At 72.1% G+C, this 56,351-nt stretch carries 54 protein-coding genes, 1 pseudogene and 1 riboswitch (2 of these 56 only partly in view); of the genes and pseudogenes, 41 read left to right on the top strand and 14 right to left on the bottom strand.

The genetic code is table 11. The features are described from left to right. Both ACIQZN_RS04425 and ACIQZN_RS04430 read left to right on the top strand, forming a co-directional pair. Positions 1 to 316: the 3' end of an AAA family ATPase gene (locus ACIQZN_RS04425; RefSeq protein WP_403988263.1), read on the top strand. The gene continues 3,386 nt to the left of window position 1, outside the view; only the last 316 of its 3,702 coding nucleotides appear in the window; the start codon falls outside the window, past its left edge; the stop codon is at positions 314 to 316. A 100-nt stretch (positions 317 to 416) separates the two neighbouring features. Beyond that, positions 417 to 1,841 (top strand): sugar porter family MFS transporter, encoded by a 1,425-nt coding sequence (locus ACIQZN_RS04430; protein WP_403988265.1) that lies wholly within the window; start codon positions 417 to 419, stop codon positions 1,839 to 1,841. Positions 1,842 to 1,850: 9 nt separating this feature from the next. Here ACIQZN_RS04430 and ACIQZN_RS04435 read toward each other — a convergent pair whose 3' ends face one another. Then, complete coding sequence (locus ACIQZN_RS04435) at positions 1,851 to 3,230, bottom strand: purine-cytosine permease family protein (protein ID WP_403988267.1); 1,380 nt, start codon at positions 3,228 to 3,230, stop codon at positions 1,851 to 1,853. A gap of 124 nt (positions 3,231 to 3,354) precedes the next feature. Between ACIQZN_RS04435 and ftsY the strand changes: the two genes are divergently transcribed. Beyond that, entirely contained in the window at positions 3,355 to 4,545 is a 1,191-nt protein-coding gene (ftsY, locus tag ACIQZN_RS04440) for a signal recognition particle-docking protein FtsY (protein WP_403988269.1), read from the top strand. Positions 4,546 to 4,623: 78 nt separating this feature from the next. On the opposite strand, the gene ACIQZN_RS04445 is transcribed toward ftsY, so the two are convergent. Then, on the bottom strand, positions 4,624 to 5,286 hold the full coding sequence (locus ACIQZN_RS04445) for a bifunctional DNA primase/polymerase (RefSeq protein WP_403988271.1): 663 nt from the start codon (positions 5,284 to 5,286) through the stop codon (positions 4,624 to 4,626). Between the two features lie 361 nt (positions 5,287 to 5,647). On the opposite strand from ACIQZN_RS04445, the gene ACIQZN_RS04450 reads away from it, so the two are divergent. The 5 genes from ACIQZN_RS04450 (at position 5,648) to ffh (ending at position 13,335) form a co-directional block, all read left to right on the top strand. After that, complete coding sequence (locus tag ACIQZN_RS04450) at positions 5,648 to 7,120, top strand: hypothetical protein (RefSeq protein ID WP_403988273.1); 1,473 nt, start codon at positions 5,648 to 5,650, stop codon at positions 7,118 to 7,120. A gap of 378 nt (positions 7,121 to 7,498) precedes the next feature. Continuing rightward, positions 7,499 to 8,848, top strand: coding sequence for an ammonium transporter (locus ACIQZN_RS04455; RefSeq protein ID WP_403988275.1), 1,350 nt, complete (start codon positions 7,499 to 7,501; stop codon positions 8,846 to 8,848). Then, a complete protein-coding gene (locus ACIQZN_RS04460; protein WP_018102395.1) occupies positions 8,845 to 9,183 on the top strand; it encodes a P-II family nitrogen regulator in 339 nt (112 codons plus the stop codon). Before ACIQZN_RS04455 ends, ACIQZN_RS04460 begins: the two co-directional genes overlap by 4 nt. A 52-nt stretch (positions 9,184 to 9,235) precedes the next feature. Further along, the gene (locus tag ACIQZN_RS04465; RefSeq protein WP_403988277.1) at positions 9,236 to 11,689 is read left to right on the top strand and encodes a [protein-PII] uridylyltransferase; all 2,454 of its coding nucleotides are present in this window, start codon (positions 9,236 to 9,238) and stop codon (positions 11,687 to 11,689) included. Between the two features lie 98 nt (positions 11,690 to 11,787). Next, positions 11,788 to 13,335 carry a signal recognition particle protein gene (gene ffh / locus ACIQZN_RS04470; RefSeq protein ID WP_403988279.1) on the top strand — a complete coding sequence of 516 codons (1,548 nt, stop codon included), beginning with the start codon at positions 11,788 to 11,790 and terminating at the stop codon, positions 13,333 to 13,335. Positions 13,336 to 13,396: 61 nt separating this feature from the next. On the opposite strand, the gene ACIQZN_RS04475 is transcribed toward ffh, so the two are convergent. Continuing rightward, positions 13,397 to 14,239 (bottom strand): SAM-dependent methyltransferase, encoded by an 843-nt coding sequence (locus ACIQZN_RS04475; protein WP_403988281.1) that lies wholly within the window; start codon positions 14,237 to 14,239, stop codon positions 13,397 to 13,399. A 516-nt stretch (positions 14,240 to 14,755) separates the two neighbouring features. Between ACIQZN_RS04475 and ACIQZN_RS04480 the strand changes: the two genes are divergently transcribed. From ACIQZN_RS04480 to ACIQZN_RS04565, 18 genes are all read left to right on the top strand, one after another. After that, complete coding sequence (locus tag ACIQZN_RS04480; protein ID WP_018521397.1) at positions 14,756 to 15,349, top strand: hypothetical protein; 594 nt, start codon at positions 14,756 to 14,758, stop codon at positions 15,347 to 15,349. A gap of 157 nt (positions 15,350 to 15,506) precedes the next feature. Next, positions 15,507 to 15,941, top strand: coding sequence for a 30S ribosomal protein S16 (gene rpsP / locus ACIQZN_RS04485; RefSeq protein WP_147971181.1), 435 nt, complete (start codon positions 15,507 to 15,509; stop codon positions 15,939 to 15,941). A gap of 2 nt (positions 15,942 to 15,943) precedes the next feature. Beyond that, a complete protein-coding gene (locus tag ACIQZN_RS04490) occupies positions 15,944 to 16,183 on the top strand; it encodes an RNA-binding protein (protein WP_005311361.1) in 240 nt (79 codons plus the stop codon). An 80-nt stretch (positions 16,184 to 16,263) separates the two neighbouring features. Then, positions 16,264 to 16,866, top strand: a complete 603-nt coding sequence (gene rimM / locus ACIQZN_RS04495) for a ribosome maturation factor RimM (protein WP_403988283.1) — start codon at positions 16,264 to 16,266, stop codon at positions 16,864 to 16,866. Next, complete coding sequence (gene trmD, locus ACIQZN_RS04500) at positions 16,866 to 17,687, top strand: tRNA (guanosine(37)-N1)-methyltransferase TrmD (protein ID WP_403988285.1); 822 nt, start codon at positions 16,866 to 16,868, stop codon at positions 17,685 to 17,687. The genes rimM and trmD overlap by 1 nt, the downstream gene beginning before the upstream one ends. 129 nt (positions 17,688 to 17,816) lie before the next feature. Continuing rightward, on the top strand, positions 17,817 to 18,167 hold the full coding sequence (rplS, locus tag ACIQZN_RS04505) for a 50S ribosomal protein L19 (RefSeq protein ID WP_266530958.1): 351 nt from the start codon (positions 17,817 to 17,819) through the stop codon (positions 18,165 to 18,167). 45 nt (positions 18,168 to 18,212) lie between these two features. Next, the gene (gene lepB / locus ACIQZN_RS04510; RefSeq protein ID WP_403988287.1) at positions 18,213 to 18,995 is read left to right on the top strand and encodes a signal peptidase I; all 783 of its coding nucleotides are present in this window, start codon (positions 18,213 to 18,215) and stop codon (positions 18,993 to 18,995) included. Next, positions 18,988 to 20,058: a signal peptidase I gene (gene lepB / locus ACIQZN_RS04515; RefSeq protein ID WP_403988289.1), complete on the top strand. Its 1,071-nt coding sequence runs from the start codon at positions 18,988 to 18,990 to the stop codon at positions 20,056 to 20,058. The genes lepB (ACIQZN_RS04510) and lepB (ACIQZN_RS04515) overlap by 8 nt, the downstream gene beginning before the upstream one ends. Then, the gene (gene lepB / locus ACIQZN_RS04520) at positions 19,940 to 20,866 is read left to right on the top strand and encodes a signal peptidase I (RefSeq protein ID WP_403988453.1); all 927 of its coding nucleotides are present in this window, start codon (positions 19,940 to 19,942) and stop codon (positions 20,864 to 20,866) included. Before lepB (ACIQZN_RS04515) ends, lepB (ACIQZN_RS04520) begins: the two co-directional genes overlap by 119 nt. Then, on the top strand, positions 20,863 to 21,780 hold the full coding sequence (gene lepB / locus ACIQZN_RS04525; protein WP_403988291.1) for a signal peptidase I: 918 nt from the start codon (positions 20,863 to 20,865) through the stop codon (positions 21,778 to 21,780). Before lepB (ACIQZN_RS04520) ends, lepB (ACIQZN_RS04525) begins: the two co-directional genes overlap by 4 nt. A 49-nt stretch (positions 21,781 to 21,829) precedes the next feature. Continuing rightward, a complete protein-coding gene (gene lepB / locus ACIQZN_RS04530) occupies positions 21,830 to 22,579 on the top strand; it encodes a signal peptidase I (protein WP_403988293.1) in 750 nt (249 codons plus the stop codon). Then, positions 22,569 to 23,057: an NUDIX hydrolase gene (locus tag ACIQZN_RS04535; protein ID WP_403988295.1), complete on the top strand. Its 489-nt coding sequence runs from the start codon at positions 22,569 to 22,571 to the stop codon at positions 23,055 to 23,057. The genes lepB (ACIQZN_RS04530) and ACIQZN_RS04535 overlap by 11 nt, the downstream gene beginning before the upstream one ends. Positions 23,058 to 23,119: 62 nt before the next feature. Next, entirely contained in the window at positions 23,120 to 23,428 is a 309-nt protein-coding gene (locus ACIQZN_RS04540) for a DUF2469 domain-containing protein (protein WP_018102380.1), read from the top strand. A gap of 84 nt (positions 23,429 to 23,512) precedes the next feature. After that, the gene (locus ACIQZN_RS04545) at positions 23,513 to 23,872 is read left to right on the top strand and encodes a YraN family protein (protein WP_403988297.1); all 360 of its coding nucleotides are present in this window, start codon (positions 23,513 to 23,515) and stop codon (positions 23,870 to 23,872) included. After that, positions 23,872 to 25,497 (top strand): YifB family Mg chelatase-like AAA ATPase, encoded by a 1,626-nt coding sequence (locus ACIQZN_RS04550; RefSeq protein WP_403988299.1) that lies wholly within the window; start codon positions 23,872 to 23,874, stop codon positions 25,495 to 25,497. The genes ACIQZN_RS04545 and ACIQZN_RS04550 overlap by 1 nt, the downstream gene beginning before the upstream one ends. Beyond that, complete coding sequence (gene dprA, locus ACIQZN_RS04555) at positions 25,494 to 26,717, top strand: DNA-processing protein DprA (RefSeq protein ID WP_403988301.1); 1,224 nt, start codon at positions 25,494 to 25,496, stop codon at positions 26,715 to 26,717. The genes ACIQZN_RS04550 and dprA overlap by 4 nt, the downstream gene beginning before the upstream one ends. A 195-nt stretch (positions 26,718 to 26,912) precedes the next feature. Next, complete coding sequence (whiG, locus tag ACIQZN_RS04560) at positions 26,913 to 27,749, top strand: RNA polymerase sigma factor WhiG (protein ID WP_403988303.1); 837 nt, start codon at positions 26,913 to 26,915, stop codon at positions 27,747 to 27,749. A gap of 103 nt (positions 27,750 to 27,852) precedes the next feature. Beyond that, positions 27,853 to 28,425, top strand: coding sequence for a TetR/AcrR family transcriptional regulator (locus tag ACIQZN_RS04565; protein WP_073863156.1), 573 nt, complete (start codon positions 27,853 to 27,855; stop codon positions 28,423 to 28,425). Between the two features lie 344 nt (positions 28,426 to 28,769). On the opposite strand, the pseudogene ACIQZN_RS04570 reads toward ACIQZN_RS04565, so the two are convergent. Continuing rightward, a pseudogene (locus tag ACIQZN_RS04570) lies at positions 28,770 to 29,189 on the bottom strand (peptidoglycan DD-metalloendopeptidase family protein); the annotation flags it as partial. A 277-nt stretch (positions 29,190 to 29,466) separates the two neighbouring features. Between ACIQZN_RS04570 and rpsB the strand changes: the two are divergent. From rpsB to ACIQZN_RS04595, 5 genes are all read left to right on the top strand, one after another. Then, positions 29,467 to 30,381 (top strand): 30S ribosomal protein S2, encoded by a 915-nt coding sequence (gene rpsB, locus ACIQZN_RS04575; protein WP_383166060.1) that lies wholly within the window; start codon positions 29,467 to 29,469, stop codon positions 30,379 to 30,381. A gap of 97 nt (positions 30,382 to 30,478) precedes the next feature. Beyond that, entirely contained in the window at positions 30,479 to 31,315 is an 837-nt protein-coding gene (gene tsf, locus ACIQZN_RS04580; RefSeq protein WP_093705743.1) for a translation elongation factor Ts, read from the top strand. 156 nt (positions 31,316 to 31,471) lie between these two features. After that, positions 31,472 to 32,248, top strand: coding sequence for a UMP kinase (gene pyrH / locus ACIQZN_RS04585; protein ID WP_403988306.1), 777 nt, complete (start codon positions 31,472 to 31,474; stop codon positions 32,246 to 32,248). A 157-nt stretch (positions 32,249 to 32,405) separates the two neighbouring features. After that, positions 32,406 to 32,963: a ribosome recycling factor gene (frr, locus tag ACIQZN_RS04590; RefSeq protein WP_018102371.1), complete on the top strand. Its 558-nt coding sequence runs from the start codon at positions 32,406 to 32,408 to the stop codon at positions 32,961 to 32,963. After that, complete coding sequence (locus tag ACIQZN_RS04595; RefSeq protein WP_403988308.1) at positions 32,963 to 34,060, top strand: phosphatidate cytidylyltransferase; 1,098 nt, start codon at positions 32,963 to 32,965, stop codon at positions 34,058 to 34,060. The genes frr and ACIQZN_RS04595 overlap by 1 nt, the downstream gene beginning before the upstream one ends. Before the next feature lie 65 nt (positions 34,061 to 34,125). Here the strand turns inward: ACIQZN_RS04595 and ACIQZN_RS04600 are convergent, their stop codons facing one another. Beyond that, complete coding sequence (locus ACIQZN_RS04600; RefSeq protein ID WP_403988310.1) at positions 34,126 to 34,656, bottom strand: hypothetical protein; 531 nt, start codon at positions 34,654 to 34,656, stop codon at positions 34,126 to 34,128. Between the two features lie 120 nt (positions 34,657 to 34,776). On the opposite strand from ACIQZN_RS04600, the gene rlmN reads away from it, so the two are divergent. The 4 genes from rlmN (at position 34,777) to ACIQZN_RS04620 (ending at position 39,965) form a co-directional block, all read left to right on the top strand. After that, positions 34,777 to 35,883, top strand: coding sequence for a 23S rRNA (adenine(2503)-C(2))-methyltransferase RlmN (rlmN, locus tag ACIQZN_RS04605; RefSeq protein ID WP_164401695.1), 1,107 nt, complete (start codon positions 34,777 to 34,779; stop codon positions 35,881 to 35,883). A gap of 58 nt (positions 35,884 to 35,941) precedes the next feature. Then, a riboswitch (TPP riboswitch) is annotated at positions 35,942 to 36,058 on the top strand. Positions 36,059 to 36,142: 84 nt separating this feature from the next. Beyond that, a complete protein-coding gene (locus ACIQZN_RS04610) occupies positions 36,143 to 37,246 on the top strand; it encodes a thiamine ABC transporter substrate binding subunit (RefSeq protein WP_403988312.1) in 1,104 nt (367 codons plus the stop codon). A gap of 86 nt (positions 37,247 to 37,332) precedes the next feature. Further along, positions 37,333 to 38,937 (top strand): ABC transporter permease, encoded by a 1,605-nt coding sequence (locus ACIQZN_RS04615; RefSeq protein WP_403988314.1) that lies wholly within the window; start codon positions 37,333 to 37,335, stop codon positions 38,935 to 38,937. A gap of 2 nt (positions 38,938 to 38,939) precedes the next feature. Then, positions 38,940 to 39,965 (top strand): ABC transporter ATP-binding protein, encoded by a 1,026-nt coding sequence (locus tag ACIQZN_RS04620; protein ID WP_403988316.1) that lies wholly within the window; start codon positions 38,940 to 38,942, stop codon positions 39,963 to 39,965. Between the two features lie 11 nt (positions 39,966 to 39,976). Here the strand turns inward: ACIQZN_RS04620 and ACIQZN_RS04625 are convergent, their stop codons facing one another. The 3 genes from ACIQZN_RS04625 to ACIQZN_RS04635 form a co-directional block, all read right to left on the bottom strand. Beyond that, positions 39,977 to 41,098 (bottom strand): LOG family protein, encoded by a 1,122-nt coding sequence (locus ACIQZN_RS04625; protein WP_403988318.1) that lies wholly within the window; start codon positions 41,096 to 41,098, stop codon positions 39,977 to 39,979. Positions 41,099 to 41,204: 106 nt separating this feature from the next. Next, positions 41,205 to 42,386 (bottom strand): hypothetical protein, encoded by a 1,182-nt coding sequence (locus ACIQZN_RS04630; protein WP_403988320.1) that lies wholly within the window; start codon positions 42,384 to 42,386, stop codon positions 41,205 to 41,207. After that, positions 42,368 to 43,105 carry an ABC transporter ATP-binding protein gene (locus ACIQZN_RS04635; RefSeq protein ID WP_403988322.1) on the bottom strand — a complete coding sequence of 246 codons (738 nt, stop codon included), beginning with the start codon at positions 43,103 to 43,105 and terminating at the stop codon, positions 42,368 to 42,370. The genes ACIQZN_RS04630 and ACIQZN_RS04635 overlap by 19 nt, the downstream gene beginning before the upstream one ends. Positions 43,106 to 43,372: 267 nt before the next feature. Here ACIQZN_RS04635 and ACIQZN_RS04640 point away from each other — a divergent pair, with 267 nt between their 5' ends. After that, entirely contained in the window at positions 43,373 to 44,812 is a 1,440-nt protein-coding gene (locus tag ACIQZN_RS04640; protein WP_403988324.1) for a gamma-aminobutyraldehyde dehydrogenase, read from the top strand. Between the two features lie 100 nt (positions 44,813 to 44,912). After that, on the top strand, positions 44,913 to 45,443 hold the full coding sequence (locus tag ACIQZN_RS04645) for a hypothetical protein (protein WP_403988326.1): 531 nt from the start codon (positions 44,913 to 44,915) through the stop codon (positions 45,441 to 45,443). Between the two features lies 1 nt (position 45,444). On the opposite strand, the gene ACIQZN_RS04650 is transcribed toward ACIQZN_RS04645, so the two are convergent. The 3 genes from ACIQZN_RS04650 to ACIQZN_RS04660 are packed head-to-tail and all read right to left on the bottom strand — an operon-like array spanning position 45,445 to position 48,248. Next, entirely contained in the window at positions 45,445 to 46,428 is a 984-nt protein-coding gene (locus ACIQZN_RS04650) for a serine hydrolase domain-containing protein (RefSeq protein ID WP_403988456.1), read from the bottom strand. A 56-nt stretch (positions 46,429 to 46,484) separates the two neighbouring features. Further along, the gene (locus tag ACIQZN_RS04655; protein ID WP_403988328.1) at positions 46,485 to 47,189 is read right to left on the bottom strand and encodes a glycerophosphodiester phosphodiesterase; all 705 of its coding nucleotides are present in this window, start codon (positions 47,187 to 47,189) and stop codon (positions 46,485 to 46,487) included. Positions 47,190 to 47,213: 24 nt separating this feature from the next. Next, entirely contained in the window at positions 47,214 to 48,248 is a 1,035-nt protein-coding gene (locus ACIQZN_RS04660; RefSeq protein ID WP_403988330.1) for an adenosine deaminase, read from the bottom strand. 116 nt (positions 48,249 to 48,364) lie between these two features. Here ACIQZN_RS04660 and ACIQZN_RS04665 point away from each other — a divergent pair, with 116 nt between their 5' ends. Further along, the gene (locus ACIQZN_RS04665) at positions 48,365 to 49,357 is read left to right on the top strand and encodes a DUF4190 domain-containing protein (RefSeq protein WP_403988332.1); all 993 of its coding nucleotides are present in this window, start codon (positions 48,365 to 48,367) and stop codon (positions 49,355 to 49,357) included. Between the two features lie 64 nt (positions 49,358 to 49,421). On the opposite strand, the gene ACIQZN_RS04670 is transcribed toward ACIQZN_RS04665, so the two are convergent. Then, positions 49,422 to 49,991, bottom strand: a complete 570-nt coding sequence (locus tag ACIQZN_RS04670) for an NADAR family protein (protein WP_403988457.1) — start codon at positions 49,989 to 49,991, stop codon at positions 49,422 to 49,424. A gap of 167 nt (positions 49,992 to 50,158) precedes the next feature. Between ACIQZN_RS04670 and ACIQZN_RS04675 the strand changes: the two genes are divergently transcribed. Next, positions 50,159 to 50,617 carry a hypothetical protein gene (locus ACIQZN_RS04675; protein ID WP_403988334.1) on the top strand — a complete coding sequence of 153 codons (459 nt, stop codon included), beginning with the start codon at positions 50,159 to 50,161 and terminating at the stop codon, positions 50,615 to 50,617. A gap of 100 nt (positions 50,618 to 50,717) precedes the next feature. Further along, positions 50,718 to 52,541 carry a chitinase gene (locus tag ACIQZN_RS04680; protein WP_403988336.1) on the top strand — a complete coding sequence of 608 codons (1,824 nt, stop codon included), beginning with the start codon at positions 50,718 to 50,720 and terminating at the stop codon, positions 52,539 to 52,541. Here the strand turns inward: ACIQZN_RS04680 and ACIQZN_RS04685 are convergent. Both ACIQZN_RS04685 and gabT read right to left on the bottom strand, forming a co-directional pair. Continuing rightward, positions 52,495 to 53,313, bottom strand: coding sequence for a phosphatase PAP2 family protein (locus tag ACIQZN_RS04685; RefSeq protein ID WP_403988338.1), 819 nt, complete (start codon positions 53,311 to 53,313; stop codon positions 52,495 to 52,497). The genes ACIQZN_RS04680 and ACIQZN_RS04685 overlap by 47 nt on opposite strands. A 102-nt stretch (positions 53,314 to 53,415) precedes the next feature. Then, positions 53,416 to 54,756, bottom strand: a complete 1,341-nt coding sequence (gene gabT, locus ACIQZN_RS04690) for a 4-aminobutyrate--2-oxoglutarate transaminase (RefSeq protein ID WP_403988340.1) — start codon at positions 54,754 to 54,756, stop codon at positions 53,416 to 53,418. Positions 54,757 to 55,005: 249 nt separating this feature from the next. Here gabT and ACIQZN_RS04695 point away from each other — a divergent pair, with 249 nt between their 5' ends. Further along, positions 55,006 to 56,351 carry the 5' portion of an ATP/GTP-binding protein gene (locus tag ACIQZN_RS04695; protein WP_403988342.1) on the top strand. Its footprint extends 1,081 nt past the window's final position, so only the first 1,346 of its 2,427 coding nucleotides appear in the window; it begins with the start codon at positions 55,006 to 55,008; its stop codon lies beyond the right edge, outside the window.

Raw genomic sequence — 56,351 nt, forward strand, 5'->3', positions numbered from 1 at the left:
GGCCCGGCCGCCGGGCAAGAAGGTCAAGCGGCTCTCCCTGCTCTCCGGCGGCGAAAGGTCCCTGACGGCGGTGGCGTTGCTGGTCTCGATCTTCAAGGCGAGGCCCAGCCCGTTCTACGTCATGGACGAGGTCGAGGCGGCGCTGGACGACACCAATCTCCAGCGGCTGATCCGGATCATGGAGGAGCTCCAGGAGAGCTCGCAGCTGATCGTCATCACGCACCAGAAGCGGACGATGGAGGTCGCCGACGCGCTGTACGGCGTGTCGATGCAGGGCGACGGCGTCTCGAAGGTGATCAGCCAGCGTCTGCGCTGAGCGCGGGGGTACCCGAGTGGTGGCGGGGCCGAAGATGTGCGCCACTTGAGATCCACTTACCCATGTCCGATGCCGTGGCCCCGCCCCAGGGAGGACTTACGTGACCAGTACGTCGCCAGGATCCGGACCGGAGTCCGGAGCCCGTTCGGCCCACCCGGACCACCTCGGCCATGTCATCTTCATCACCGCCGCGGCCGCGATGGGCGGCTTCCTGTTCGGCTACGACAGCTCCGTGATCAACGGCGCCGTCGAGGCGATCCGCCACCGCTACGACATCGGCTCCGGCACGCTCGCCCAGGTCATCGCCATCGCGCTGATCGGCTGTGCGATCGGCGCCGCCACGGCCGGCCGGATCGCCGACCGGATCGGGCGCATCCGCTGCATGCAGATCGCCGCCGTCCTCTTCACCATCAGCGCCGTGGGCTCCGCGCTCCCGTTCGCGCTCTGGGACCTGGCGATGTGGCGCATCATCGGCGGCTTCGCGATCGGCATGGCCTCGGTGATCGGCCCGGCCTACATCGCCGAGGTCTCGCCGCCCGCCTACCGGGGCCGCCTCGGCTCCTTCCAGCAGGCCGCGATCGTCATCGGCATCGCCATCTCCCAGCTCGTCAACTACGGCATCCTGCAGATCGCCGACGGCGACCAGCGCGGCAAGATCGGCGGGCTGGAGGCCTGGCAGTGGATGCTCGGCGTGATGGTCGTGCCCGCGATCCTCTACGGGCTCCTCTCGTTCGCGATCCCCGAGTCGCCGCGCTTCCTGCTCTCCATCGGCAAGCGGGAGCGGGCCCGGAAGATCCTCGAAGAGGTCGAGGGCAAGAACGTCGACCTGGACGCGCGCGTCGACGAGATCGAGACCGCGATGCGCCGCGAGCACAAGTCGTCCTTCAGGGACCTGCTCGGCAGCCGCTTCGGCTTCCTGCCGATCGTCTGGGTCGGCATCGGCCTCTCGGTGTTCCAGCAGCTCGTCGGCATCAACGTCGCGTTCTACTACTCCGCGACGCTGTGGCAGTCCGTCGGCATCGACCCGACCGACTCCTTCTTCTGGTCGTTCACCACGTCGATCGTCAACATCATCGGTACCGTCATCGCGATGGTCCTGGTGGACCGCGTCGGACGCCGCCCGCTCGCCCTCGTCGGCTCCTGCGGCATGGCCGTCGCCCTCGCCTTCGAGGCGTGGGCCTTCTCCGCCGACCTGGTCGACGGCAAGCTCCCGACCGCCCAGGGCGCGGTGGCCCTCACCGCCGCCCACGTCTTCGTGCTCTTCTTCGCCCTGTCGTGGGGTGTGGTGGTCTGGGTCTTCCTCGGCGAGATGTTCCCCAACCGCATCCGCGCCGCCGCGCTCGGCGTCGCCGCGTCGGCCCAGTGGATCGCCAACTGGGCGATCACCGCCAGCTTCCCGAGCCTCGCGGACTGGAACCTCTCGGGCACGTACATCATCTACGCCTGCTTCGCCACGCTCTCGATCCCCTTCGTCATCAAGTTCGTGAAGGAGACCAAGGGCAAGGCGCTGGAGGAGATGGGCTAAGACGTCTCGTCAGGACCTTTCGTCAGGGCGGCCCGGGCGCGGCAGTACCGCGTACAGGCCGCCCGAGACGAGCGCCGTGACCGCCCAGCCCAGGCCGCTGCGGCCCGGCCAGGTCCCGGCGAGCGGACCGGTGAACCACTCCACGCCGGTGAACAGCAGCCCCACCACGAGCCCCGCGCCCCATGCGGCCACGGCGGGCCACGCGACGCCTCCCGTGTACCAGTACGCACCGCCCCTGCCGGTGTCCATGAGCGCCACCGGGTCGTAGCTCCGGCCGCGCAGCATGTCCGTGGCGAAGACCCCGATCCACGCCGAGAACGTCACCGCGAGCAGCCGCAGGAACGAGACGAAGGCGTCGATGAAGCTGCTCGCCACCATCATCAGGAGCGAGCCCAGGAACAGGCTGATCGCCGCGTTCACCCCGACGGCCCAGGCGCGCGGCACGGTGAAGCCGAGGGTCTGCGCGGTGAACCCGGCCGAGTACATCGACAGCGCGTTGATCAGCACCATGCCCGTGACCGCGACGACCAGATACGGGACGGAGAGCCAGGTCGGCAGCAGGACCCCGATGAACGAGACCGGATCACGGGTCAGCGCCAGCTCCGGCATCCGCACCGCCATCACCGCCCCCATCACCACCAGCGGCACCAGCACCACCACCGCCCCGCCCACCGTCGCCCCGACCATCGCCCGGCCCGAGGAGTCGCGCGGCAGATAGCGGGCGAAGTCCGGACCGGACGGCGCCCAGCTGATCCCCCCGGCCGTCAGCGTGCCGATGCCCGCGATCACCATCGACACCGCGCCGGGCGGCCGGTCGAGCACCGCGCGCCACGGCACCGTCACCGCCAGATGTGCCAGCACCAGGACGCTGAAGGCGCCGAAGAGGTACGCCGACCAGACGCAGCACACCCGCAGCGCCCGCAGCCCGAGCCCCGACAGCAGAAAGCCGGCCGCCACGAACGCGAGCAGCGTCGCCATGATCAGCGCGGGCGTGCTCCGGATCCCGAACAGCACCCGGCCCACGGTCAGCAGGGCGTACGCGCCGGTGACCGCGTTCATCGTCTCCCAGCCCCACCGCGCCACCCAGATCAGCGCCCCCGGCGCCAGATTGCCCCGTACGCCGAAGACCGCCCGCGACAGCGCCATGCCGGGGGCGCCGCCGCGCTTCCCGGCCAGCGAGACGAAGCCGACCAGGCCGAACGAGATCAGGGGCGCCACCACGGACGCCACCAGCACCTGCCAGAAGCTCAGCCCGTTCAGCACGACGAGCCCCGCGCCCACGGTGAGGAGCAGCACGGTCATATTGGCCGTGGCCCAGGTGGGGAAGAGGGCCCGGACCCGGCCGGTGCGCTCCTCGTCGGGCACGGGGTCCAGGCCACGGGTCTCCACGGCCAGGATCGTACCTTTCCGGCATACCGGGTGTAACGACCTCAAGGGCGCACGCGCTCGCGATCCTGCGCCGGACCGGTCCCTCCCTGGATTGCCGGCCCGGGTGACCGATACTGGGAGGGTTATGGAATTCGTCATCCTTGCTGTAGTCATCGCCCTGGTCGCGGTCGGCGTGATCAGCGGGCTCGTGGTCAGCAGCCGCAAGAAGAAGCAGCTGCCCCCGGCACCGTCGAGCACGCCGCCCCTCACACCTCCCGCTGAGCCCCGTGTCGGCGAGGAGGCCGAAGAGCCGCGCGAGGAATCGCGCCGCACCATCGAGGACGTCTCGGCCCCGCCGGCCGAGGCCGAGCCGGAGACCGTGGAGCCGGCAGCCCCCGCGCTCGACGTCCCCGAGCCCACCGCCGGCCGGCTGGTCCGGCTGCGCGCCCGCCTCGCCCGCTCGCAGAACACCCTCGGCAAGGGGCTCCTCGCGCTCCTGTCCCGGGACAATCTGGACGAGGACACCTGGGAGGAGATCGAGGACACCCTCCTCACCGCCGACGTCGGCGTCGCCCCCACCCAGGAGCTGGTCGAGCGCCTCCGCGAGCGCGTCCGGGTCCTCGGCACCCGCACCCCCGAGGAGCTGCGCGCCCTGCTTCGCGAGGAGCTGCTCACCCTGCTCGGCACCGACTTCGACCGCGCCGTGAAGACGGAGGGCGGTCTGGAGACCCCCGGCGTCGTGATGGTCGTCGGCGTCAACGGCACCGGCAAGACCACCACCACCGGCAAGCTGGCCCGGGTGCTCGTCGCCGACGGCCGCAGCGTGGTGCTCGGCGCGGCCGACACCTTCCGCGCCGCCGCCGCCGACCAGCTCCAGACCTGGGGCGAGCGCGTCGGCGCCCGCACCGTGCGCGGTCCGGAGGGCGGCGACCCGGCCTCCATCGCCTACGACGCGGTCAAGGAGGGCATCGCCGAGGGCGCCGACGTGGTGCTCATCGACACCGCGGGCCGGCTGCACACCAAGACCGGGCTCATGGACGAGCTGGGCAAGGTCAAGCGGGTCGTCGAGAAGCACGGCCCGCTGGACGAGGTGCTCCTCGTCCTGGACGCCACCACCGGGCAGAACGGCCTGGTGCAGGCGCGGGTCTTCGCCGAGGTGGTCGACATCACCGGCATCGTCCTCACCAAGCTGGACGGCACCGCCAAGGGCGGCATCGTCATCGCCGTCCAGCGCGAGCTGGGCGTCCCGGTCAAGCTCGTCGGACTCGGCGAGGGCCCGGACGACCTGGCCCCGTTCGAGCCCGAGGCGTTCGTGGACGCGCTGATCGGGGACTGAGCCCCACTCGACAGCTCCGAAGCCCGGCCGTGCGCACGCGCGGCCGGGCTTCTCGCTGTCCGGACGGCGGTACGCGGCTCAGCCGCAGGGCGCCGCCCACCGGTGGCAGAGGTACGCCAGCGTCCCCAGCAGCAGCCGGGCCTCCGGCGGCGCCGCGCTGTCGGGCCCGGGCGCCCGCAGCCAGCGGACCGGACCGAGCCCGCCCCGGTCCGAGGGCGGCGCGGTGATGTGGCCGCCCGGCCCGAGTGCCCGCAGATCGAGCCCCGCGTCGTCCCAGCCCATCCGGTACAGCAGCCGGGGGAGCTCGTCGGCGGCGCCCGGCGCCACGAAGAACTGCGCCCGGCCCTGCGGGGTCACCGAGACCGGGCCCAGCGGCAGCCCCATCCGCTCCATCCGCACCAGGGCCCGGCGCCCGGCCCCCTCCGCCACGTCGAGCACGTCGAAGCTCCGGCCCACGGGGAGCATCATCGAGGCGCCGGGCACCTCGGCCCAGGCGCGCGCCGCCGCGTCGAGCGTCGCCCCGGCGGGCACCTCACGGGCGAACTCCAGCGGATGCGCGCCCGGGGCGGCGCAGCCGGGGTCCCCGCAGGAGCAGGCGCCGCCCGCCGCGCGGGCCCCGGGCACCACGGCCCAGCCCCACAGCCCGGTGTACTCGGCCACCTCCGTACCGCCGGTGGCGGCGGCACGGGCGCGACGCCGTGCGCCGGTGCGCATCTCGCGGATTCCGATCGTGAAGCCCATGCCCCCTCCAACGGGTCCGGTTCGCCGGTGGTTACGAAGAGGAGCGTGCAACCGCCCGCGCGCCCCCGGGCGCTTCCTCGCGCCCGTGCGAATCGTCCTGTCAAGTGAATCGCGGCCCATGGGGGTGGCGTTCAATCGAAGGGGTGGCGAATGGTGGCGATTACGCAAAGGGCCTCGCCGGGCCCGTGATCGTAGGATTACCGTCGGTACACGAACCATGGAAGTATGTGCGCCCGTGGGTATGCCGCAGGCAACCCGGTTTTCTGTTCGATCGGGCCCAACGCCCGTGCGGGCGGCATGAGTTCGGGGCATTCTGATAGTGCTTCGCGCGACACGTATTCGGCGGGATGGGGGCTTATCCGTGAGTGGCAGCGGCGCAGGCGAGACGAACGCCGGCAAGCGCCCGAACGGGCAATTGGGATCATGGTTCGTGCGCAGCGGCTGGTCGAAGGGCGAGCTGGCACGGCAGGTGAACCGCCGGGCGCGCCAGATGGGCGCCCACCACATCAGCACCGACACCTCCCGGGTGCGGCGCTGGCTGGACGGCGAGCAGCCGCGCGAGCCCATCCCGCGCATCCTGTCCGAGCTGTTCTCCGAGCGCTTCGGCAGCGTCGTCGCCGTCGAGGACCTGGGGCTGCGCACCCCGCACCAGGCACCCTCCGTGGCCGGGGTGGACCTGCCGTGGGCGGGCCCGCAGACCGTCGCCCTGCTCAGCGAGTTCTCCCGGAGCGACCTGATGCTCGCCCGCCGGGGCTTCCTCGGCAGCTCGCTCGCCCTCGCCGCGGGCCCCGCGCTCATCGAGCCCATGCAGCGCTGGCTGGTACCGGTCGCGGCCACCCCCGCCGCCGAACCGGAACCCGCCGCCGCCCGCCGCCCGTCGCGGCTCTCCGGCCCCGAGCTGGACCTGCTGGAGTCGACCACCGCGATGTTCCGCCAGTGGGACGCGCAGTGCGGCGGCGGGCTGCGCCGCAAGGCCGTCGTCGGCCAGCTCCACGAGGTCACCGACCTGCTCCAGGAGCCCCAGCCCGCCGCCACCTCCCAGCGCCTGTTCCGCTGCGCCGCCGAACTGGCCGAGCTGGCGGGCTGGATGAGCTACGACGTCGGCCTCCAGCCCACCGCCCAGAAGTACTTCGTGCTCGCCCTGCACGCGGCCAAGGAGGCCGGCGACAAGCCGCTCGGCTCGTACGTCCTGTCCAGCATGAGCCGGCAGATGATCCACCTCGGCCGCCCCGACGACGCCCTGGAGCTGATCCACCTCGCCCAGTACGGCAGCCGCGACTGCGCCACCCCGCGCACGCAGGCCATGCTCTACGCGATGGAGGCCCGCGCCTACGCGAACATGGGCCAGCCCAGCAAGTGCAAGCGGGCGGTCCGCATGGCCGAGGACACCTTCCTCGACGCCGGCATCGACGGCGAGCCCGAGCCCGACTGGATCCGCTTCTTCTCCGAGGCCGAGCTGAACGGCGAGAACTCGCACTCGTACCGGGACCTCGCCTACGTGGCCGGCCGCAGCCCCACGTACGCCTCGCTCGCCGAGCCCGTCATGCAGAGGGCGGTCCAGCTCTTCGGCGAGGAGGACGAGCACCAGCGTTCCTACGCGCTCAATCTGATCGGCCTCGCCACCGTGCACCTCCTCAAGGGCGAGCCCGAGGCGTCCACCGTGCCGGCCGAGCAGGCGCTGCGCGTGGCCAAAAAGGTGCGCTCCGAGCGGGTCAACACCCGGCTCCGCAAGACCGTCGACACCGCCGCCAGGGACTTCGGGGACGTGCCCGAGGTCGCCCGGCTCACCGAACTCCTCATCGAACAACTGCCCGAGACCGTGGAAACCGTCTAGCGACGGGCCACCGGGCCCTCAGTCCCCGGCCACGACGATCACCCAGCACAGACCGACTTCGGCTCCCCCCATTGCCAGGTCACCGGGTGATCGCCGTGGCCGGTTCGTGTGGTCGTTCCCCTGCCGGAGCGTCGTAACCGCACCGTATGCGGCCCGGGCCGCAGAGTGGGCGGGAGCGTGGACAGGGCACGCGCGGTTCATGGGGACGTAACACGTCGCTCCCCTTCGTCACTGCGGCGAAACATCAAGGCGCACCGGCCGAAACGGCACTGGGCGAACCTCATGGCTCATAACCGGCCCGCACCCTTCCCCAGTGGTTCCGCAGTGGTTGTGCCCCCACCGCCCGCACGCGGCCGCACCGACGACGAGGAGACGCCGATGCCCCCAGGCATCACGACGCTTGCCGCAGACACCCCGACGCTGTCTGCAGCCAACACCGGCTTCATGCTCATCTGCTCGGCCCTGGTGATGCTCATGACCCCGGCCCTCGCCTTCTTCTACGGAGGCATGGTCCGCGTCAAGAGCACCCTCAACATGCTGATGATGAGCTTCATCAGCCTCGGGATCGTCACGATCCTGTGGGTGCTCTACGGATTCAGCCTCGCCTTCGGCACCGACGCCGGCTCCGTCATCGGCTGGAGCCAGGACTTCGTCGGCCTCAGCGGGATCGGCGTCACGGAACTCTGGGACGGCTACACCATCCCGGTCTACGTCTTCGCCGTCTTCCAGCTGATGTTCGCCATCCTCACGCCCGCCCTGATAAGCGGTGCCCTCGCCGACCGGGTCAAGTTCACCTCCTGGGCCCTGTTCATCACGCTGTGGGTCACCGTCGTCTACTTCCCGGTCGCGCACTGGGTCTGGGGCGCCGGCGGGTGGCTGTACGAGCTGGGCGTCATCGACTTCGCCGGCGGTACGGCCGTCCACATCAACGCGGGTGCCGCGGCCCTCGGCGTGATCCTGGTGATCGGCAAGCGCGTCGGCTTCAAGAAGGACCCGATGCGGCCGCACAGCCTGCCGCTCGTCATGCTCGGCGCCGGTCTCCTCTGGTTCGGCTGGTTCGGCTTCAACGCCGGCTCCTGGCTCGGCAACGACGACGGCGTGGGCGCGGTCATGTTCGTCAACACGCAGGTCGCCACCGGTGCGGCGATGCTCGCCTGGCTCGTGTACGAGAAGATCCGCCACGGCGCCTTCACCACCCTGGGCGCCGCCTCCGGCGCGGTCGCCGGACTCGTCGCCATCACCCCGTCCGGCGGCGCGGTCAGCCCGCTCGGTGCCATCGCGGTCGGCGCCATCGCCGGTGTGCTGTGCGCCATGGCCGTCGGCCTCAAGTACAAGTTCGGCTACGACGACTCCCTGGACGTCGTCGGCGTCCACCTCGTCGGCGGCATCATCGGCTCCCTGCTCGTCGGCTTCTTCGCCACCGGCGGCGTCCAGTCCGACGCCAAGGGCCTCTTCTACGGCGGCGGGCTCGACCAGCTCGGCAAGCAGGCCGTCGGGGTCTTCGCGGTCCTCGCGTACTCTCTCGTCGTCTCCGCGATCCTCGCCTTCCTGGTCGACAAGATCCTCGGGATGCGCGTGGACGAGGACGACGAGGTCTCCGGCATCGACCAGGTCGAACACGCCGAGACCGCGTACGACTTCAGCGGCGCCGGCGGCGGCGCGGCCTCCCGTACCGCCGCCCCCGCCCCCGGCCCGGCCGCCCCGACGAACAAGAAGGTGGACGCATGAAGCTCATCACCGCAGTCGTGAAGCCCCACCGCCTCGACGAGATCAAGGAAGCCCTCCAGGCGTTCGGCGTCCAGGGCCTCACCGTCACCGAGGCCAGCGGCTACGGACGGCAGCGCGGCCACACCGAGGTCTACCGGGGCGCCGAGTACACCGTCGACCTCGTCCCCAAGATCCGCATCGAGGTCCTGGTCGAGGACGAGGACGCCGAACAGCTCCTCGACGTCGTCGTCAAGGCCGCCCGAACCGGCAAGATCGGTGACGGCAAGGTCTGGACGGTCCCCGTCGAGACGGCCGTCAGGGTCCGTACGGGCGAACGCGGCCCGGACGCCCTCTGACCGGCCCCCGCCGACTGTTTCGCACGGTTCCGCACACGGAAAGGGCAGCTGGGTGACGAGCATCGAAGCGACCACCGAATCCGAGGACTCGCGCCCCAGCGGCTATGCGGCGGCCCGGCTGCGCCTTCTCCAGGAGAAGGAGCGGCCCGGGCCGCCGCGCCGTGCGGCCCTCGCCGCCCTCACCGACGACTGGCTCACCGCCCTGTTCACCGGCGCCGCCCAGCACGCCGGGGTCCGGGGCGCCGCCCTCGTCGCCGTCGGCGGCTACGGCCGCGGCGAACTCTCCCCGCGCAGCGACCTCGACCTCCTCCTCCTGCACGACGGCACCGCCGACCCCGCGGCCGTCGCCGCCCTCGCCGACCGGATCTGGTACCCCGTCTGGGACCTGGGCCTCGCCCTCGACCACTCCGTACGCACCCCCGCCGAGGCCCGGAAGACCGCGGGCGAGGACCTCAAGGTCCAGCTCGGACTGCTCGACGCCCGCCCCGTCGCCGGCGATCTCGGCCTCGTCGCGTCCCTGCGCACCGCGATCCTCGCCGACTGGCGCAACCAGGCCCCCAAACGCCTCCCGGACCTCCGCGACCTCTGCCGCGAACGCGCCGAACGCCACGGCGAACTCCGGTTCCTCCTCGAACCCGACCTCAAGGAGGCCCGGGGCGGCCTGCGCGACGTCACCGCCCTGCGCGCCGTCGCCGCCTCCTGGGTCGCCGACGCCCCCCGCGAAGGACTCGCCGAGGCCCGCCGCGTCCTCCTCGACGCCCGCGACGCCCTCCACCTCACCACCGGCCGCGCCACCGACCGCCTCGCCCTCCAGGAACAGGACCAGGTCGCCCAGGCCCTCGGCCTCCTCGACGCCGACGCCCTGCTCCGCCAGGTCTACGAGGCCGCCCGCACCGTCTCGTACGCCACCGACGTCACCTGGCGCGAGGTCGGCCGGGTCCTGCGCGCCCGCTCCGCCCGGCCCCGGCTGCGCGCCCTGCTCGGCGGCGGCCGGGCCCCCGCCCCGGACCGGACCCCGCTCGCCGACGGCGTCGTGGAGGCCGACGGCGAGGCCGTCCTCGCGCGCACCGCCCGGCCCGAACGGGACCCCGTGCTCGTCCTGCGCGCCGCCGCCGCGGCCGCCCAGTCCGGGCTGCCGCTCTCCCGCCACGTCGTACGCCACCTCGCCACCACCGCCCAGCCGCTCCCGGTGCCCTGGCCGGCCGAGGCCCGCGAGGAACTCGTCACCCTGCTCGGCGCCGGCGAGGCCACGATCCCCGTCTGGGAGGCACTGGAGGCCGAAGGGCTGATCACCCGACTGCTGCCTGACTGGGAACGCGTCCACTGCCGCCCCCAGCGCAACCCCGTCCACACCTGGACCGTCGACCGCCACCTGGTCGAGACGGCCGTCCGCGCCGCCTCGCTCACCCGCCGCGTCGGCCGCCCCGACCTCCTCCTCGTCGCCGCCCTGCTGCACGACATCGGCAAGGGCTGGCCCGGCGACCACTCCGTGGCCGGCGAGGTCATCGCCCGCGACATGGCCGCCCGCATCGGCTTCGACCAGCACGACGTGGGCGTCGTCGCCGTCCTCGTACGCCACCACCTGCTGCTCATCGAGACCGCCACCCGGCGCGACCTGGACGACCCGGCCACCGTCCGCGCCGTCGCCGACGCCGTCGGCAGCGCCGCGACCCTGGAGCTGCTGCACGCCCTCACCGAGGCCGACGCGCTGGCCACCGGGCCCGCCGCCTGGTCCGCCTGGCGCGCCTCCCTCGTCACCGAACTCGTCAGGCGCGTCGCCCAGGTCCTGGCCGGAGAGGCCCCCGAGGAGCCCGAGCCCGCCGCCCCGAGCGCCGAGCAGGAACGCCTCGCGATCGAGGCGCTGCGCACCGGCACCCCCGTCCTCGCCCTGCACACCCGGCCCGAGACCCCGCACGAGGAGGACGGCCCGGAACCGGTCGGCGTCGAACTCCTCATCGCGCTGCGCGACCGGCCCGGTGTGCTGCCCGCCGCCGCCGGGGTCCTCGCCCTGCACCGCCTCACCGTCCGCGCCGCCGACCTGCGCGCCGTGGAGCTGCCCACGGAGCTGGGGGACTCCGCGGACCTGCTGCTGCTCAGCTGGCGCGTCGCCGCCGAGTACGGCTCGCTGCCCTCGGCGGACCGGCTGCGCGCCGACCTCGTACGCGCCCTGGACGGCACCCTGGACATCCCCGCCCGCCTCGCCGAGCGGGAGGCGGCCTACCCCCGGCGGCGCGGTGTGAAGGCGCCGCCGCCCCGGGTGACGGTGGCCCCGGCGGGCTCCCGGCTCGCCACGGTGATCGAGGTGCGCGCACAGGACGCCCCGGGCCTGCTGCACCGCATCGGGCACGCGCTGGAGCGGAGCGCGGTACGGGTGCGGAGCGCGCACGTGTCGACGCTGGGCGCGAACGCGGTGGACGCCTTCTACGTCACGGACACCGACGGGGAGCCGCTGCCGGCGGCCCGGGCGGCGGAGCTGGCCCAGGAGGTCGAGAAGGCGCTCGGCTGAGGCCGGAACCGGCCGAGGTCTTGGCGTTCTCCGGCGTCCGGATACCCTGGGAACCTACTGACCCGACCCGCCCCCGACCCTGAGGACCGACGAGCGCCGTGTTCGATACTCTCTCCGACCGCCTTGCCGCGACTTTCAAGAACCTCCGGGGCAAGGGCCGCTTGTCCGAGGCGGACATCGACGCCACGGCTCGCGAGATCCGTATCGCCCTGCTCGAAGCCGACGTGGCGCTGCCCGTCGTCCGGTCCTTCATCGCCAACGTCAAGGAGCGGGCGCGCGGCGTAGAGGTCTCCCAGGCCCTCAACCCCGCCCAGCAGGTCGTCAAGATCGTCAACGAGGAGCTCATCTCCATCCTCGGCGGCGAGACCCGGCGGCTGCGGTTCGCCAAGAACCCGCCCACCGTGATCATGCTCGCCGGTCTCCAGGGCGCCGGTAAGACGACCCTCGCCGGAAAGCTCGGCCTCTGGCTCAAGGGCCAGGGCCACTCCCCGCTGCTCGTCGCCTGCGACCTCCAGCGCCCCAACGCCGTCAACCAGCTGAGCGTCGTCGCCGACCGCGCCGGTGTCGCGGTGTACGCCCCCGAGCCGGGCAACGGCGTCGGCGACCCGGTCCAGGTCGCCAAGGACTCCATCGAGCACGCCCGGACCAAGCAGTACGACGTCGTGATCGTGGACACCGCCGGCCGCCTCGGCATCGACCAGGAACTGATGCGGCAGGCCGCGGACATCCGCGACGCCGTCAGCCCGGACGAGATCCTGTTCGTGGTCGACGCGATGATCGGTCAGGACGCGGTCAACACCGCCGAGGCCTTCCGCGACGGCGTCGGCTTCGACGGCGTGGTGCTCTCCAAGCTCGACGGCGACGCCCGCGGTGGTGCCGCCCTGTCGATCGCCCACGTCACGGGCAAGCAGATCATGTTCGCGTCGAACGGCGAAAAGCTGGACGAGTTCGACGCGTTCCACCCCGACCGCATGGCGTCCCGGATCCTCGACATGGGTGACCTGCTCACCCTGATCGAGCAGGCGGAGAAGACCTTCAGCCAGGAAGAGGCCGCCAAAATGGCCTCCAAGCTGGCGTCCAGCAAGGGCAAGGACTTCACGTTCGACGACTTCCTGGCCCAGATGGAGCAGGTCAGGAAGATGGGCTCCATCTCCAAGCTGCTCGGCATGCTGCCCGGCATGGGTCAGATCAAGGACCAGATCAACAACATCGACGAGCGCGACATCGACCGCATGGCCGCGATCATCAAGTCGATGACCCCGAAGGAGCGCGCCGAGCCGACGATCATCAACGGCTCCCGCCGGGCCCGTATCGCCAAGGGCTCCGGTTCCGACGTCTCCGCCGTCAAGGGCCTGGTCGAGCGGTTCTTCGAGGCCCGCAAGATGATGTCGAAGATGGCGCAGGGCGGCGGCATGCCGGGGATGCCCGGGATGCCGGGCATGGGCGGCGGCCCGGGCCGGCAGAAGAAGCAGGTCAAGCAGGCCAAGGGCAAGCGCAAGAGCGGCAACCCGATGAAGCGCAAGGCCGAGGAGCAGGCCGCGGCCGCCCGCCGCGAGGCCGCGCAGAACGGCGTCCCCGGTCTCCCGGCCGGCGAGGACGCCCAGAACTTCGAGCTGCCGGACGAGTTCAAGAAGTTCATGGGCTGACGGCCCACGTCATGCCGGAGGGGCGCTCACCGCGTGTGGTGGGCGCCCCTCCGGCGTACGTTCACGTCGTGCAGACCAGGTACCGGAACACGTTGGACATCCACACCGTGCCGTCCGGCCGCCGGTGCGGGTGCAGCGCCTCGGCGAGCTCCTTCTCCACCTGCCACCGGTCCGTCGCCCGGACCGCCGCCTCGAACAGCCGGGTCGACAGCAGGCCGCGTACCGCGCTGTCCATGTCCGCGTAACCGAACGGGCAGGCCACCCGGCCGGAGCCGTCCGGCTTCAGCCCGGCCCTGAAGGCCACGTCCTCCAGATCGTCCCGGCGCGGCCCGCGCCAGCCGCCGCCCGGTCCGCGCCCGTCGTCGGCGAGCCGCCCGGCCACCCGGAGCACCGCCTCCGTGGCGCACCGCTCCGGCGGGCCCCAGCCGGTCAGGACGACCGTGGCGCGCCGGTCCGCCGACGGCACAGCGGTCTCCAGCGCCCGCACGAGATCCTCGCCGTCGCCCGCCTCGCAGCCGATCGGGGTGAACGCGGTGATCAGGTGGTGCGGCCCGCCGTCCGCCGCCTCGGCGACGCTGTCCGTGAGCAGCGGGGCGGTGGCCGGTGCGCCGCGGTCCTCCGCGGGCAGCAGCCGGGCCCGGGCGAGGGCGAGGCGGTCCGGGTCGGTGTCCACGCCGGTGACCGCGGCGCCCCGGCCCACGGCCATCAGCAGCGCCAGACCGGAGCCGCAGCCGAGCGAGAGCATCCGCGTGGCGGGCCCCACCTCCAGCCGCGCGTACACCGCTTCGTACAGCGGTGCCAGCATCCGTTCCTGGATCTCCGCCCAGTCGCGGGCGCGGGAGGCGCCGTCCGCGAGGGCGGACGACTCCGTGTGCCGGTGGTGCCGAACGAGCGTTGGTGTCATGGAATGCGCCCCAATCCGCCGAGGTTGCCGGTTCTGCCGATCGGTCGTGCCCGAGTGGACGGCTGTCCCGTCCAGGTGACGCGCGCTCCCCCGTATGCAAGAGAACTGCGCATCCGCCGCCGCGTCCAGAGGTCTGCGGGGCGTGGTTGTCCGCACTGCCGTCCGGCGCACGACGGCACCGGCGCACCCGGACGGCGGGGACGCCCCGGGGGGTCCGTCCCGTCCTCTGCCGGTCCCAGTCTCACCCGACACGCCGGTGGGGGCACGTCGAGCACGTCAGAGCGGTGCGGGTACCCTCGCCCCTGCCGTCCGCCCCCGGAGGGGGCGCGTACCGCGTCTACGCGCGCAGGCGTACGCGCCGCTACGTACCGTCTTGGTGCGAGCTGTGAGGCTTCTCCGCAGATCAGCGCACCCGCCCTCGTCGCGACGCATGAAGGTCAACCGACTGGTACGTGCAAAATATTTGGGATGGCCCGGAATCGGAACACCGAGGGCCCCGCGCTCGTTGGTCACGACGTGAGCACGACACCACCTGTACTTGCCGCAGAGCTGGCGCAGGCGTGGGCCGACATTCAGCGGTACCACCCCGAGCTGCCCGATCTCGCCGCACCCGAGTCCCTGATCGGAGAGTCCTCGTCCGCCTGTGGCGCCGAACTCTCCTTCGAGCGACTGCTCCACGAGGCAGTCCACGGCATCGCCGCCGCCAGAGGTGTCCGCGACACCTCGCGCGCCGGCCGCTATCACAACCGACGATTCCTGGCGATCGCCGAGGAGCTGGGCCTCGACCATGCCGAGGAGCCCCACCCCAGCAGCGGCTTCTCGCTGGTCACGCTCAACCCCGAGGCCAAGCGCCGCTACCGGCCGACGACGGAACGGCTGCAGCGTGCCCTCAAGGCGCACACCGTGGCCACCGCCGCCGACACCAAGCGCTCCTTCCGGGGCCCGGCCGCCCGGCACGGCTCCTCCGGAGGGGGCGTGCGGGTCAAGGCCGTCTGCGACTGCGGCCGCAATGTGCGCGTGGTCCCCTCGGTCCTCGCCCAGGCGCCGATCGTCTGCGGCGGCTGCGGAAAGCCGTTCCGGATCCCGGAGACCGCGGTCGCGGTGGGGTGAGCCGATGGGGTGTGGCACAATGGCTAGCTGTACTCGACAGTCGCACAGGACCCCTCTCTCCTCCGGCTGACGCGTCCATCGGGCACCCGAGTACCGCAACCCCACGTGGCATCTTCGTTGTGCCCAACCACGTCATAGACCAGGAGACACCACTTCCGTGGCAGTCAAGATCAAGCTGAAGCGTCTGGGCAAGATCCGTTCGCCTCACTACCGCATCGTCGTCGCCGACTCCCGTACCCGCCGTGACGGCCGGGCCATCGAGGAGATCGGCCTGTACCACCCGGTGCAGAACCCGTCGCGCATCGAGGTCAACTCGGAGCGTGCGCAGTACTGGCTGTCCGTCGGCGCTCAGCCGACCGAGCCGGTTCTCGCGATCCTGAAGCTCACCGGTGACTGGCAGGCGCACAAGGGCCTCCCGGCCCCCGCGCCGCTGCTGCAGCCGGAGCCCAAGGCCGACAAGCGCGCCCTGTTCGAGGCCCTCTCCAGCGATGGTGAGGAGTCGAAGGGCGAGGCCATCACGCCGAAGGCGAAGAAGGCCGACAAGAAGGCGGACGAGGCTGCTGCCGACTCCGCCGAGTCGACCGAGGCCTGAGCATGCTCGAGGAGGCTCTCGAGCACCTCGTGAAAGGCATCGTCGACAACCCCGATGATGTGCAGGTCGCCTCGCGCAACCTGCGCCGTGGCCGTGTGCTGGAGGTCCGGGTCCACCCCGACGACCTCGGCAAGGTGATCGGCCGCAACGGCCGCACCGCACGCGCGCTACGTACCGTCGTGGGCGCCATCGGCGGCCGTGGCATCCGCGTCGACCTCGTCGACGTGGACCAGGTTCGCTGACAGAAGTTGAACACCGGCACGGGCCGGGGAGGGCCAAGCGCCCGCCCCGGCCCGTCGTCGTACGACAGGAGAGACATAAGGTGCAGTTGGTAGTCGCGCGGATCGGTCGCGCCCACGGCATCAAGGGCGAGGTCACCGTCGAGGTGCGCACGGACGAGCCGGAGCTGCGGCTCGCGCCCGGCGCCGTCCTGGCCACCGACCCCGCCACGACGGGCCCGCTGACGATCGAGACCGGCCGGGTGCACAGCGGCCGGCTGCTGCTGCGCTTCGAGGGCGTGAAGGACCGTACGGGCGCCGAGGCGCTGCGCAACACCCTGCTGATCGCCGACGTGGACCCGGCGGAGCTCCCGGAGGACCCCGAGGAGTTCTACGACCACCAGCTGATGGACCTGGACGTGGTCCTCGCCGACGGCACCGAGATCGGGCGGATCACCGAGATCACGCATCTGCCCTCGCAGGACCTCTTCATCGTGGAGCGGCCGGACGGCAGCGAGGTGATGATCCCGTTCGTGGAGGAGATCGTCACCGAGATCGATCTGGAGGAGCAGCGCGCGGTGATCAGCCCGCCGCCCGGCCTGATCGACCCGAGCGAGGCGGTCGTGGCGTCCGCGCGTGAAGCGGAGGCCGAGGCCGATTCCGGTTCCGAGTCCGGGGACGCCGCGCCGAAGGCCGAGGACGCCTGATGCGGCTCGACGTCGTCACGATCTTCCCCGAGTACCTGGAACCGCTGAACGTCTCCCTGGTCGGCAAGGCCCGCGCGGCCGGCCGCCTCGACGTCCAGGTGCACGACCTGCGCGACTGGACGTACGACCGGCACAACACCGTGGACGACACCCCGTACGGCGGCGGCCCCGGCATGGTCATGAAGACCGAGCCGTGGGGCGAGGCGCTGGACGAGGCCCTGGCGGACGGTTACGAGGCCGGTGCGCACTCCCCGGTCCTCGTGGTGCCCACGCCGAGCGGCCGGCCGTTCACGCAGGAGCTCGCCGTCGAGCTGTCCGAGCGGCCCTGGCTGATCTTCACCCCGGCCCGCTACGAGGGCATCGACCGGCGGGTCACCGAGGAGTACGCCACCCGGATGCGGGTGGTCGAGGTCTCCATCGGCGATTACGTGCTGGCGGGCGGGGAAGCCGCGGTGCTGGTGATCACCGAGGCGGTGGCCCGGCTGCTGCCCGGCGTCCTCGGCAACGCGGCCTCCCACCAGGACGACTCCTTCGCCCCCGGCGCGATGGCCAATCTGCTGGAGGGCCCGGTCTACACCAAGCCGCCCGAGTGGCGCGGCCGGACCATCCCGGATGTGCTGCTCAGCGGCCACCACGGGCGGATCGCCCGCTGGCGGAGGGACGAGGCGCTGCGTCGTACGGCCGCCCACCGGCCCGATCTGATCGAGCGGTGCGAGGCGTCCGGCTTCGACAAGAAGGACCGGGAGATGCTGTCGATCCTCGGCTGGTCCCCGGAGCCGGGTGGCCGATTTTGGCGCAGGCCCGAGGCCGTGGAAGAATAGGCCGCTGCCGTCCGTCCGGCGTGCGCCCCTGCCACAGGGGGACACGACGCCCGCTCCGACGAGACCGGCCCCTGACATTCATCACTCTCCCGTCGATGACCTGTGGCATCGGCGAAGAAAGCAGACAACATGGCTTCCCTGCTCGACGACGTCAATGCCGCGTCGCTGCGTACCGACATCCCGGCCTTCCGCCCGGGTGACACGGTCAACGTTCACGTCCGCGTGATCGAGGGCAACCGCTCCCGTGTCCAGCAGTTCAAGGGCGTCGTCATCCGCCGCCAGGGCGCGGGCGTCAGCGAGACCTTCACGGTCCGCAAGGTCTCCTTCAGCGTCGGCGTCGAGCGCACCTTCCCGGTGCACAGCCCGATCTTCGAGAAGATCGAGCTCGTGACCCGCGGTGACGTCCGTCGCGCCAAGCTGTACTTCCTCCGTGAGCTCCGCGGCAAGGCCGCGAAGATCAAGGAGAAGCGCGACCGCTGAGCTGACTGCCTGGTCCACAGGGTGTCCGGTTAAGCTCTGGCCCCGATGGACACGCAAGCAGAACTCCAGGAGCGCGATCTCTCCTCCGCACCCGATACGGGTCCGGGGGAGGGGTCGCGCTCTTCGCGTGTCCGGGGCCGGCTGACCGGCCCGCTGTCGTGGCGGCTGTCCTGGCGGGGCACGCTCGGGGTCGGCGCCGTCTGCGCGGTGTTCGTCCTCCTCTTCAGCACCTTCGTGGTGCAGCCCTTCCTGATCCCCAGCGGTTCGATGGAGCGGACGCTCCAGGTGGGCGACCGGGTGCTCGTCAACAAGCTGGCGTACCGCTTCGGCGGGGAGCCCCGCCGCGGTGACGTGGTGGTGTTCGACGGCACCGGCTCGTTCGTACGCGAGGGGGCGGAGCAGAACCCCGTCACCGCGTTGCTGCACGGGGCCGCGGCGTCCCTCGGGCTCGCCGAGCCCGCCGAGACCGACTTCGTGAAGCGGGTGGTGGGCGTGGGGGGCGACCGGGTGGTCTGCTGCGACGCGCGGGGCCGGATCGAGGTGAACGGCCGACCGTTGGACGAGGACTACCTCTTCCCCGGGGACGCGCCCTCGAAGGTGCCCTTCGACATCGTGGTGCCGGAGGGCACGCTGTGGATGATGGGCGACCACCGCTCCCGTTCCCGGGACTCCCGCGACCATCTGGGGGAGCCGGGCGGCGGCGTGGTGCCGGTGGAGCGGGTGATCGGGCGGGTCGACTGGTTCGGCTGGCCGCTCGGCCGGGTGGGCTCGCTGCCGGGGACCGACGCGTTCGACTCCGTACCGGCGCCCGGCCCGTCCCATGGGTAGCCACGGGCGCCACGGTGCCCCGGCGGCGACGGACGGAGGCGCGCGCTCCCTGCCCACCCGGGCCGAGCGGCGCAAGCTGGCCCGCAAGGTGAAGCGGAAGCGGCGCGGATCGGCGGTACGGGAGATCCCGCTGCTGATCACGGTGGCGCTCCTGATAGCGCTCGTCCTCAAGACCTTCCTCGTACAGGCGTTCGTGATCCCGTCCGGGTCGATGGAGCAGACCATCCGGATCGGCGACCGGGTGCTGGTGGACAAGCTGACGCCCTGGTTCGGCTCGAAGCCGCAGCGCGGCGACGTCGTCGTGTTCCGCAACCCCTCGGACTGGCCGCCGCCCAACCCGGCGAGTTCCGGGGCCGGGGAGTCGCCCGTCGTCGTCAAGCAGGTGAAGCAGGCGCTCACCTTCGTCGGGCTGCTGCCGTCGGACGACGAGCAGGACCTGATCAAGCGGGTCGTGGCGGTCGGCGGCGACACCGTGAAGTGCTGCGCGTCGGACGGGAGGCTCCTCGTCAACGGTGTGGCGGTCACGGAACCGTACGTCTATCCCGGCGATTCACCCTCCACCATCAAATTCGAGGTAAAGGTTCCGGAGGGCCGCCTCTTCGTCATGGGGGACCACCGCTCCAATTCCGCCGATTCGCGCTTCCACATGGACAAGACGGCGAACGGCACGATCTCCGAGGACGCGGTCGTGGGGCGGGCCAAATGGATCGTCTGGCCCTTCGGGCACTGGACCGGCCTGGAGGAGCGCTCGGCGTTCGCCTCGGTCCCGGACGCGCGCGCCGGTACGGGGGCCGCCTCGGGGCCGTCGAATAGTGTGTCCAGTGATCCAGGCGGATTGATCCGGCTCCCGACCCCTGCGGAACTCCCGCTCGTTATGGGAGTGGTGGGCCTGCGTCGGCTAGGACGCGGGCGGTGGCACGGAGTAAGGAGTGGATGTGGGGGATTTGGCGGTCGGCGCACGATCCGGACACGACGAACCCGAGGACCGGCCGGGCCGTTCGGCGCATTCCGATCCCGCCGGTGCGGCGGAGGACGGGACGACGGTGAGCGGAACGGACAGTGACGGCGGCGCGTCCGGGGGCAGCACGGCCCGGAAGAAGAACCCCCGCCCGTTCTGGAAGGAGCTGCCGCTCCTCATCGGCGTCGCGCTGGTCCTGGCGCTGCTGATCAAGACGTTTCTGGTGCAGGCGTTCTCGATTCCCTCGGACTCGATGCAGAACACGTTGCAGCGGGGCGACCGGGTCCTGGTGGACAAGCTGACGCCGTGGTTCGGTTCGGAGCCGGAGCGCGGCGAGGTCGTCGTCTTCCACGACCCGGGCGGCTGGCTGGAGGACAGCCAGGCCCCCGAGCCGAACGCGGTGCAGAAGTTCCTGAGCTTCATCGGCCTGATGCCGTCGGCCGAGGAGAAGGACCTGATCAAGCGGGTCATCGCGATCGGCGGTGACACCGTGGAGTGCAAGAAGGGCGGCCCGGTCCAGGTCAACGGCAAGGCGCTGGACGACAAGTCCTTCATCTTCGAGGGCAACAGCGCCTGCGACGACGAGCCGTTCGGGCCGATCAAGGTGCCCAAGGGCCGGATCTGGGTCATGGGCGACCACCGGCAGAACTCCCTGGACTCGCGCTACCACCAGAACCTGCCGGGCAACGGCACCGTCTCCAACGACGAGGTGGTCGGCCGGGCCATCGTGATCGCGTGGCCGGTCAGCCGCTGGGCGACCCTCCCGGTCCCGAAGACCTTCGACCAGCCCGGCATCAACGCCGCCGCCGCGGCGGCCCCCGGGGTGATCGGCCTCGCGGGGGCGGTGCCCCTGGTGCTCTGGCGCAGGCGGCGCCGGACCACGACCGCCGGCACAGTGAGGAACGACGCGTGAGCGACCTGGCAGACGGAGCGCGGTCCGAAGAGGCGCGGCCCGCGGAGTCCCCCGCCGCCGAGCCCCCCGCTGCGGAGCCTTCCACCGCGGAGCCTTCCACCGCGGAGCCTTCCACTGCGGAGCCTTCCACCGAGCCGGAGTCCGGCAAGAAGAAGAGCAGCCGGCCGTTCTGGAAGGAGCTGCCGCTCCTCATCGGCATCGCCCTGGTCCTGGCCCTGTTCATCAAGACGTTTCTGGTGCAGGCGTTCTCGATTCCCTCGGACTCGATGCAGAACACGTTGCAGCGGGGCGACCGGGTTCTCGTGGACAAGCTGACGCCGTGGTTCGGTTCGGAGCCGGAGCGCGGCGAGGTCGTCGTCTTCCACGACCCGGACAAGTGGCTCGAAGGCGAGCCGACCCCGAAGCCCAACGCCGCGCAGAAGTTCCTGAGCTTCGTCGGGCTGATGCCGTCCGCCGAGGAGAAGGACCTGATCAAGCGGACGATCGCGGTCGCCGGTGACACCGTGGAGTGCAAGAAGGGCGGCCCGGTCGAGGTCAACGGCAAGGCGCTGGACGACAAGTCGTTCATCTTCGAGGGCAACAGCCCTTGCGACGACATGCCCTTCGGGCCGTTCAAGGTGCCCGACGGCAAGATCTGGGTGATGGGCGACCACCGCCAGGACTCGGCGGACTCCCGCTACCACACCGACGACGCCAACAAGGGCTTCGTGCCGGTGAGCCAGGTCGTGGGCCGGGCCGTGGTCGTCGCGTGGCCGGTGAACCGCTGGTCCGTGCTGTCCGTCCCGGACACCTTCGACCAGCCCGGGATCAGCGCCGCGGCCGGTGCCGCGCCCGGCGTCCTGGGGCTCGCGGGAGCGGTCCCGTTCGTGCTCCGGCGCAGGCGGAGGCTGACCGCCGGGCGTACTGCCGGGTAGGGTGCCCACGCGGATCAGCGATTGTCGATCTCCGATGGGGGACGCCGGTATGGGTGCAACAGGTCGTACGGACGACGGCCGCGGCCGGCCCGGCAGCAGGCTGTCCGGGGCGGCGGTGGCCCTCGGCTGCCTGCTCTTCCTCGGCGGCTTCGTCTGGGGCGCGTTCGTCTACCAGCCGTACACGGTGCCCACCGGGTCGATGACCCCGACGGTCGAGGCGGGCGACAAGGTCCTCGCGCAGCGCGTGGACGGCAGCGAGGTCCGGCGCGGTGACGTGGTGGTCTTCAACGACCCGGAGTGGGGCAACACCCCCATGGTGAAGCGGGTCGTCGGGGTCGGCGGCGACAAGATCGCCTGCTGCGGCAAGGACGGCCGCCTCACGGTCAACGGCATACCCATGGACGAACCGTATCTGCGGTCGCCCGGCCGCGCCTCGGCCCAGGACTTCACCGCCGAGGTCCCCAAGGGCCAGCTCTTCCTGCTGGGCGACGACCGCACGGTCTCGCTGGACTCCCGGGTCCACCTGGAGGACGCCGTGCACGGCTCGGTGCCCCAGGACGCCGTGGAGTCCAGGCTCGACGCCGTGGCCTGGCCGCTGGGCTCCATGATCGACCGGCCCGAGGCGTTCGCCGCGCTGCCGGGCGGTATCTCGTCGGCCGGGCCGCTGCGGCTCCAGCTGACCGCCATGGTGGTGGGCGTCGTGCTCATCCTGGGCGGGGCGGCGTACGGCCCGCTCGCGGCCCGGGCCGCCCGGCCGAAGCGGAGCGCGCAGCCGAAAGCGACCGCCGGTGTCCGCTGAGGTGCGCAGGGTCGCCCGTCTGGTGCTCCTCGATCCGGACGACCGGATTCTGCTGATGCACGGCTTCGAACCGGAGGACCCGGCCCGCACCTGGTGGTTCACCCCGGGCGGCGGCCTGGAGGGCGACGAGACCCACGAGCGGGCCGCCCTGCGCGAGCTGGCCGAGGAGACCGGGATCACCGATGTCGAACTGGGCCCGGTGATCTGGCGGCGCCGGTGCTCCTTCACCTTCGACGGCCGGCGGTGGGACCAGGACGAGTGGTACTTCCTGGCCCGTACGGCACAGACCGCCACGGACACCAGCGGCCACACATGGCTGGAACGCCGCAGTGTCACGGAGCTGAGGTGGTGGACCTCCGCCGAACTGTCGGCGGCGCGTGAGACGGTGTACCCCACCGGGCTCGCCGACCTGCTCCGGAGGCTGCTCGACGAGGGCCCTCCGCGTACGCCGGTGGACCTGGCGCCCGGAAGCGGCTGAGCTCCGGGGCGCCGGAGCCCGGCGCACAATGGGGAAACGCACGGCTGAAGGGGAACATGCCAATGAGCGCCGAGGACCTCGAGAAGTACGAGACCGAGATGGAGCTGAAGCTCTACCGGGAGTACCGCGATGTCGTCGGTCTGTTCAAATTCGTGATCGAGACCGAACGGCGCTTCTACCTCACCAACGACTACGAGATGCAGGTGCACTCGGTCCAGGGCGAGGTGTTCTTCGAGGTGTCCATGGCGGACGCCTGGGTCTGGGACATGTACCGGCCCGCCCGGTTCGTGAAGCAGGTACGGGTGCTCACGTTCAAGGACGTCAACATCGAGGAGCTCAACAAGAGCGATCTCGAACTTCCGAGTGGCTGAGTTATCCACAATCGCCCGCTTGTCCACCAAGATCCACTGAAGTAGGGCGGACGCGTCAGAGTCGGTGCCGGAGGTGGTGCCGATATGAACGCACGGGGGGCTCTCGGGCGGTACGGCGAGGACCTGGCGGCGCGGCTGCTGGCCGACGTCGGCATGTCCGTACTGGAACGGAACTGGCGCTGTCGCGCCGGTGAGATCGACATCGTCGCGATGGACGGGGACGCGCTCGTCATCTGCGAGGTGAAGACCCGCAGGTCGGGCACGTACGAGCATCCGATGGCCGCGGTCACCCCGGCCAAGGCCGAGCGGCTGCGCCGGCTGGCCGCGCTCTGGGTGGAGCGGCACGGCGGTCCGCCGCCGGGCGGGGTGCGCATCGACCTGGTCGGGGTGGTGCTGCCCGAGCGCGGCGCGCCCCTGGCCGAGCACGCGCGGGGGGTGGCCTGATGGGGTTCGCACGTGCCTGCTCGGTCGCCCTGGTCGGCGTCGAGGGTGTGGTGGTGGAGGTCCAGGCGGACCTGGAGGCCGGTGTGGCGGCGTTCACGCTGGTGGGCCTGCCCGACAAGAGCCTGGTGGAGAGCCGGGACCGGGTCAGGGCGGCCGTGGTCAACTCCGGCGCGGAGTGGCCGCAGAAGAAGCTCACCGTGGGGCTCTCCCCGGCCTCGGTGCCCAAGGGGGGCTCGGGCTTCGACCTGGCCGTCGCCTGTGCGGTCCTCGGCGCGGCGGAGCGGATCGACCCCCAGTCGATCGCCGACGTGGTGATGATCGGGGAGCTGGGGCTCGATGGCCGGGTGCGCCCGGTACGGGGTGTGCTCCCCGCGGTCCTGGCGGCGGCCGACGCCGGCTACCGCCAGGTGGTCGTCCCGGAACAGACCGCGGGCGAGGCGGCCCTCGTCCCCGGCGTCTCCGTGCTCGGGGTGCGCAGCCTGCGGCAGCTGATCGCGGTGCTGTGCGACGAGCCGGTGCCGGACGAACAGCGGTCCGAGGAGGAGGGGCGCCCCGATCCGATGCTCGCCGGGCTGATGGTGCCCGGCGCCGGACTGGGCACCGGCCTCGCCAGGGACCCGGCGGCGGGGGACGGCGCCCGGCCGGACCTCGCGGACGTGGCGGGCCAGAAGCGGCCGCGCAAGGCCCTGGAGGTCGCCGCGGCCGGCGGCCACCATCTGCTGCTGACCGGTCCGCCGGGCGCGGGCAAGACCATGCTGGCCGAGCGCATGCCCGCGATCCTGCCGCCGCTCACCCGGCAGGAGTCCCTCGAAGTGACCGCCGTCCACTCGGTGGCCGGCATCCTGCCACCGGGGGAGCCCCTGATCGCCCGGCCGCCGTACTGCGCGCCGCACCACTCGGCGACCATGCAGTCGCTGGTCGGCGGGGGCAACGGACTGCCCAGGCCGGGGGCCGTCTCGCTCGCCCATCGCGGCATCCTCTTCCTGGACGAGGCGCCGGAGTTCTCCGTGAAGACACTGGACGCGCTGCGCCAGCCCCTGGAGTCCGGGCACGTCGTGGTGGCCCGCAGCGCGGGGGTGGTGCGGCTGCCGGCCCGGTTCCTGATGGTGCTCGCCGCCAACCCGTGCCCCTGCGGGCGCCACACCCTGAGCGGTGACGGCTGCGAGTGCCCGCCCTCGGCGGTGCGGCGGTATCAGGCCAGGCTCTCCGGGCCGCTGCTCGACCGGGTGGACCTCAGGGTGACCGTCGACCCGGTCACGCGGGAGGACCTGATGGGGCGGGGCGGCCGGGGCGAGTCCACGGAGACCGTCGCCGCCCGGGTCCGGGAGGCCCGGGAGCGCGCGGCCGAGCGGCTGGCCGGCACGCCCTGGACGACCAACAGCGAGGTGCCGGGACACGAGCTGCGGACCCGGCTGGCCGCGGCCCCGGGCGCGCTGATGGCGGCCGAGCGGGACATGGAGCGCGGGCTGCTCACGGCCCGGGGCCTGGACCGGGTGCTGCGGGTGGCGTGGACGGTCGCGGACCTGCGCGGAGCGGCCCGCCCGGACGCCTCGGACGTGGCGGCCGCCCTGGAACTGCGCAGCGGCATCCCGCGCGGGGTGCCGCTGGGGGCGGGGGCGCCATGACGGGCCACGGCGGGGGAGCCGGGCTCGTGTACGGCGCGGACCCGGGGGCGGGCGGAGGCGCGGGCCCGGGCGCGGCGGAGCGGCTGGCCCGGGCGGCGCTGACCCGGGTGCTGGAGCCCGGCGACGAGCGGGGCGGGCGGTGGCTGCGGGAGTGCGGCGCGGTCGGGCTGTGGCGCCGCATCACGGACCCGGCCGGGGAGGCGGAGCGGCTGCGCGGCATGACCGTGCGGCGGCTCGCGGGCTACCGGCTCCGGGCCGCCCGGGCCGACCCGGAGCGGGATCTTGCCGCCGTCGCGGCGGTCGGCGGGCGCTTCGTCTGCCCCGGCGACCGCGAGTGGCCGACGCAGCTGGACGACCTGGGCGACGCGCGGCCGACCGGGCTGTGGGTGCGGGGCGGGCCCGATCTGCGGCTCTGGGCGCTGCGCTCGGTCGCCGTGGTCGGCGCCCGCGCCTGCACCCCGTACGGGGCGCACATGGCGACGACGCTGGGCGCGGGGCTCGCGGAGCGCGGCTGGGTGGTGGTCTCGGGCGCCGCCTTCGGGGTGGACGGCGCGGCGCACCGGGGCGCGCTGGCGGCGGGCGGGGCGACGGTGGCGGTGCTGGCCTGCGGGGTGGACGTGGCCTATCCGCCGGGCCACGCCGAGCTGATCGCCCGGGTGGCCGGGCAGGGGCTCGTCATCGGTGAGCTGCCGCCGTCCGAGCACCCGACGCGGAGCCGGTTCGTCCTGCGGAACAGGGTGATCGCCGCGCTGACGCGGGGGACGGTGGTCGTCGAGGCGGAGTACCGCAGCGGTTCGCTGGTGACGGCGCGGGTCGCGCAGCGGCTGGGGCGCTTCACCATGGGCGTCCCCGGGCCGGCGACCAGCGGTCTGTCGGCCGGTGTCCACGAACTCCTGCGCGGGGAAGGCGTGCTGGTGACGGACGCCGCCGAAGTGGCCGAGCTGGTGGGCGACATCGGGGACCTGGCGCCGTCCAGGAGCGGTCCGGTGCTGCCCCGGGACCTGCTGGACGCCGTCGCCGGGCGGGTGCTGGACGCGCTGCCGGCGCGCGCCGCCGTCGATGCCCGGGAGGTGGCGCGGGGCGCCGGGACGAGCGCCGACGAGGCCCTCGGCAAGCTGTACGAACTGCACTCACTGGGATACGTCGAACGCGTGGGCGAGGGATGGAGGTTGACGCGGAGGCCGACTTGTCGGGACGACGCGCGGCGAGGCGGTTCTTGACCTGGGGCATTCGGGTGAAAAGGTGATGCCGATGACCTCGGCGGACGCTTCGACGGTGACTCCGGGGCCGGTGAGCGCCCGGTCGGCATCCTCTATCCTGCGCGCACCGCGACAGCCCAGTCACGCTACGCTCACAAGGATTCCGCCCCAGAGACAAGTCCCAGTACTTCACGGCAGAACGGCTCAAGGCACCACATGCCCCAGCACACCTCCGGGTCTGACCGCGCGGCAGTTCCACCGGCTGCGCGTGGCACTGTGCGCCCTCCCGCCCCGTCCTCGCTCGACGAGTTGTGGCGCTCGTACAAGACGACCGGCGACGAACGGCTGCGGGAGCAGCTGATCCTGCACTACTCGCCCCTGGTCAAGTACGTCGCCGGGCGGGTGAGCGTGGGCCTGCCGTCCAATGTGGAGCAGGCGGACTTCGTCTCGTCCGGGGTGTTCGGGCTGATCGACGCGATCGAGAAGTTCGACATCGAACGGGCCATCAAGTTCGAGACGTACGCGATCACCCGCATCCGGGGCGCGATGATCGACGAACTCCGGGCACTGGACTGGATCCCGCGCTCCGTGCGGCAGAAGGCGCGCGCCGTCGAGCGCGCCTACGCGACGCTGGAGGCGCAGCTGCGCCGCACCCCGTCCGAGGCGGAGGTCGCGGCGGAGATGGACGTCACGCTGGACGAACTGCACGCCGTCTTCAGCCAGTTGTCCCTGGCCAACGTGGTCGCGCTGGAGGAACTGCTGCATGTGGGCGGCGAGGGCGGCGACCGGCTGAGCCTGATGGACACGCTGGAGGACACCGCCGCCGACAATCCGGTGGAGGTGGCGGAGGACCGGGAGCTGAGACGGCTGCTCGCCCGGGCGATCAACACCCTCCCGGACCGCGAGAAGACGGTTGTCACGCTCTACTACTACGAGGGCCTCACCCTCGCCGAGATCGGCAACGTCCTCGGGGTCACCGAGAGCCGGGTCAGTCAGATCCACACCAAATCGGTGCTCCAGCTCCGCGCGAAGCTGGCCGACGCCGGGCGCTGAGCGGGCCCGCCGGACGCCCGGGCCGGGAACCTCGGCCCGCGCGCGTACCTCCCGGCGGCTGTCGCCGTAGAGTGGAGGCGTGCCCAGGATTCGAGCGGCCTCCGTGGCCGAGCACCGGACCATGCAGCGCGGCGCCCTCCTGGACGCAGCGCGCTCCCTGCTGTCCGAAGGGGGCACGGAAGCGCTGACCTTCCCCGCCCTCGCCGAACGCACGGGCCTCGCCCGGTCCTCCGTCTACGAGTACTTCCGCTCCCGCGCCGCCGTCGTGGAGGAGCTCTGCGCCGTCGACTTCCCCGTCTGGGCGGCCGAGGTGGAGAGCGCGATGGAGCGGGCCGGGACGCCCGAGGAGAAGATCGAGGCGTACGTACGGCGCCAGCTCGACCTGGTCGGGGACCGGCGCCACCGCGCCGTGGTCGCCATCTCCGCCAGCGAACTGGACGCGGGCGCCCGCGAGAAGATCCGGGCCGCGCACGGCGGGCTCATCGCCATGATCGTGGAGGCGCTCGGCGACCTCGGCCACGCGGAGCCCCGCCTCGCGGCCATGCTGCTCCAGGGCTCCGTGGACGCCGCCGTCCGACGTATCGAGCTGACCGTGGCGGAGGAGCCCGGCGTCATCGCCGACACCGCCGTCGCCATGATCCTCGACGGCGTCCGGGGCGCCGGCACCCGCGACTGACCCGGCCGCGACCGACCCGGCCCCGCCGGCACCCGCGACCGACCCGGCCGCGACCGACCCGGCCCCGCCGGCACCGGCGGCCGACCCCGCCGCGCCGACGCCCGCGACCGACCCCGCCGCGACGGCCACCGCCACGGCACGGCGAGCACCACCAGCAGGGCGGGCCCGACGGCCCCGTGCGCGACCGGCGCCCCCGCCTCCAGCGCACCCGGCAGCGGCACCCCGTACACCGGCAGCAGGCGCGAAGGGCCGCGTCGCAGCAGTGACGGCGGCAGCAGCGACAGCGGGTCCAGATACGCCTCCCCCCGGCGCAGCCCCCAGTGCAGGCAGCCCGCCGCGCAGTGCGACGGCCCCGCCTCCAGCACCGCCACCGCCTGCCCCGCCGCGACCTCGTCGCCCTTCGCGACCAGCGGGCGCACCGGCTCGTACGTCGTCCGCAGCGGGGGGTCGCCCGACCCCGTGAGCTCGACGGAGACCACCCCGCGCCCGGCGACCGCCCCCGCGAACGAGACCCGGCCCGCGGCGGCGGCCAGCACCGCGGTGCCCGGCGCGGCGGCCAGGTCCACGCCCCGGTGGCCCGGCCCGTAAGGCCCGGCGGGCGGCTCCCATCCCCGCAGCACCGGGGGACGGCCGGCCAGCGGCCAGACACGTTCGCCGGTGCCCGCCGCCACGGCGGCGCCCGGCCATCCGCCCCACGCCGTCAGCGCGGCGAGCACGACGGCCCAGGGGAGCCACCCACGCACCCGTTCGCATGTGATTCGCATGGCGCCACCGTCCCCCGGACCCCGCCCGCGTGGGGATCATGAGCCGGATCTGTGGACTACCGGCCGGTTGTGGACAGCGCCGTCACCCGGCACCCGGACGGTCCCGTACACTTCTTCTGGCGGCCCGGGTCACCGGGTCGACTTCGCACGCCCCGCCACCACCCGCTCAGCGGAGGTGGCCGCGCCCCTCGGTCCCTTTGTGGCACGGCGCGCCGGGACGTCAGGCGCGACAGCAAACCCGCTGCCGCGATAACCGAGTACCTCAAGGAGTACGGCCATGGCCGTCGTCACGATGCGGGAGCTGCTGGAAAGCGGCGTCCACTTCGGTCACCAGACCCGTCGCTGGAACCCGAAGATGAAGCGCTTCATCTTCACCGAGCGCAACGGCATCTACATCATCGACCTGCTCCAGTCGCTGTCGTACATCGACCGCGCCTACGAGTTCGTCAAGGAGACCGTCGCGCACGGCGGCTCCATCATGTTCGTGGGTACGAAGAAGCAGGCCCAGGAGGCCATCGCCGAGCAGGCGACGCGCGTCGGCATGCCGTACGTCAACCAGCGTTGGCTCGGTGGCATGCTCACCAACTTCTCCACCGTCTACAAGCGCCTCCAGCGCCTGAAGGAGCTGGAGCTCATCGACTTCGAGGACGTGGCCGCCTCCGGCCTCACCAAGAAGGAGCTCCTGGTCCTCTCCCGCGAGAAGGCCAAGCTGGAGAAGACCCTCGGTGGTATCCGCGAGATGCAGAAGGTGCCGAGCGCCGTCTGGGTCGTCGACACCAAGAAGGAGCACATCGCCGTCGGTGAGGCGCGCAAGCTCCACATCCCGGTCGTCGCGATCCTCGACACCAACTGCGACCCCGACGAGGTCGACTACAAGATTCCGGGCAACGACGACGCGATCCGCTCCGTCACCCTGCTCACCCGCGTGATCGCCGACGCCGTCGCCGAGGGCCTCATCGCCCGCTCCGGCGCCGCGACCGGCGACTCCAAGCCGGGCGAGAAGGCCGCCGGCGAGCCCCTCGCCGAGTGGGAGCGTGACCTGCTCGAGGGCGACAAGAAGGCCGACGCCGAGGTCCAGTCCTCCGCCGAGACCGAGAAGGACGCCGACGCCGACGCGAAGCCGGAGGCCATCGCCGCCGAGCAGGCCGAGGCCGAGACCGAGGCCCCGGCCGCGGACGCCGAGCAGGCCTGACACCCGTCACGGCTGAAGACGGCGGGGGCCGGTGCACTGGCACCGCCCCCGCCGTCCACCCGTAGATCTTTCAGACTTCGAGAGAGAACACAGACTCATGGCGAACTACACCGCCGCTGACGTCAAGAAGCTCCGCGAGCTCACCGGCGCCGGCATGATGGACTGCAAGAAGGCGCTCGACGAGGCCGACGGCAACGTCGACGGCGCCGTCGAGGCGCTGCGTATCAAGGGCCAGAAGGGCGTCGCCAAGCGCGAGGGCCGTTCCGCCGAGAACGGCGCGGTCGTCTCCCTCGTCTCCGAGGACAGCACCTCCGGTGTCCTCGTCGAGCTCAAGTGCGAGACCGACTTCGTCGCCAAGGGTGACAAGTTCCAGGCCGTCGCCAACGCCCTCGCCGCGCACGTCGCCGCGACCTCCCCGGCCGACCTGGAGGCGCTGCTCGCCTCCGAGATCGAGCCCGGCAAGACCGTCCAGGCGTACGTGGACGAGGCCAACGCCAACCTCGGCGAGAAGATCGTCCTGGACCGCTTCGCGCAGTTCCAGGGTGCCTTCGTCTCGGTCTACATGCACCGCACCATGCCCGACCTGCCCCCGCAGATCGGTGTGATGGTCGAGCTGGACAAGGCCGACGCCGACCTGGCCAAGGGCCTCGCCCAGCACATCGCCGCCTTCGCGCCGAAGTACCTCTCCCGCGAGGACGTCCCGGCCGAGGTCGTCGAGGCCGAGCGCCGCGTCGCCGAGGAGACCACCCGCGCCGAGGGCAAGCCCGAGGCCGCCCTTCCGAAGATCGTCGAGGGTCGCGTCAACGGCTTCTTCAAGGAGGCCACCCTCCTCGGCCAGCCGTACGCGCTGGACAACAAGAAGTCGGTCCAGAAGGTTCTGGACGAGGCCGGTGTCACCCTGAAGCGCTTCACGCGTATCAAGGTCGGCATCTGAGTCCGTCCGCGAAAAACGGCGGACCCGGTAGGGTCTGGTGCAGTCGACGGCCGCACACCGCCGTACGACCGCAGATCTGACGAGGAGGCCATTGCCGCAAGGGACACCAGACCCACCGGCAATGGCCTTCTTCGTATGTGCACGAGGAGAATCCCCATGAACAAGGGCGCGGACGCCGCCAAAGACGACGACAAGCGCGAGGACGGCAAGGTGCGCGGACGCTTCATGCTGAAGCTGTCCGGAGAGGCGTTCGCCGGTGGCGGGGGCCTCGGTGTCGACCCCGACGTCGTGCACGCCATCGCCCGCGAGATCGCGGCCGTCGTCCGGGACGGCGCGGAGATCGCGATCGTCATCGGCGGCGGCAACTTCTTCCGCGGCGCCGAGCTCCAGCAGCGGGGCATGGACCGGGCGCGCTCCGACTACATGGGCATGCTCGGCACCGTGATGAACTGCCTCGCCCTCCAGGACTTCCTGGAGAAGGAGGGCATCGACTCCCGTGTCCAGACCGCCATCACCATGGGCCAGGTCGCGGAGCCGTACATCCCGCTGCGCGCCGTGCGGCACCTGGAGAAGGGCCGCGTCGTGATCTTCGGCGCCGGCATGGGCATGCCCTACTTCTCCACCGACACCACCGCCGCCCAGCGAGCCCTGGAGATCGACGCCGAGGCGCTGCTCATGGGGAAGAACGGCGTGGACGGGGTCTACGACTCCGACCCGAAGACCAACCCCGCCGCGGTCAAGTTCGACGCGCTGGAGTACAGCGAGGTGCTCGCCCGCGACCTCAAGGTCGCCGACGCCACCGCCATCACGCTCTGCCGCGACAACGCACTGCCGATCCTCGTCTTCGAGCTCACCGCAGCGGGCAATATCGCCCGCGCGGTCAAGGGTGAGAAGATCGGCACGCTCGTGAGCGACCAGGACACCCGCGCCTGACCACCGGCGCGTCCACCGGTGAGGCCCGGTGGAACAGGGGCGCGGGACCGCCCCGGAAGATGGACAACGGCCTGCCGGTCGGACACCGTGCAGGTGAGGACGCGACGCAGGACCCGCCGGGCCCGCCGGGCCCGTTCAAGACACGCAGGAGCACGTGGTGATCGAAGAAACCCTCCTTGAGGCCGAGGAGAAGATGGAGAAGGCCGTCGTCGTCGCGAAAGAGGACTTCGCCGCGATCCGTACCGGCCGTGCGCACCCGGCGATGTTCAACAAGATCGTCGCCGACTACTACGGTGCGCCGACCCCGATCAACCAGCTGGCCTCGTTCTCGGTGCCCGAGCCCCGTATGGCCGTCGTGACGCCGTTCGACAAGACCGCGCTGCGCAACATCGAGCAGGCCATCCGCGACTCGGACCTGGGCGTCAACCCGAGCAACGACGGCAATATCATCCGGGTCAACTTCCCGGAGCTGACCGAGGAGCGTCGCCGCGACTACATCAAGGTCGCGAAGACGAAGGCCGAGGACTCCAAGATCTCGATCCGCGCCGTCCGTCGCAAGGCCAAGGAAGCGCTCGACAAGCTGGTCAAGGACAAGGAGTCCGGCGAGGACGAGGTGCGCCGCGCCGAGAAGGAGCTCGACGACACCACCGCGAAGTACGTCGCGCAGGTGGACGAGCTGCTGAAGCACAAGGAAGCCGAGCTGCTCGAAGTCTGATGAACGACTCTTCCTGGGGCGCTCCGCAGGGCGCCGGCCAATGGGTCGCGCCGGAGATGCAGGGCGCTGCGGCGGGTCCTGCCTACGATGTGCATGACGCCCAGCAGACTCGGCCCATGCCCATCGTGCCGGACGTTCCCGACGCAGGTAGAGACGCTGAAGACCGTGATCACCGGGACCAGGGGGCCGGACGCCTGAGCGGCGGCCCCCTGTTCCGCGACGAGAAGCCGCAGGAGCCCATGCCGACCGCGCCGCCGCCCCCGCCCCCGCCGCCGCAGAAGAAGCGCGCGGGCCGGGACCTGGGAGCCGCCATAGGGGTCGGCCTGGGGCTCGGTGCCCTGGTCGTCGTCTCGCTCTTCGTCGTCAAGGCCGTCTTCGTCGGCGTCATCGTGCTCGCCGTCGTGGTCGGCCTGTGGGAGCTCACCTCCCGGCTGGAGGAGCGCAAGGGCATCAAGGCGTCCCTCGTGCCGCTCGCCGTCGGCGGCGCCGCCATGGTGATCGCCGGGTACGCGCGCGGGGCCGAGGGTGCCTGGATCGCCATGGCCCTGACCGCCCTGGCGGTGCTCGTCTGGCGGATGGCCCAGCCGCCCGAGGACTACCTCAGGGACGTCACGGCGGGCATCTTCGCCGCGTTCTACGTGCCCTTCCTGGCCACCTTCGTCGCCATGCTCCTGAAGGCCGACGACGGCCCGCAGCGGGTGCTGACCTTCCTGCTGCTGACCGTGGTCAGCGACACGGGGGCGTACGCGGTCGGCTGGCGGTTCGGCAAGCACAAGCTGGCGCCGCGCATCAGCCCCGGCAAGACGCGCGAGGGCCTGTTCGGGGCGGTCACCTTCGCCATGGTGGCCGGTGCGCTGTGCATGCAGTTCCTGATCGACGACGGTTCCTGGTGGCAGGGGCTGCTGCTGGGCCTCGCGGTCGCGGCCAGCGCCACCCTGGGCGACCTGGGCGAGTCCATGATCAAGCGGGACCTGGGCATCAAGGACATGGGCACGCTGCTCCCGGGCCACGGCGGGATCATGGACCGGCTGGACTCGCTGCTGCCGACCGCCCCGGTGGTCTGGCTGCTGCTGGTGCTGTTCGTCGGCTCCGGCTGAGACCGGACCGCACACATGGCTGAGGGGCCACCGCTCACGAGCGGTGGCCCCTCAGCCATGTGGTGTCAGCCGCGCTCGCGCAGTGCCGTCCGCATGCCGCGGTTCAACGCCAGCGACCGGCGGCGCATCCACAGGATCCAGACGCAGAACGCCGCCATGAACAAGGCGAAGGCCAGCGGGAACAGCAGAGAGCCCCCGGTGGTGGCGGCGAGTACGCACATGGCGACGACGATCAGGCCCATGAACCCCATCCAGAACGGGAGCCACCGCTTCCCTCGTTCCATCTTCCCCAGATGCTCGTCGACCAGTCGCCGCATCACGGCCCGTTCCTCGGGGTCGTTCGGCACCTCACGGTGGCGGATCTTGCGGTCGAGGCCGGCGATGGCACCCGGGGACGCGCCCGTCGCCCGGCTCGTGCGCCTCCGCTGGAGGGCCATGGCCACCATCACGACGACGGTGTAGACGGCGGCCTGGACCAGCCACATGGCCGGGGGGTCGTCGTGGCGTAACAGCGCGTTCAGGCCCACGCCGAGTCCGAAGACCACCAGGCCCTGCCCGATCAGGCTGTCGTTGAACCAGTGTTTGACGGTGTGCACGGCACCTACCTCCTGCGGCGGCTGCTGCGGAACTCCCTGTATTGACCCGGTTACCCCGTGAGCCGCCCCTCACCGCGACGCACCGGGACAGCTCCGCGCGTCTGCCACACTGGAAGAACCATGCCTAAGCCCGGAGAACTCACTTTCGTCGCGCCCCGCGGAGCCAAGAAGCCGCCGCGGCATCTCGCCGACCTCACGCCCGCCGAGCGCAGGGAGGCCGTCGCCGCGATCGGCGAGAAGCCGTTCCGCGCCCAGCAGCTCTCGCAGCACTACTTCGCGCGGTACGCGCACGACCCGGCCGAGTGGACCAACATCCCGGCCGGATCGCGGGACAAGCTCGCCGAAGCGATGTTCCCCGACCTGATGTCCGTCGTCCGGCACATCAGCTGCGACGACGACACCACCCGTAAGACCCTCTGGAAGCTGCACGACGGGACGCTGGTCGAGTCCGTCCTGATGCGCTACCCGGAGCGGGTCACGATGTGCATCTCCTCACAGGCCGGCTGCGGGATGAACTGCCCGTTCTGCGCGACCGGGCAGGCCGGTCTCGACCGCAATCTGTCGACCGCGGAGATCGTCCACCAGATCGTGGACGGCATGCGCGCGCTGCGCGACGGCGAGGTCCCGGGCGGGCCCGCCCGGCTCTCCAACATCGTGTTCATGGGCATGGGCGAGCCGCTGGCCAACTACAACCGCGTCGTCGGCGCGATCCGCCGGCTGACCGACCCCGAGCCCGACGGCCTCGGCCTCTCGCAGCGCGGGATCACCGTCTCCACCGTCGGCCTGGTGCCCGCGATGCTGCGGTTCGCCGACGAGGGGTTCAAGTGCCGCCTCGCGGTCTCGCTGCACGCCCCGGACGACGAGCTGCGCGACACCCTCGTGCCGGTCAACACCCGGTGGAAGGTGCGCGAGGTGCTGGACGCCGCGTGGGAGTACGCGGAGAAGTCGGGCCGCCGCATCTCCATCGAGTACGCCCTGATCCGCGACATCAACGACCAGGCGTGGCGCGGCGACCTGCTGGGCCGCCTCCTCAAGGGCAAGCGCGTCCACGTCAACCTGATCCCGCTCAACCCGACGCCCGGCTCCAAGTGGACCGCCTCGCGGCCCGAGGACGAGCGGGCGTTCGTGGAGGCCATCGCGAGCCACGGCGTCCCGGTCACCGTCCGCGACACCCGGGGCCAGGAGATCGACGGCGCCTGCGGGCAGCTGGCGGCCTCCGAGCGCTGAAAGCGGGCCCGGACCACGGCCGAAAACGGCCGTGTAGCCTGGGGCCGAAATCAACTTCATATTCCGACAGGGGAGCGCCACAGCGCTGAGAGTGCGGCACCAAGGACAGGTTGGCCGCAGACCCTCTGAACCTCGCCCGGGTCATTCCGGGTAGGAAGTTCGGACCTTACTCAAGCTGTTGCGCCCTGCCCGCTTCCGGCTCCGGCCGGTGTGCGGGCGGGGCCGCGTCTCTTCCTGGTCACTCCAGGAGGAATCACACATGAGCACCACCCAGAAGGCCGCGGTGGCGGCCGTCGCCGCCGCGCTCGGCGTCACCGCGCTGGCCGGCTGCGGAAGTTCCGACGACTCGGCTTCCGGTTCCGGTTCGACCAAGGGCACCGGCTCCAAGACCGTCACGCTGGTCAGCCACGACTCCTTCAACGCCTCCAAGGACGTCCTGAAGGAGTTCACCCGGGAGACCGGCTACACCGTCAAGGTCCTCAAGAGCGGGGACGCGGGCGCCGCCCTGAACCAGGAGATCCTGACCAAGGGCTCCCCGCGCGGCGACGTGTTCTTCGGCGTCGACAACACCCTGCTCTCGCGCGCCCTGGACAACGGCCTGTTCACCCCGTACGAGGCCAAGGGCCTGGACCGGGTCCCGGCCGATGTCCAGCTGGACGCGGACAAGCACCGGGTCACCCCGGTCGACACCGGTGACATCTGCGTCAACTACGACAAGAAGTACTTCGCCGACAAGAAGCTCGCGCCGCCGAAGACCTTCGCGGACCTGGCGAAGCCCGCGTACAAGGACCTGCTGGTCACCGAGAACGCCGCGACCTCCTCGCCCGGACTCGGCTTCCTCCTCGGCACCGTCTCCGCCTTCGGCGAGGACGGCTACCAGGACTACTGGAAGAAGCTGAAGGACAACGGCGTCAAGGTCGTGGACGGCTGGGAGCAGGCGTACAACGAGGAGTTCTCCGGCTCGGCCGGCGGCAGGAAGGCCAAGGCCGACCGCCCGCTCGTGGTCAGCTACGCCTCCAGCCCGCCCGTCGAGGTGCTTTACGCGGACCCGCAGCCGAAGACCGCCCCGACCGGGGTCGCCACCGGGACGTGCTTCCGCCAGATCGAGTTCGCCGGTCTGCTGGACGGCGCGAAGAACGAGGCGGGTGGCAAGGCCCTGCTGGACTTCCTCATCGGGAAGAAGTTCCAGGAGGACATGCCGCTCACCATGTTCGTCAGCCCGGTCGCGAAGGACGCGAAGGTGCCCGAGCTCTTCACCAAGTTCGGTGCCACCGCCGAGAAGCCGGCGACCGTCGCCCCGGACGCCATCGCCAAGAACCGTGAGCAGTGGGTCCAGTCATGGTCCTCGCTCGTAGTGAAGTAGCGAAGACTCCCGTACGCGGACCGGGCGCGCGCGGGAGATCCGCACGCGCCCGGGCCCGGCGCGGGACCGCGGTGCGGCTCGGCCTGATGGCCGTGCCCGTCGCGTTCTTCGCCGTGTTCTTCGCCTACCCGGTCGCCGCGATCGTGGGCCGGGGGCTCAAGGCGGACGGCGTCTGGCAGTTCGGCCGGTTCGGCGAGGTGCTGGCCCGGCCGGAGATCCTGGACGTCCTGTGGTTCACGCTGTGGCAGGCGCTCGCCTCGACCGCGCTGACCCTGCTGATCGCGCTGCCCGGCGCGTATGTCTTCGCCCGGTTCGAGTTTCCCGGCAAGCAGGTGCTGCGGGCCGTGGTCACGGTGCCGTTCGTGCTGCCGACCGTCGTCGTGGGCACCGCGTTCCTCGCGCTGCTCGGCCGCGGCGGGCTGCTGGACGAGCTGTGGGGCGTACGGCTCGACACCACTGTGTGGGCGATCCTGCTGGCGCACGTCTTCTTCAACTACGCGGTCGTCGTCCGCACCGTCGGCGGGCTCTGGGCGCAGCTCGACCCGCGCCAGGAGGAGGCCGCCCGGGTGCTGGGCGCGAGCCGGTTCACCGCCTGGCGCCGTGTCACGCTGCCCGCGCTCGCCCCGGCCGTGGCCGCCGCCGCGCTGATGGTTTTCCTCTTCACCTTCACCTCCTTCGGGGTCGTACAGATCCTCGGCGGTCCCGGATTCTCCACGCTGGAGGTGGAGATCTACCGGCAGACCGCGCAGCTGCTCGCCCTGCCCACGGCCGCGGTGCTGACGCTCGTGCAGTTCGCCGCCGTCGGCGCGATCCTCGCCGTGCACGCCTGGACCGTACGCCGCAGGGAGCGCGCGCTGAAGCTGGTCGACCCGGCGGTGACCGCGCGCAGGCCGCAGGGGGCCGGGCAGTGGACGCTGCTCGCCGGGGTCCTGCTGAGCGTGCTGCTGCTGGTCCTGCTGCCGCTCGCGGTACTCGTGGAACGCTCGCTCGGCGGTTCCGGTCTCGCCTACTACCGCGCGCTGACCTCGGCGGACGCCAACAGCGGTACGTTCCTGGTGGCGCCGATCGAGGCCATCGGCAACTCCCTGCGCTACGCCCTCGTCGCGACGCTGATCGCCCTCGTCGTCGGAGGGCTCGCCGCCGCCGCGCTGACCCGGCGGGCGGGCCGGCTCGTCCGGGGCTTCGACGCGCTGCTGATGCTGCCGCTCGGGGTCTCGGCGGTCACCGTCGGCTTCGGCTTCCTGATCACCCTGGACAAGCCGCCGCTGGACCTCCGTACCTCCTGGATCCTGGTGCCGCTCGCCCAGGCGCTGGTCGGGGTGCCCTTCGTCGTACGGACCATGCTGCCGGTCCTGCGCGCGGTGGACGCACGGCTGCGGGAGGCGGCGGCGGTGCTCGGGGCCTCGCCGCTGCGGGCCTGGCGCGAGGTGGACTTCCCGCTCGTACGGCGGGCTCTGCTGGTCGCCGCCGGGTTCGCGTTCGCCGTGTCGCTGGGCGAGTTCGGTGCGACCGTGTTCATCGCGCGGCCCGACAATCCGACGCTGCCGGTGGCCGTGGCGCGGCTGCTCGGCCGGTCCGGGGACCTCAACTACGGCCAGGCCATGGCCCTCAGCACCATCCTGATGCTCGTGTGCGCGGTGTCGCTGCTGCTGCTCGAACGCATCCGCACCGACCGATCCGGGGAGTTCTAGAGATGCTGACGCTCGAATTGGCCACCGTCCGCTTCGGCGACCGGGCCGCGCTCGACGGGGTCGACCTGGAGGTCGCCGACCACGAGACCGTCTGCGTCCTCGGGCCGAGCGGCAGCGGCAAGTCCACCCTGCTGCGCCTGGTCGCGGGCCTCCAGGAGCCGGACGGCGGCCGGGTCCTGCTCGACGGCACCGACCAGGACGGCATCCCGGTCCACCGGCGCGGCCTCGGCCTGATGTTCCAGGACCACCAGCTCTTCCCGCACCGCGACGTCGGCGCCAACGTCGCCTTCGGCCTGCGGATGCACGGCGTCGGCCGGGGCGAACAGGACCGCAGGGTCGCCGAACTCCTCGACCTCGTGGGCCTCCCCGGCGCCGAACGCCGCGCCGTCGCCGCGCTCTCCGGCGGCGAGCAGCAGCGCGTCGCCCTGGCCCGGGCCCTCGCCCCCAGCCCCAGACTGCTGATGCTCGACGAGCCCCTGGGCCAGCTGGACCGCAGCCTGCGCGAACGGCTCGTCGTGGAGCTCCGCGCCCTCTTCGGCCGCCTCGGCACCACCGTGCTCGCCGTCACCCACGACCAGGGGGAGGCGTTCGCGCTGGCCGACCGGGTGGTCGTGATGCGCGAGGGCCGCGTCGCCCAGGCCGGCACCCCGCTGGAGGTGTGGCAGCGCCCCGCCTCCGCCTTCGTGGCCCGGTTCCTGGGCTTCGACAACGTGGTCGAGGCGACCGTCGAGGGCGAGGCGGCGGACACGGAGTGGGGTGAGGTACCGGTGCCGGCCGGGTCACCGCAGGGCGCGTGCGATCTGCTGGTGCGTCCGGCCGGCGTCCGCATCGGTACCCCGGAGAAGGGCCTGCGCTGCGTCGTGGGCGCCCGCACCTTCCGGGGCAGCCACGTCGCCGTGACCCTGCACCCGGAACGCGGTCCCGTGCTGGAGGCCGAGTGCTCGCTGCGCGGGACACCGGAGGAGGGCGAGCGGGTGGGGATCACCTTCGACGCGTCGGAGTGCGTGGTGCTGCCGGCGCTGTTCTGAGGGGGAGAGGGTTACGCCCCCCACAGCCGGGCCAGGGCCTCCGGCGCTTCCTCCACCGTGTCGACCAGGGCGATGCAGGCCTCCATCTTCCGGCCCGACGCCAGGGTTTGCAGGAGGGGCCAGGCGGGGAGCTCGCGGGTCCAGTGGTCGTGGTCCACCAGCACCATGGGGACGGGTTCGCCGCGTGACTCGTAGTAGTTCGGGGTGACGCTGTCGAAGATTTCCTGGACGGTCCCGGCCGCGCCGGGGAGGAAGATCACGCCCGCGTCCGACCGGGCCAGCAGGCCGTCCTCGCGCAGCGCGTTGGTGAAGTACTTGGCGATGTGCCCGGCGAACGGGTTCGGCGGCTCGTGGCCGTAGAACCAGGTGGGGATCGCCACGGACGGACCGCCGTCCGGCCAGCGCTCCCGTACCGCGAAGGCCGCCCGCGCCCAGTCGGTGACCGAGGGCGTGAAGGACGGCACCGCGCCCAGCATCGCGCACGCCTCGTCCAGCATCGCGTCGTCGTGCGGCGCCGCGTACGCCCCCAGGTTGGCCGCCTCCATCGCGCCCGGGCCGCCCCCGGTCGCCACGGTGAGGCCGCTGCGGGCCAGGGTCCTGCCGAGCCGGGCCGCCGCCGCGTAACCGGCGCTGCCCCGGGCCAGTGCGTGGCCGCCCATCACACCGGCCACCCGGGCCCCGGCGAGCGCCTCCTCCAGCGCGTCCGAGATCGCGTCGTCGTGGAGCGCCCGGAGCATCGAGGCGAAGGCGTCGCCGTCCGACCGGGTCCGCCGGAACCAGTCGTACGCCAGGGCGTCCGGCGTGGCCGCGTAACCCTCCCGCGCGAGTCCGTCGTAGAGCGCGTCGGGGGAGTAGAGCAGGCCCCGGTACGGGTCGAAGGGCAGGCCGGGGACGGGCGGGAAGACGAAGGCTCCGCCGGCCCGGACCTTCTCCTCGGGGCCGGGCTCCATCGGGCAGCCGAGGAACACGGCCCCGGCGGTGTCCGTGGCCAGCAGCTCCGCGCTCCGCTCCGTCAGGTCCACCGACTGCACACGGCATCCGGCCAGCGAGCCGGCGGCCACCGCCGCGTCGAACTCGGCCAGCGACTCGATCTCGTTGTCGTGGGTGCTCTTGTGCTCGTCCGCGTTCCCCATGAGGGGTCATGCTACGAAACGCTCATCCGACAAGTGCGCGCGCCCGGAAACACGGAACCGGCCGGGCAGGGAGCCCGGCCGGTCCGTCGGTCGCGTCGAGCCGCGCTCAGGGGGTCAGCGGCAGCGCGGCCAGTTCGGCGATCGCCCAGGTGAGCGGGGCGAAGAGGACCAGCAGCGCGACCGCGCGCAACGCGGTCGCCGCCCGCAGCGCCGAGGCCGGGGCCCCGAGCCGCAGCAGCGCCCTGGCCGTCTCGGCGCGGGACTGCCGGGCCTCCAGGGCCGAGGTCAGCAGCGTCGCCGTGGTGCAGCCGACGACGAGCACCGCGCCCAGGGCCGTGAGCGGGCCGAACGGGCGGGGCCCGGTCCCGTACAGCGCGAAGGCGGCGATGACCGCCGACAGGACCGCGCAGACGATGCCCAGCGGGCGGCCGATCCGGCGCGCCTCGTCCATCAGGACCCGGCCGGCCAGCAGGCGTACGGCACCGGGCCGGACCGTCTGGAGCAGCTTGCCGCACAGGTAGGTCAGGCCGGGGCCCGCCGTGGCCAGGCCGATCGCCGTCAGCGTCCAGCCGACCAGCACCCAGGCCGGGGTGGAGTCCAGCTTGCCGGGCAGCGGGAAGGGGCTGCCGGGCGTGCCCCGGCTCGCGTACGCCTCGACGGCGAGCCCGGCGGCGGTCAGGGCGACACCCCAGGGCAGCCCGGCCGGCGGCGCGGCAGGGGCGGGGATCTCATCGGCGGGCACCGGCTCGCCCCCGTCGTCCGTCTCGCGCGCCGCCCGCACGGGCCGGCCGCGCAGCGCCAGCGCACTGGCCGTCGCGGCCGCCACCGGCACCAGGGCCAGCAGGACCAGCACGGCGGCGATGGGCAGCGACGCGTCCGCGCCGAGCAGATCGGCGGCGGCACCGTCGAACGGCAGCCCGGACAGGTCACCGCGCAGATGCAGGAAGAACAGCAGCGCCACCGCGGAGCCGAGGGTGCACGAGACGGCGGTGGAGACCGCGGCGAGCACGCTGAGCTTCACCGGCCCGAGGCCCACGGCGGACAGCCCGGTACGCGGCCGGGTGCTCGGATCCGTACGGGCCACCGCGACCGCGAACTGCACGGTGGCGGCCAGCGGGACGAAGCACCACAGCAGCCGCAGCACCGCACCCGCCGAGTGGGGGTGCGCGGCGGTGTAGCCGAGGGTGCACAGGAGAAGGAAGCCGACCCCGGCGGAGGCGGCCGCGACCAGCAGCCGCCGCATCAGGACCAGCGGATGGGAACCGCGGGCTAGACGGAGAGCGAGCACGCCGCGCGCCCCTCCGGATCGGCTTCGGCGGGCAGGCCGACCGTGGAGACGCGGCGCCCGTCGAGCAGGGGCACCACGCGGTCGGCGAGCCCGGCGATCTCGGCGTCGTGCGTGGCGAGCACCACCGTGATCCCGTGCGAGCGGGCGGCACTGGTCAGGGTCCGCAGGACATGCGTGCGGTCCGTGCGGTGCAGCGTCGCGGTCGGCTCGTCGGCGAAGATCACCGAGGGCCCGGCGGCCAGCGCGCGGGCCACCGCGATCCGCTGCCGCTGGCTCTGCTGGAGCGTGTGCGGGCGCTTCTTGGCGCACGTGCCGATGTCCAGGCGCTCCAGCCACTCCATGGCGGCCTTCCTGGCCTCCCGGTGCGAGGCGCCGCGCAGCAGGAGCGGCAGGGCGGTGTTCTCCCAGGTGTTCAGCTCCGGGACGAGCTGGGGCTCGGGGGCGATCCAGCCGAACTTGTCGCGACGCAGCCGCTCGCGCAGCCTCGGCCCCATCGTGTGCACGGGCACGCTGTTGAACCAGACCTCGCCCTGCTCGGGCACCAGCTGGCCGGAGAGGCAGTGCAGCAGCGTCGTCTTGCCGCTGCCGCGCGGACCGGTCACCGCGAGGATCTCGCCGTCGCGGATGCCCAGGGAGACCCCGCCGAGCGCGGGTGAGCCGTTGTGGGAGTGCTGCAGGGAACGTGCCCAGATCACATCGTTGTCCGGCGGGGCCACCATGGCGTACACCTCGGTTCAGATCAGATATCCCGTCCCCCGTACGGGGGAACGAAGAGGGGGCCGATCGGTCACTCGGCACCGTAAGGATTCGGATCGCGGTGAGCGGACAGCACGCGGCCCGGGTCCGCCTCTTCCCACTCGATCGGCCGCATCCGGAGCGCATCCGGGCCGCTCCGGGGTCCGGGGGATGCCTTGCCCGGCACAGCACACCGGCGCCCGACTACGCTGGTCGTCTCACCCATTGGACATATACGAGGAGGGGTGGCCGTGACCGCCGAGGTACGCCGTCTGCGCAACTACATCAACGGGGAGTTCCGGGACGCCGCCGACGGGCGGACGATCGACGTGGTCAACCCGGTGACCGAGGAGGTCTACGCGACCTCGCCGCTCTCCGGCCCCGCCGACGTCGACGCCGCGATGGCCGCCGCCGCGGCCGCGTTCCCCGCCTGGCGCGACGCCACACCGGCCGAGCGCCAACGCGCCCTGCTCAAGATCGCGGACGCGTTCGAGGACCGGGCCGAAGACCTCATCGCCGCCGAGTCCGAGAACACCGGCAAGCCGATCGGGCTGACCCGCACCGAAGAGATCCCGCCGATGGTGGACCAGATCCGCTTCTTCGCGGGGGCCGCCCGGCTCCTGGAGGGGCGCTCGGCCGGTGAGTACATGGAGGGGCTGACCTCCATCGTGCGGCGCGAACCGGTCGGCGTCTGCGCGCAGGTCGCGCCGTGGAACTACCCGATGATGATGGCCGTCTGGAAGTTCGCCCCGGCGCTCGCCGCGGGCAACACCGTGGTCATCAAGCCGTCCGACACGACGCCCGCCTCGACCGTGTTGATCGCCGAGATCATCGGGCAGATCCTGCCCAAGGGCGTCTTCAACGTCATCTGCGGCGACCGGGACACCGGCCGCGCCATGGTCGAGCACCGGACGCCGGCGATGGCCTCGATCACCGGCTCCGTGCGGGCCGGCATGCAGGTCGCCGAGTCGGCCGCCAAGGACGTCAAGCGGGTCCACCTGGAGCTCGGCGGCAAGGCACCCGTCGTCGTCTTCGAGGACACCGACCTCGCCAAGGCCGTCGAGGACATCTCGGTCGCGGGCTACTTCAACGCCGGCCAGGACTGCACGGCCGCCACCCGCGTGCTCGTCCACGAGTCCATCCACGACGAGTTCGTCACCGCGCTCGCCAAGGCCGCCGCCGACACCAAGACCGGCCGGCCGGACGACGAGGACGTGCTCTACGGCCCGCTCAACAACGCCGACCAGCTGGCCCAGGTCAGCGGCTTCATCGAGCGCCTCCCCGCCCACGCCCGGGTCGAAGCGGGCGGCCACCGGGTCGGTGACAAGGGCTACTTCTACGCCCCGACCGTCGTCTCCGGGCTCAAGCAGGACGACGAGATCATCCAGCACGAGGTCTTCGGCCCGGTCATCACCGTCCAGTCGTTCCGCGACGAGGCGCAGGCCGTGGAGTGGGCGAACGGCGTCGAGTACGCCCTGGCCTCCTCGGTGTGGACCAAGGACCACGCGCGCGCCATGCGGATGTCGAAGAACCTCGACTTCGGCTGCGTCTGGATCAACACCCACATCCCGCTGGTCGCCGAGATGCCGCACGGCGGTTTCAAGAAGTCCGGTTACGGCAAGGACCTCTCGGCCTACGGCTTCGAGGACTACACGCGCATCAAGCACGTGATGACGTCCATCGAGGGCTGAGCGACATCTCCGGGGCCCCGTGCGCACGGGGCCCCGGAGCTTCCCGCCCCATAGCGAGGGCGGCGTAAAGAGCCAGTAAATGCGGGCGTACGCTGCGGACATGAGCGAGCAACGCGCCTTGCGAAGGCGTATACGCGTGTGGTTGGTCGTCTTCATCGTCTGTCTGGTGCTGAGCGGGCTGACCGCCTTCCCGCTCGTCCACGAACTGCGGTGGACCGAGGATCTGCTGACGTCCTCGGCCTCTCCCGTCCCCGAACACTTCCCGGCGCTGCTGGAGTGGATCACCCGCGTCCGCACCGGCCTCGACGAGGCCGACGCCCGGTATCCCTTCGTGCTGTACGGCACCGACTGGCTGGCCTTCGCCCACCTGGTCATCGCGGTCGCCTTCTACGGGCCCTTCCGCGACCCGGTCCGCAACATCTGGGTGATCGAGTTCGGCATGATCGCCTGCGCCGGGATCATCCCGCTCGCGCTGATCTGCGGCCCGATCCGCGACATCCCGTTCTGGTGGTCGATCATCGACATGTCGTTCGGCGTCTTCGGGGTGATCCCGCTGCTGATCGTGCACCGCAAGATCAAGCGCCTGGAGGCGATGGAGCGGGCACCGGAGCGCGAACCGGTGGCCGCCTGACTCAGTCGGCCGACGGCGCCCCGAAGACCGTCGAGACCACGCCCATGACCAGGGCGTTCTCCCCCTCGGCCTTCGCGTCCGTGGAGTTGATGCTGTAGACGAGCGTGCGGGAGAGATCGCGCGTGGCGCCGATTCCCGAGTTGTAGCCCCAGCGGCCGCCGGTCTTGCCCCAGACCTGGCGGCCGCCCAGCGTCCAGGTGGACAGACCGGCGCTGAACGCGGGCGCCCTCCCGGTCACGAAGTCGCGCACCGAGGGGTCCGGCAGCGTGAACATCTCCTCCAGCAGCGGCCCGCGCACCACCCGGCCCCGGAACAGCGCGGTCAGGAAGCGCTCCAGGTCGGCGGTGGTGGAGATGATGTCCCCCGCCGCCCAGCCGTCGGTCGCGCTCCACACGCTGACGTCCCGCAGAGCGGTGGTGCCGTCCGCCTGCTTCATGCGCTGGTACCCGTGGTTGTGCGGGCCGTGGATACGGGGATCGGAGCCGGGGAACGACGTGTCGCGCAGACCCAGCGGGGCCAGGATGCGCCGGGACACCTCCCCCTCGTAGGAGTGCCCGGTGACCTTCTCGATCAGCAGCCCCGCCACCGTGGAGTTGATGTTGACGTAGTGCTGCCGCGTCCCCGCCGGGAACTCGCGCTCCTTGGCCGTGGCGACCGAGGGGAAGACGATCGCCAGGGTCAGCGCCCCGCAGAGCCGGCGGGCCGGTGCCGGGGCGTAGGCCGCGACGCTGTAGAGGGCGACCAGACCGGTGTACGGAAGGGTCTGCCCCGGCCCGTCGGTGGCGAGCCCGTAGAGGCTCTGCGCCGCCATCACCGCCAGCAGCACCCGCACCGGAGCCCGGCGCCGCCACAGCAGCGGAAGCACGGTCAGGGTGGTCAGCAGATACGCGGACAGCGTCGCGGGTTCGAGGCGGGGGTCGCGGGGCAGCACCCAGGGCACCGACACCGCCGCCTGGACCAGCAGGACCACGCCGATGTCGGTCACCCGGGGACCCGGACCGCCCGTCTCCCGCACCCGGCGCCAGACCGTGCGCGGCCCTGTCACGGTCTGCGCCCGGCCCCGTGCCGGTCGATCAGCCTGCGGAGCACGTCGATCCGGTTGGTGGTGACGGAGTCCACGCCATGGCCGATCAGCCGGCGCATCGTCCGGCCGGTGTCGGCGGTCCAGGCGGAGACCAGCAGCCCGTCGCGGTGGTTGCGGTCCGTCAGCTCCCGGCTGACCAGACCGAACCGGTAGTTCAGCCAGCGCGGCCGGACCGCGTCGAGCAGCGCCGCACGCGGCGGAGCGAGCGTCGTCCAGGTCATCGCGATCTCGGCGGACGGGTCGGCCGCGCGCACCCGCAGCATCGCGTCGGGCCCGGCGCAGTAGTAGACCCGCTCCCCGGCCCCGCACTCCCGCACCACGCCCACCGTGCGCTTCACCGAATCCGGCGTGGAGCCCGGCAGGTCGATCATCACGCGGTGCGCGCCGACCGCGAGCAGCGCCTCGCGCAGCGTCGGCACCCCGCCCGCCGTCAGCTCGGTCAGCTCCTGGTGGCTGAGCCGGTCCAGCCGCAGGTCATGGCCCCAGAGCCGGTCCAGCGTGGCATCGTGCAGCAGCACCGGCACCCCGTCGCGGGTGACCCGGACGTCGATCTCCACCGCGTCCGCCCCGCGTTCGAGCGCGGAGCGGATCGAGGAGAGGGTGTTCTCGCGGGCGCGGTACGGATCGCCCCGGTGGGCGACGGCGGTGACAGGCTTCGACATGGGGCCATTGTCACCGCCGGTACGTCAGCGTCCGGCGCGAGTCAGCCAGTTGGCGGTGTACGTGTCGATCTCGTCGGTCAGCGTGCGCTTGCCGGCCGGGTCGAGGAAGGACGCCTCGACGGCGTTCTTCGCGAGCGCGGCCACACCGTTCTCGTCCAGACCGAGGATGCGGGCGGCCACCGCGTACTCGTTGTTGAGGTCGGTGCCGAACATGGGCGGGTCGTCGCTGTTGATCGTGACCAGCACCCCGGCCTGGACCATCTCGCGCACCGGGTGCTGCTCGATGTCCTTCACCGCCCGGGTCGCGATGTTGGACGTGGGGCAGACCTCCAGGGCGATGCGCCGCTCGGCGAGGTGGTCGAGCAGCTTGGGGTCGGCGACCGAGCTGGTGCCGTGGCCGATGCGCTCGGCGCGCAGCTCGTTCAGCGCGTCCCAGACGGTCTGCGGGCCCGTGGTCTCCCCGGCGTGCGGCACCGAGTGCAGGCCCTCGGCGATCGCGCGGTCGAAGTAGGGCTTGAACTGCGGGCGGTCCACGCCGATCTCCGGGCCGCCGAGCCCGAACGACACCAGCCCCTCGGGCCGAAGGTCCACCGCGAGCCGGGTGGTCTCCTCGGCGGCCTCAAGACCGGCCTCACCGGGGATGTCGAAGCACCAGCGCAGCACGACGCCCAGCTCCCGCTCGGCCGCCTTGCGGGCGTCCTCGATCGCCTCCATGAACCCCTGCTCGGGAATGCCGCGCCGGGTCGAGGAGAACGGGGTGACCGTCAGCTCCGCGTACCTGATGTTCTGCCGGGCCATGTCACGGGCGACCTCGTACGTCAGCAGCCGGACGTCCTCCGGAGTGCGGATCAGGTCCACGACGGACAGGTAGACGTCGATGAAGTGGGCGAAGTCGGTGAAGGTGAAATAGTCCGCCAGCGCCTCGGGGGCGGTGGGGACCTTGGAGTCGGGGTGGTGCGCGGCCAGCTCGGCGACGATGCGGGGGGAGGCCGAACCGACGTGGTGGACATGGAGCTCGGCCTTGGGCAGCCCCGCGATGAAGGGGTGCAGGTCGGTCATCGGGGCCTCCGTGGGCGTGGAGTGTGACGGGCTCCGGTCAGGGGTGACCGGGGCGGGGGACGGGAGTCATCGTAGGACGGGCCCGTAGCATGACCGCATCACGATGGGGGAGGCCCATGTCGGACAACACAGATCAGCCTGCGGACGGGGCCGCACCGGTCGACCCCTGGGCACCGCCGGAGCGGCGCACGCCCCGCGAGACCCCGGCGCCGGGCGGCCCCGGGCCCTCGGACAGCCCGGCGCCCCCGGTCGGCCGCGTGCCCCTGGACAAGAAGCCCGGCGCCGGGAACCCCGGCCCCGAGGTCCCCGGCGCCCCGCGCACCCCGTCCGACGCCATACCCGGCAACGGCATATCCGGCGACCCGCGACCGCCCGCCGTACACGACCAGCTGACGGTCACCTCCATGCCGGGCATCGGAACGGGACCGGTGCCGCCGCCGGCCGGATTCGGCTCGCCGCAGACCGGGCCCGCCGGATGGGCCGCCCCCGGAACCCCCGGGTCCGTGCCCCCGCCGCCCGTCGGGCCGAACGGCCCGGGCCAGGCCGGACCGCCGCAGGACGGCTTCCCGGGCACGCCGCCGCAGGACGGCTTCCCCGGCGCCCAGCCCCCGTACGGCTATCCCGGCCCGCAGACCCCCGGTTACGGCTTCCCCGGCGCCCAGCCCCCGCAGTTCGGCTACCCCGCCGGGCAGGCGCCGCAGTACGGCTACCCGGGCTACCCCGGTTACGGGAACCCGTGGGGCGGACCGGCGCCCGCCAACGGGCTGGGTATCGCCTCGCTGGTGCTCGGCATCATCGCGACGGCCGGCTTCTGCATGTACGGCCTGGGCATCGTCCTCGGCATCCTCGCGCTGATCTTCGGCATCATCGGCCGCGGCCGCGCTCAGCGGGGCGAGGCCGACAACGGGGGCGTGGCGCTGGCCGGGATCATCCTCGGCTCCATCGGGATCGTCGTCAGCGCGGCCTTCCTCGGCTTCTTCATCTGGCTCGTGACCAACGACGACTTCGACGACGAGGACAGCGGGTCAGACTACGAGCCCGCGCCCGTCTCCCTCGTCGCCGAGGCGCGCGAGCTCCCGCCGCTGGGCCACTTCTCCGTACGGGCCTGAGCACACGAGGACGACGGCTCGCGGGACGCCGGGGAACACCACCACCGCCGCCCCGCGAGCCGCCTCATATCGACTCGGCCGCGCCCCGCAGCTCCTCCCGGGCCGCCATCAGCGCGAACCCCAGCAGATTGAGCCCCCGCCACTCCGCCGGGTCCTGGGCGCGCGGGTCGTCCGCCGCGAGCCCGATGCCCCAGATCCGGTCCAGGGGGCTCGCCTCCACCAGCACCCGGTCACCGGTGCGCAGCAGGAACGCGCCCAGCTCCGGGTCCTGGCCGAACTTGTGGACGCTGCCCGCCACCACCAGGCCGTACCGCTCACGCTGCCAGACGGCGTCGTCGAAGCCCCGCACCAGTCGGCCGACCTTCTTCGCCTCGGCCGGGCTCTTCGCCGCCACCGCCCGCTCCGCCGCCTCCGCGTCGCCGAACAGCCGGGCCTTGGCGGCCATCATCCAGTGCTCCGCCGACGCGTACGTCACGCCGTCGACCGTGAACGGCGAGGGCCACCACTGACTGAGGCAGCTCGCGCCGATGGAGCCGTCGGGGCGCGGCCGGTGCCCCCAGAAGTGCAGGTACTTCACCTTCTCGCCGCGGCCGGTCAGCTCGACCAGGTCCTCGACACTGCGCACGTCCCCCATGTGTTCCATGCTCCGGAGTCTGCCACCCGCCACTGACAACGGGTCCACGTGACCCAGATCACTACCAATGAGTAGCCGAACCCGCGTCATGAACCGGCCCCTGCCCGCTCTCTCCCGTGAACGCGCCCGCCGCCCGGCCGGCGCGACACGGACTACGGAGGCGGGCCATGAAGGGCTCGGAGGTCAGGGCAGCGGTCGAGTGGCTGGCGTCGGCGGCGCCCGACCCGGCCGCCTGCCGGTGGGACTGGGAGCGCGATCCGCGGGGGATCGCGCTCCTGCCCGCCGGCCGGCGCTGGGACGTACTGATCCTGCCGGGGGAGCTGGGCTACCCCACGCTCGACGTGCTCACCCGGCTCATCGACCGGCCGGGGCCGGTCCTCGCGGACTTCGGCGAGTCCCGGATGGGGTTCTTCGTACCGCCGGGCACCGTCACCCGCTGGGTCGGCACGGGCATCCGGGGGGCCGGGCGCGGCACCTGGATCGTCGTCCCGCACCCGGGCCGCCCGGCCGGAAAGGTGCGCTGGCTCGTCCCGCCCGACGGCTCGGGCACCCTCACCGACGCCACGCTCCTGGAGCTCGCGATGCACGAGGCCGCGGCGGGCCCCGCAGACGGCGAGGGGGTCTGACATTGCCAGAGGTCTTGACAACCCGATTGGTCTGGACCATGTTGTGCGCGCCGCATCAATTCCCCGCGCCGCACCAATTCCCCCCTGTACGGAGGCCGTTGTGGAACGCACAAGACCCCCCGCCCGCATGACCGGACTGGTGGCCGCCTTCTCGGCCGCCCTCCTCGCCGCCGGTGGTCTCGCCGCCTCGGCCCCCACCGCCGCCGCGGCCGACGCCGAACTGGCGAGCAACGGCACCTTCGAGGCCGGGCTGTCCGGCTGGAACTGCTCCGGCGGCAGCGGAGCGGCCGTCAGCACCCCCGTACACGGCGGGACTTCGGCGCTGAAGGCCACCCCGGCCGGCAGCGACAACGCGCAGTGCTCCCAGTCCGTGAAGGTCAAGCCCGGGTCGACGTACACGCTGAGTGCCTGGGTGCAGGGCAGTTACGTCTACCTCGGCGCCTCGGGCACCGGCACGACGGACGTCTCCACCTGGACGCAGTCCGCGCCCGGCTGGCAGAAGCTCACGACCACCTTCACGACCGGGCCGTCCACCACCTCGGTCGGCATCTACACGCACGGCTGGTACGGCACCCCGGCCTACTACGCCGACGACATCAGCCTGACCGGCCCGGGCGGCGACCCGGTCGTGCTGCCCTCCGCTCCCACGGGTCTCAAGGCGGGCACGGTCACCTCCTCCTCGGTCGCCCTGTCCTGGACGGGCTCCTCCGGGGCCACCGGCTACAACGTCTACCGGGGCGGCACCAAGGTCCAGAGCGTCACCGGGACCTCGGCCACCGTGACCGGACTCAGTGCCTCCACCGCGTACAGCTTCCAGGTCAGCGCCGTCAACGAAGCGGGCGAGTCCGCCAAGTCGGCCGCGGTCTCGGCGACCACGAGCAAGGGAAGCGAAGGCGGTACCGGTACCCAGCTGCCCGCCCACGCGCTCGTCGGCTATCTGCACGCCAGCTTCGCCAACGGCTCCGGCTACACGCGCATGGCGGACGTGCCCGACTCCTGGGACGTCATCGACCTGGCCTTCGGCGAGCCGACCTCCGTCACCTCGGGCGACATCCGCTTCAAGCTCTGCCCGGTCACCGAGTGCCCGAACGTCGAGTCGGAGGCCGATTTCAAGGCGGCCATCAAGGCCAAGCAGGCCGCCGGCAAGAAGGTGCTGATCTCCATCGGCGGCCAGAACGGCCAGGTGCAGCTCGCGACCACCGCCGCCCGGGACACGTTCGTCTCCTCGGTGAGCAAGATCATCGACGAGTACGGGCTCGACGGCCTGGACATCGACTTCGAGGGCCACTCGCTCTCGCTGAACACCGGGGACACCGACTTCCGGAACCCCACCACCCCGGTGATCGTGAACCTGATCTCGGCGGTGAAGACCCTCAAGGCCAAGTACGGCGAGAAGTTCGTCCTCACCATGGCCCCGGAGACCTTCTTCGTCCAGCTCGGGTACCAGTACTACGGCTCCGGCCCCTGGGGCGGCCAGGACCCGCGCGCCGGTGCCTATCTGCCGGTGATCCACGCGCTGCGCGACGACCTCACGCTGCTGCACGTCCAGGACTACAACTCGGGCTCCATCATGGGTCTGGACAACCAGTACCACTCCATGGGCGGCGCCGACTTCCACATCGCGATGACCGACATGCTGATGGCCGGCTTCCCCGTCGCCGGTGACCAGACGAAGGTCTTCCCCGGGCTGCGGCCCGACCAGATCGCGATCGGCCTGCCGGCCTCCACCCAGGCGGGCAACGGACACACCTCGCCCGCCGAGGTCACCAAGGCGCTCAACTGCCTCACCAAGAAGACCGACTGCGGCTCCTACGCCACCCACGGCACCTGGTCGGGCCTGCGCGGCCTGATGACCTGGTCCGTCAACTGGGACCGCTTCAACAACTGGGAGTTCTCGAAGAACTTCGACGCCTACTTCGGCTGAGCACCCCGTACAACAGCAGGAGCAGCAGCCCGCACAGGAACCAGCTGCCCAGCACATCCAGCGGCCAGTGATAGCCGCGGAGCACCAGACCGATGCCCGTCACCGCCGTCAGCAGGACGGCGGTGACGGGCATCATCCATGGGTGCCGCCCCCGTCCGGCGAGCAGCAGCGCCGAAGCCCCGTACGCCACCGCCGCCGTCGCCGCGTGCCCCGACGGGTAGTAGCCGGTGGCGTCCGTGAGCGGCCCGGGCCGTGCGATCCAGTCCTTCAGCGGTACGACGAGCAGGGGCACCGCCGCCATCGCGAGGGCCGTGGCCAGCGCCTCCCACCGCCGTCCGCGCAGCAGCGACCAGCCGATCGCGCACGCCAGCACCGGAAGGGCGACCTGCGTATTGCCGAGATCGGCGAGGAATTCGGTGAGCCACCGGGGGCCGTGGCCGACGAGCATCCGTCCGGCGCGCTCGTCGAGGCCGCGCAGCGGGCCGTCGGCGGCGATCTGCCAGGTGGTCAGCGCGAAGAGGGCCGACAGGCCCGACACCAGGGAAATGAAAAAAGCCGTCCGCCCCGGAACTGGGGGGGTTGTTCCGGAGCGGACGAGTGGACCGGTTTGCCGCGCGCCCCGGGGGGTGTGGGGCGGGCGGCCATCCGATCGGTGAGGAGTTCCGGAGCGTGATGCCCCAGTGGTGTGCGCGAAGGCACGCCCGGGACGGTGCCGAGGAAGCTCCGACCCGGATTCACCCGCAGTCCCCTGCGGGCGGGGTGTTTCTCTCATCTGCGGAAACCGTACGTCAGGGGAGGGGGGACCGATAGCGGGTACGGTATCCCGCCATCGGCCCCCCACCTTTTCTTCACAGGCCCGCACGCGATCCGGGGCTCAGATGCCCGCGAAGGCGCCCTCCAGGACGTCCAGACCCTCGCTCAGCAGGTCCTCGCCGATCACCAGCGGCGGCAGGAAGCGCAGCACGTTGCCGTAGGTGCCGCAGGTCAGGACGAGAACACCCTCGGCGTGGCACGCCTTCGCGAGCCGGGCGGCCGCCTCCGGGTGCGGGTCCTTCGTGCCCGGCTTCACCAGCTCGATCGCGATCATCGCGCCGCGGCCCCGGACGTCACCGATCAGCCCGCCGTTCGGCAGCTTCGCGCGCATCGCTTCGAGCCGGCCCTTCATGACCTCCTCGATGCGCTTCGCCTTCTTGTTCAGGTCCAGCTCGCGCATCGTCTCGATCGCCCCGAGGGCGCCCGCGCAGGCGACCGGGTTGCCGCCGTACGTACCGCCGAGGCCGCCCGCGTGCGCCGCGTCCATGATCTCGGCGCGGCCGGTCACGGCCGACAGCGGGAGGCCGCCCGCGATGCCCTTGGCCGTGGTGATCAGGTCGGGGACGATGCCCTCGTCCTCGCAGGCGAACCACTGGCCGGTCCGGCAGAAGCCGGACTGGATCTCGTCCGCGACGAAGACGATGCCGTTGTCCTTGGCGAACTGCGCGATGGCCGGCAGGAAGCCCTTGGCCGGCTCGATGAAGCCGCCCTCGCCGAGCACCGGTTCGATGATGATCGCGGCGACGTTCTCCGCGCCGATCTGCTTGGTGATCTGGTCGATGGCCTGGGCGGACGCCTCCGCGCCGGCGTTCTCCGCACCGGTCGGCCAGCGGTAGCCGTACGCCACCGGCACCCGGTACACCTCCGGCGCGAACGGGCCGAAGCCGTGCTTGTACGGCATGTTCTTGGCGGTCAGCGCCATCGTGAGGTTCGTCCGGCCGTGGTAGCCGTGGTCGAACACGACGACCGCGGTGCGCTTGGTGTACGCGCGAGCGATCTTCACCGCGTTCTCGACGGCCTCGGCGCCCGAGTTGAACAGCGCGGACTTCTTCGCGTGGTCGCCCGGGGTCAGCTCCGCGAGCCGCTCGCAGACCTCCACGTACCCCTCGTACGGCGTGACCATGAAACAGGTGTGGGTGAAGTCCGCGAGCTGCGCGGAGGCCCGGCGCACGACGGCCTCGGCGGAGGCGCCGACCGAGGTCACGGCGATGCCGGAGCCGAAGTCGATCAGCCGGTTGCCGTCCACGTCCTCGATGATCCCGCCGCCCGCCCGCGCGGTGAACACCGGCAGCGTGGAGCCGACGCCCGCGGCGACCGCCGCGAGCCGGCGCTCTTGCAGCTCGACCGACTTCGGACCGGGGACGGCGGTGACGAGTCGGCGCTCCTGCGGGATTTCGGACATGCGGGGCTCCTGGGGGGTGTTTCGGACGCTTCTTCGTTGTGCAGGCTAGGCGCGGGACCCCGGGCGGGGCATGCTCCGATCGGTAGTGGTCGCGTACGTGTCGTTGTCCGCGAAGGACAGAAGGCGGCGCGGGGGTACGGGGCGCGATTCCGGCGGTCACTATCCGGGCGCGTTGCTGAACTCACCGTGTGCGCGCACTAGATTGACCGGTGCAGTAACGGACCTGGCTGGTCAAGGGGGCAACGGTTCATGGAGAACGACGGTACGCACGGCGCGTGGGGCACGCGGGGCGCGCAGCCGCCGGGCGCGGGGGCCGGAGGCTCCGTACCGCGACCGGCCGGCCCGCCGCCCGCGCACCCGCCCACCGTCCCGCCCCCCACCCGGCCCCCCGCCGTGCCTGCACCCCCCGCGCACACCCCGGCCCCGGGCAGCGCCGCGCCCACCGCCGACTGGTTCAACGCCCCGCGCCCCCAGGCCGGACCCGGCGTCTGGCGGTACGGATTCACGCCCCGGCCCGCCGAGCGCCCGCCGCGCCCCTCCCTGGTGGGCCCGGCCGCGACGCTGATCCTCTGGCTGCTGCTGTGGCTGCTGCTCTCGGCGCGTGCCGTCCCCTATGTGTTCAAGCCGATCGAGATCATCACCGGGCCCAAGTGGTGGGTCCTGGGCGGTCTGCGGGACGACGCGCCGGGCCTGGTGGTCGACTCGACCACCCTCTACTACGAGGTCCTGGTCCTCATTCTGGGCTTCTACGCCGCCCGGCTCGGCGGCTGGGCCCACGTCCTCCGGTACTTCGCCGGCGAGCGGTACGAACGCGTCAGGCTGACCCTGTCGGTGGCCGCCGCGGTGGTGCTGCTGTGGCTGGCCTGGACCCCGAAGGTGCCGCTGCTGCTCGTGCTCATGGGATCGGCGCAGGACTGGCTGCTCAGCGGTGACCGGCTGAAGGCCACCGTGGCCGCCTACACCTGCTACGCGCTGACCACCGCGATCGTGGTGTGGCCCATCGCCCGGGCCGCACACTGGGGAGACGCACTCCGCGACCTCCGGGCCGGACGCGCGCCCGCCCGCCCCCGGGTCGAGGACGGCACGGCCCCCGCCCCGGCGGACGGCCCCCTGCGCGCCCAGTGGCCCGAACTGCGTGCCGCCGGCGCCGCCGACGCAGCCGAGGCGCTGACCGCCGCCGTGTACGCGGGCCGGATGAACGACGTGGACTGCGTACGGGTGGGCCACGCCTGGACCGGGGCGCGCGGCCGCCCCGACCGCCTGGCCTCCTTCACCGAGACCGTGTTCCGCAAGGGTGCCGAGGCCTTCCTGCACCCCTCCGGCCTCCGGGACGTGCCCCGGCGCACCGCCACCCACGACCCGCTCACCGGCCAGGTCCGCATCGGGGAGTGCGCCGACGACCCGCGCAACCCCTACCCCCGCCGGGGCTCCGGCATGGCGCTGGACCCCGCGTCGCTCGGCACCTCCCTGCTGGTCGTCGGCCCGCCGGGCTCCGGCAAGACCGAACGGGTCGTCCGGCCCGTCGTGGAGGCCCTCGCGCTGCGGGCGCTCACCGGACAGGCCGCGGTGCTCGCCGTCGGCGCGGCGGGCGGCGG

It is taken from the genome of Streptomyces sp. NPDC097595, from assembly GCF_044761525.1.
Lineage (GTDB): Bacteria > Actinomycetota > Actinomycetes > Streptomycetales > Streptomycetaceae > Streptomyces > Streptomyces drozdowiczii_A.

Coding starts and splice junctions, on each gene's coding strand:
- ACIQZN_RS04675 (WP_403988334.1), top strand. CDS start 50,159: ATGAAGGGCTCGGAGGTCAGGGCAGCGGTCGAGTGGCTGGCGTCGGCG.
- rpsB (WP_383166060.1), top strand. CDS start 29,467: ATGGCCGTCGTCACGATGCGGGAGCTGCTGGAAAGCGGCGTCCACTTC.
- pyrH (WP_403988306.1), top strand. CDS start 31,472: ATGAACAAGGGCGCGGACGCCGCCAAAGACGACGACAAGCGCGAGGAC.
- rplS (WP_266530958.1), top strand. CDS start 17,817: ATGGCTTCCCTGCTCGACGACGTCAATGCCGCGTCGCTGCGTACCGAC.
- ACIQZN_RS04670 (WP_403988457.1), bottom strand. CDS start 49,991: ATGGGGGACGTGCGCAGTGTCGAGGACCTGGTCGAGCTGACCGGCCGC.
- ACIQZN_RS04610 (WP_403988312.1), top strand. CDS start 36,143: ATGAGCACCACCCAGAAGGCCGCGGTGGCGGCCGTCGCCGCCGCGCTC.
- ACIQZN_RS04475 (WP_403988281.1), bottom strand. CDS start 14,239: ATGACACCAACGCTCGTTCGGCACCACCGGCACACGGAGTCGTCCGCC.
- dprA (WP_403988301.1), top strand. CDS start 25,494: ATGACGGGCCACGGCGGGGGAGCCGGGCTCGTGTACGGCGCGGACCCG.
- ACIQZN_RS04455 (WP_403988275.1), top strand. CDS start 7,499: ATGCCCCCAGGCATCACGACGCTTGCCGCAGACACCCCGACGCTGTCT.
- ACIQZN_RS04460 (WP_018102395.1), top strand. CDS start 8,845: ATGAAGCTCATCACCGCAGTCGTGAAGCCCCACCGCCTCGACGAGATC.
- gabT (WP_403988340.1), bottom strand. CDS start 54,756: ATGTCCGAAATCCCGCAGGAGCGCCGACTCGTCACCGCCGTCCCCGGT.
- ACIQZN_RS04550 (WP_403988299.1), top strand. CDS start 23,872: ATGGGGTTCGCACGTGCCTGCTCGGTCGCCCTGGTCGGCGTCGAGGGT.
- whiG (WP_403988303.1), top strand. CDS start 26,913: ATGCCCCAGCACACCTCCGGGTCTGACCGCGCGGCAGTTCCACCGGCT.
- ACIQZN_RS04655 (WP_403988328.1), bottom strand. CDS start 47,189: ATGTCGAAGCCTGTCACCGCCGTCGCCCACCGGGGCGATCCGTACCGC.
- rlmN (WP_164401695.1), top strand. CDS start 34,777: ATGCCTAAGCCCGGAGAACTCACTTTCGTCGCGCCCCGCGGAGCCAAG.
- ACIQZN_RS04620 (WP_403988316.1), top strand. CDS start 38,940: ATGCTGACGCTCGAATTGGCCACCGTCCGCTTCGGCGACCGGGCCGCG.
- ACIQZN_RS04595 (WP_403988308.1), top strand. CDS start 32,963: ATGAACGACTCTTCCTGGGGCGCTCCGCAGGGCGCCGGCCAATGGGTC.
- ACIQZN_RS04490 (WP_005311361.1), top strand. CDS start 15,944: ATGCTCGAGGAGGCTCTCGAGCACCTCGTGAAAGGCATCGTCGACAAC.
- ACIQZN_RS04545 (WP_403988297.1), top strand. CDS start 23,513: ATGAACGCACGGGGGGCTCTCGGGCGGTACGGCGAGGACCTGGCGGCG.
- ACIQZN_RS04615 (WP_403988314.1), top strand. CDS start 37,333: ATGGCCGTGCCCGTCGCGTTCTTCGCCGTGTTCTTCGCCTACCCGGTC.
- ACIQZN_RS04445 (WP_403988271.1), bottom strand. CDS start 5,286: ATGGGCTTCACGATCGGAATCCGCGAGATGCGCACCGGCGCACGGCGT.
- ftsY (WP_403988269.1), top strand. CDS start 3,355: ATGGAATTCGTCATCCTTGCTGTAGTCATCGCCCTGGTCGCGGTCGGC.
- ACIQZN_RS04665 (WP_403988332.1), top strand. CDS start 48,365: ATGTCGGACAACACAGATCAGCCTGCGGACGGGGCCGCACCGGTCGAC.
- ACIQZN_RS04685 (WP_403988338.1), bottom strand. CDS start 53,313: ATGAGAGAAACACCCCGCCCGCAGGGGACTGCGGGTGAATCCGGGTCG.
- lepB (WP_403988287.1), top strand. CDS start 18,213: ATGGACACGCAAGCAGAACTCCAGGAGCGCGATCTCTCCTCCGCACCC.
- ACIQZN_RS04645 (WP_403988326.1), top strand. CDS start 44,913: ATGAGCGAGCAACGCGCCTTGCGAAGGCGTATACGCGTGTGGTTGGTC.
- lepB (WP_403988293.1), top strand. CDS start 21,830: ATGGGTGCAACAGGTCGTACGGACGACGGCCGCGGCCGGCCCGGCAGC.
- lepB (WP_403988289.1), top strand. CDS start 18,988: ATGGGTAGCCACGGGCGCCACGGTGCCCCGGCGGCGACGGACGGAGGC.
- ACIQZN_RS04540 (WP_018102380.1), top strand. CDS start 23,120: ATGAGCGCCGAGGACCTCGAGAAGTACGAGACCGAGATGGAGCTGAAG.
- ACIQZN_RS04635 (WP_403988322.1), bottom strand. CDS start 43,105: ATGGTGGCCCCGCCGGACAACGATGTGATCTGGGCACGTTCCCTGCAG.
- trmD (WP_403988285.1), top strand. CDS start 16,866: ATGCGGCTCGACGTCGTCACGATCTTCCCCGAGTACCTGGAACCGCTG.
- tsf (WP_093705743.1), top strand. CDS start 30,479: ATGGCGAACTACACCGCCGCTGACGTCAAGAAGCTCCGCGAGCTCACC.
- ACIQZN_RS04625 (WP_403988318.1), bottom strand. CDS start 41,098: ATGGGGAACGCGGACGAGCACAAGAGCACCCACGACAACGAGATCGAG.
- ACIQZN_RS04660 (WP_403988330.1), bottom strand. CDS start 48,248: ATGACCGACCTGCACCCCTTCATCGCGGGGCTGCCCAAGGCCGAGCTC.